At 43.3% G+C, this 57,671-nt stretch carries 59 protein-coding genes and 1 tRNA gene (2 of these 60 cut by a window edge); 36 read left to right on the top strand and 24 right to left on the bottom strand.

The features are described 5' to 3' along the window. The 8 genes from Q3A68_RS13215 to Q3A68_RS13180 form a co-directional block, all read left to right on the top strand. Window positions 1-124, top strand: the end of a protein-coding gene (locus Q3A68_RS13215) for an alpha-L-arabinofuranosidase C-terminal domain-containing protein (protein ID WP_302901571.1). 1,853 nt of this gene lie to the left of the window's left edge; 124 of the gene's 1,977 nt are visible here — the last part of the coding sequence; its start codon lies beyond the left edge, outside the window; the stop codon is at window positions 122-124. Between the two features lie 213 nt (window positions 125-337). Continuing rightward, the gene (locus tag Q3A68_RS13210; RefSeq protein WP_302901570.1) at window positions 338-916 is read left to right on the top strand and encodes a Crp/Fnr family transcriptional regulator; all 579 of its coding nucleotides are present in this window, start codon (window positions 338-340) and stop codon (window positions 914-916) included. Window positions 917-1,006: 90 nt separating this feature from the next. Beyond that, the gene (locus Q3A68_RS13205) at window positions 1,007-1,417 is read left to right on the top strand and encodes a VOC family protein (RefSeq protein WP_302901569.1); all 411 of its coding nucleotides are present in this window, start codon (window positions 1,007-1,009) and stop codon (window positions 1,415-1,417) included. Between the two features lie 535 nt (window positions 1,418-1,952). Beyond that, window positions 1,953-2,558, top strand: coding sequence for an RHS repeat-associated core domain-containing protein (locus Q3A68_RS23175; RefSeq protein WP_368045677.1), 606 nt, complete (start codon window positions 1,953-1,955; stop codon window positions 2,556-2,558). Window positions 2,559-2,607: 49 nt separating this feature from the next. Next, window positions 2,608-2,910, top strand: a complete 303-nt coding sequence (locus Q3A68_RS13195; RefSeq protein ID WP_302901568.1) for a hypothetical protein — start codon at window positions 2,608-2,610, stop codon at window positions 2,908-2,910. Between the two features lie 659 nt (window positions 2,911-3,569). Beyond that, the gene (locus Q3A68_RS13190) at window positions 3,570-4,871 is read left to right on the top strand and encodes an HlyD family secretion protein (RefSeq protein ID WP_302901567.1); all 1,302 of its coding nucleotides are present in this window, start codon (window positions 3,570-3,572) and stop codon (window positions 4,869-4,871) included. A 124-nt stretch (window positions 4,872-4,995) separates the two neighbouring features. Beyond that, a complete protein-coding gene (locus Q3A68_RS13185) occupies window positions 4,996-7,173 on the top strand; it encodes a peptidase domain-containing ABC transporter (RefSeq protein WP_302901566.1) in 2,178 nt (725 codons plus the stop codon). Between the two features lie 106 nt (window positions 7,174-7,279). Continuing rightward, entirely contained in the window at window positions 7,280-7,828 is a 549-nt protein-coding gene (locus Q3A68_RS13180; RefSeq protein ID WP_302901565.1) for a hypothetical protein, read from the top strand. A gap of 36 nt (window positions 7,829-7,864) precedes the next feature. Here Q3A68_RS13180 and Q3A68_RS13175 read toward each other — a convergent pair whose 3' ends face one another. The 8 genes from Q3A68_RS13175 to Q3A68_RS13145 form a co-directional block, all read right to left on the bottom strand. Further along, on the bottom strand, window positions 7,865-11,026 hold the full coding sequence (locus Q3A68_RS13175; RefSeq protein ID WP_302901564.1) for a lantibiotic dehydratase: 3,162 nt from the start codon (window positions 11,024-11,026) through the stop codon (window positions 7,865-7,867). A 207-nt stretch (window positions 11,027-11,233) separates the two neighbouring features. Beyond that, window positions 11,234-11,458 (bottom strand): class I lanthipeptide, encoded by a 225-nt coding sequence (locus tag Q3A68_RS23170; RefSeq protein WP_368045676.1) that lies wholly within the window; start codon window positions 11,456-11,458, stop codon window positions 11,234-11,236. 132 nt (window positions 11,459-11,590) lie between these two features. Then, a complete protein-coding gene (locus Q3A68_RS13170; RefSeq protein ID WP_302901563.1) occupies window positions 11,591-11,818 on the bottom strand; it encodes a class I lanthipeptide in 228 nt (75 codons plus the stop codon). Window positions 11,819-12,032: 214 nt separating this feature from the next. Continuing rightward, window positions 12,033-13,253, bottom strand: a complete 1,221-nt coding sequence (locus tag Q3A68_RS13165; RefSeq protein ID WP_302901562.1) for a lanthionine synthetase LanC family protein — start codon at window positions 13,251-13,253, stop codon at window positions 12,033-12,035. 28 nt (window positions 13,254-13,281) lie between these two features. Next, window positions 13,282-14,559, bottom strand: coding sequence for an erythromycin esterase family protein (locus tag Q3A68_RS13160; protein ID WP_302901561.1), 1,278 nt, complete (start codon window positions 14,557-14,559; stop codon window positions 13,282-13,284). Between the two features lie 176 nt (window positions 14,560-14,735). After that, complete coding sequence (locus Q3A68_RS13155) at window positions 14,736-15,773, bottom strand: MsnO8 family LLM class oxidoreductase (protein WP_302901560.1); 1,038 nt, start codon at window positions 15,771-15,773, stop codon at window positions 14,736-14,738. A 347-nt stretch (window positions 15,774-16,120) separates the two neighbouring features. Continuing rightward, window positions 16,121-16,492 carry a helix-turn-helix domain-containing protein gene (locus Q3A68_RS13150; protein ID WP_302901559.1) on the bottom strand — a complete coding sequence of 124 codons (372 nt, stop codon included), beginning with the start codon at window positions 16,490-16,492 and terminating at the stop codon, window positions 16,121-16,123. 121 nt (window positions 16,493-16,613) lie between these two features. Beyond that, on the bottom strand, window positions 16,614-17,267 hold the full coding sequence (locus Q3A68_RS13145; protein WP_302901558.1) for a tyrosine-type recombinase/integrase: 654 nt from the start codon (window positions 17,265-17,267) through the stop codon (window positions 16,614-16,616). 136 nt (window positions 17,268-17,403) lie between these two features. Here Q3A68_RS13145 and Q3A68_RS13140 point away from each other — a divergent pair, with 136 nt between their 5' ends. After that, entirely contained in the window at window positions 17,404-17,712 is a 309-nt protein-coding gene (locus Q3A68_RS13140; protein WP_302901557.1) for a helix-turn-helix domain-containing protein, read from the top strand. A 4-nt stretch (window positions 17,713-17,716) separates the two neighbouring features. Next, on the top strand, window positions 17,717-18,967 hold the full coding sequence (locus tag Q3A68_RS13135; RefSeq protein ID WP_302901556.1) for a type II toxin-antitoxin system HipA family toxin: 1,251 nt from the start codon (window positions 17,717-17,719) through the stop codon (window positions 18,965-18,967). 382 nt (window positions 18,968-19,349) lie between these two features. Here the strand turns inward: Q3A68_RS13135 and Q3A68_RS13130 are convergent, their stop codons facing one another. The 5 genes from Q3A68_RS13130 to porX all read right to left on the bottom strand — a co-directional run bounded on the left by Q3A68_RS13130 (window position 19,350) and on the right by porX (window position 24,032). Continuing rightward, window positions 19,350-20,318 (bottom strand): site-specific integrase, encoded by a 969-nt coding sequence (locus Q3A68_RS13130; RefSeq protein ID WP_302901555.1) that lies wholly within the window; start codon window positions 20,316-20,318, stop codon window positions 19,350-19,352. A 259-nt stretch (window positions 20,319-20,577) separates the two neighbouring features. Continuing rightward, window positions 20,578-20,651, bottom strand: a tRNA-Asp gene (locus tag Q3A68_RS13125). A 103-nt stretch (window positions 20,652-20,754) separates the two neighbouring features. Beyond that, window positions 20,755-21,981 (bottom strand): alanine dehydrogenase, encoded by a 1,227-nt coding sequence (locus Q3A68_RS13120; protein WP_302901554.1) that lies wholly within the window; start codon window positions 21,979-21,981, stop codon window positions 20,755-20,757. Between the two features lie 51 nt (window positions 21,982-22,032). Further along, window positions 22,033-22,449 carry a tRNA (adenosine(37)-N6)-threonylcarbamoyltransferase complex ATPase subunit type 1 TsaE gene (gene tsaE, locus Q3A68_RS13115; RefSeq protein WP_302901553.1) on the bottom strand — a complete coding sequence of 139 codons (417 nt, stop codon included), beginning with the start codon at window positions 22,447-22,449 and terminating at the stop codon, window positions 22,033-22,035. A 29-nt stretch (window positions 22,450-22,478) separates the two neighbouring features. Next, window positions 22,479-24,032 carry a T9SS response regulator signal transducer PorX gene (porX, locus tag Q3A68_RS13110; RefSeq protein ID WP_302901552.1) on the bottom strand — a complete coding sequence of 518 codons (1,554 nt, stop codon included), beginning with the start codon at window positions 24,030-24,032 and terminating at the stop codon, window positions 22,479-22,481. A 131-nt stretch (window positions 24,033-24,163) separates the two neighbouring features. Between porX and Q3A68_RS13105 the strand changes: the two genes are divergently transcribed. From Q3A68_RS13105 to Q3A68_RS13085, 5 genes are all read left to right on the top strand, one after another. Then, window positions 24,164-25,378, top strand: a complete 1,215-nt coding sequence (locus Q3A68_RS13105; RefSeq protein WP_302901551.1) for an HD domain-containing protein — start codon at window positions 24,164-24,166, stop codon at window positions 25,376-25,378. 61 nt (window positions 25,379-25,439) lie between these two features. Further along, window positions 25,440-26,486 carry a UDP-3-O-(3-hydroxymyristoyl)glucosamine N-acyltransferase gene (gene lpxD / locus Q3A68_RS13100; protein ID WP_302901550.1) on the top strand — a complete coding sequence of 349 codons (1,047 nt, stop codon included), beginning with the start codon at window positions 25,440-25,442 and terminating at the stop codon, window positions 26,484-26,486. Window positions 26,487-26,566: 80 nt separating this feature from the next. Next, window positions 26,567-27,979 carry a bifunctional UDP-3-O-[3-hydroxymyristoyl] N-acetylglucosamine deacetylase/3-hydroxyacyl-ACP dehydratase gene (locus tag Q3A68_RS13095; protein ID WP_302901549.1) on the top strand — a complete coding sequence of 471 codons (1,413 nt, stop codon included), beginning with the start codon at window positions 26,567-26,569 and terminating at the stop codon, window positions 27,977-27,979. Continuing rightward, window positions 27,976-28,758 (top strand): acyl-ACP--UDP-N-acetylglucosamine O-acyltransferase, encoded by a 783-nt coding sequence (lpxA, locus tag Q3A68_RS13090; protein ID WP_302901548.1) that lies wholly within the window; start codon window positions 27,976-27,978, stop codon window positions 28,756-28,758. Before Q3A68_RS13095 ends, lpxA begins: the two co-directional genes overlap by 4 nt. 58 nt (window positions 28,759-28,816) lie before the next feature. After that, window positions 28,817-29,437 (top strand): ABC transporter ATP-binding protein, encoded by a 621-nt coding sequence (locus Q3A68_RS13085; RefSeq protein WP_302901547.1) that lies wholly within the window; start codon window positions 28,817-28,819, stop codon window positions 29,435-29,437. Window positions 29,438-29,444: 7 nt separating this feature from the next. On the opposite strand, the gene Q3A68_RS13080 is transcribed toward Q3A68_RS13085, so the two are convergent. After that, window positions 29,445-29,993 (bottom strand): DUF922 domain-containing protein, encoded by a 549-nt coding sequence (locus Q3A68_RS13080; protein ID WP_302901546.1) that lies wholly within the window; start codon window positions 29,991-29,993, stop codon window positions 29,445-29,447. A 17-nt stretch (window positions 29,994-30,010) separates the two neighbouring features. Then, a complete protein-coding gene (locus Q3A68_RS13075) occupies window positions 30,011-30,949 on the bottom strand; it encodes an SPFH domain-containing protein (RefSeq protein WP_302901545.1) in 939 nt (312 codons plus the stop codon). A 92-nt stretch (window positions 30,950-31,041) separates the two neighbouring features. Here Q3A68_RS13075 and Q3A68_RS13070 point away from each other — a divergent pair, with 92 nt between their 5' ends. Then, the gene (locus tag Q3A68_RS13070) at window positions 31,042-31,227 is read left to right on the top strand and encodes a hypothetical protein (RefSeq protein ID WP_302901544.1); all 186 of its coding nucleotides are present in this window, start codon (window positions 31,042-31,044) and stop codon (window positions 31,225-31,227) included. Window positions 31,228-31,490: 263 nt separating this feature from the next. Here the strand turns inward: Q3A68_RS13070 and Q3A68_RS13065 are convergent, their stop codons facing one another. Together Q3A68_RS13065 and Q3A68_RS13060 are read right to left on the bottom strand one after the other, a co-directional pair. Then, complete coding sequence (locus tag Q3A68_RS13065; protein ID WP_302901543.1) at window positions 31,491-32,621, bottom strand: CapA family protein; 1,131 nt, start codon at window positions 32,619-32,621, stop codon at window positions 31,491-31,493. 54 nt (window positions 32,622-32,675) lie between these two features. Next, window positions 32,676-33,290 carry a C40 family peptidase gene (locus Q3A68_RS13060; RefSeq protein WP_302901542.1) on the bottom strand — a complete coding sequence of 205 codons (615 nt, stop codon included), beginning with the start codon at window positions 33,288-33,290 and terminating at the stop codon, window positions 32,676-32,678. A 351-nt stretch (window positions 33,291-33,641) separates the two neighbouring features. On the opposite strand from Q3A68_RS13060, the gene pdhA reads away from it, so the two are divergent. The 3 genes from pdhA to Q3A68_RS13045 all read left to right on the top strand — a co-directional run bounded on the left by pdhA (window position 33,642) and on the right by Q3A68_RS13045 (window position 37,392). Continuing rightward, window positions 33,642-34,637, top strand: coding sequence for a pyruvate dehydrogenase (acetyl-transferring) E1 component subunit alpha (pdhA, locus tag Q3A68_RS13055; RefSeq protein WP_302901541.1), 996 nt, complete (start codon window positions 33,642-33,644; stop codon window positions 34,635-34,637). A 39-nt stretch (window positions 34,638-34,676) separates the two neighbouring features. Beyond that, complete coding sequence (locus Q3A68_RS13050; RefSeq protein ID WP_302901540.1) at window positions 34,677-36,329, top strand: dihydrolipoyl dehydrogenase family protein; 1,653 nt, start codon at window positions 34,677-34,679, stop codon at window positions 36,327-36,329. Between the two features lie 229 nt (window positions 36,330-36,558). Beyond that, the gene (locus tag Q3A68_RS13045) at window positions 36,559-37,392 is read left to right on the top strand and encodes an N-acetylmuramoyl-L-alanine amidase (protein ID WP_302901539.1); all 834 of its coding nucleotides are present in this window, start codon (window positions 36,559-36,561) and stop codon (window positions 37,390-37,392) included. A 48-nt stretch (window positions 37,393-37,440) separates the two neighbouring features. On the opposite strand, the gene Q3A68_RS13040 is transcribed toward Q3A68_RS13045, so the two are convergent. Both Q3A68_RS13040 and Q3A68_RS13035 read right to left on the bottom strand, forming a co-directional pair. Continuing rightward, window positions 37,441-37,980 carry a hypothetical protein gene (locus Q3A68_RS13040; protein ID WP_302901538.1) on the bottom strand — a complete coding sequence of 180 codons (540 nt, stop codon included), beginning with the start codon at window positions 37,978-37,980 and terminating at the stop codon, window positions 37,441-37,443. An 82-nt stretch (window positions 37,981-38,062) separates the two neighbouring features. Next, entirely contained in the window at window positions 38,063-39,721 is a 1,659-nt protein-coding gene (locus tag Q3A68_RS13035; RefSeq protein WP_302901537.1) for a glutamine--tRNA ligase/YqeY domain fusion protein, read from the bottom strand. Window positions 39,722-40,107: 386 nt separating this feature from the next. Between Q3A68_RS13035 and Q3A68_RS13030 the strand changes: the two genes are divergently transcribed. The 11 genes from Q3A68_RS13030 to Q3A68_RS12980 all read left to right on the top strand — a co-directional run bounded on the left by Q3A68_RS13030 (window position 40,108) and on the right by Q3A68_RS12980 (window position 47,374). Next, window positions 40,108-40,527 carry a cobalamin B12-binding domain-containing protein gene (locus Q3A68_RS13030; RefSeq protein ID WP_302901536.1) on the top strand — a complete coding sequence of 140 codons (420 nt, stop codon included), beginning with the start codon at window positions 40,108-40,110 and terminating at the stop codon, window positions 40,525-40,527. A gap of 71 nt (window positions 40,528-40,598) precedes the next feature. Beyond that, window positions 40,599-41,378: an enoyl-CoA hydratase/isomerase family protein gene (locus Q3A68_RS13025; RefSeq protein WP_302901535.1), complete on the top strand. Its 780-nt coding sequence runs from the start codon at window positions 40,599-40,601 to the stop codon at window positions 41,376-41,378. Between the two features lie 170 nt (window positions 41,379-41,548). Beyond that, entirely contained in the window at window positions 41,549-42,157 is a 609-nt protein-coding gene (locus Q3A68_RS13020; RefSeq protein WP_302901534.1) for an outer membrane beta-barrel protein, read from the top strand. A gap of 178 nt (window positions 42,158-42,335) precedes the next feature. Continuing rightward, entirely contained in the window at window positions 42,336-43,763 is a 1,428-nt protein-coding gene (locus Q3A68_RS13015) for a sigma-54-dependent transcriptional regulator (RefSeq protein WP_302901533.1), read from the top strand. A gap of 1 nt (window position 43,764) precedes the next feature. Continuing rightward, the gene (locus Q3A68_RS13010; protein ID WP_302901532.1) at window positions 43,765-43,974 is read left to right on the top strand and encodes a histidine kinase; all 210 of its coding nucleotides are present in this window, start codon (window positions 43,765-43,767) and stop codon (window positions 43,972-43,974) included. Window positions 43,975-44,066: 92 nt separating this feature from the next. After that, window positions 44,067-45,110: an AI-2E family transporter gene (locus Q3A68_RS13005; protein ID WP_302901531.1), complete on the top strand. Its 1,044-nt coding sequence runs from the start codon at window positions 44,067-44,069 to the stop codon at window positions 45,108-45,110. Between the two features lie 156 nt (window positions 45,111-45,266). Continuing rightward, a complete protein-coding gene (locus Q3A68_RS13000; RefSeq protein ID WP_302901530.1) occupies window positions 45,267-45,533 on the top strand; it encodes a YtxH domain-containing protein in 267 nt (88 codons plus the stop codon). A 49-nt stretch (window positions 45,534-45,582) separates the two neighbouring features. Further along, window positions 45,583-45,921 (top strand): phage holin family protein, encoded by a 339-nt coding sequence (locus Q3A68_RS12995; protein ID WP_302901529.1) that lies wholly within the window; start codon window positions 45,583-45,585, stop codon window positions 45,919-45,921. A gap of 1 nt (window position 45,922) precedes the next feature. After that, window positions 45,923-46,333, top strand: a complete 411-nt coding sequence (locus Q3A68_RS12990; RefSeq protein WP_302901528.1) for a hypothetical protein — start codon at window positions 45,923-45,925, stop codon at window positions 46,331-46,333. Between the two features lie 54 nt (window positions 46,334-46,387). Continuing rightward, window positions 46,388-47,035 (top strand): tRNA (guanosine(46)-N7)-methyltransferase TrmB, encoded by a 648-nt coding sequence (trmB, locus tag Q3A68_RS12985; protein ID WP_302901527.1) that lies wholly within the window; start codon window positions 46,388-46,390, stop codon window positions 47,033-47,035. 6 nt (window positions 47,036-47,041) lie between these two features. Beyond that, entirely contained in the window at window positions 47,042-47,374 is a 333-nt protein-coding gene (locus tag Q3A68_RS12980; RefSeq protein ID WP_302901526.1) for an MGMT family protein, read from the top strand. Window positions 47,375-47,602: 228 nt separating this feature from the next. Here the strand turns inward: Q3A68_RS12980 and Q3A68_RS12975 are convergent, their stop codons facing one another. The 3 genes from Q3A68_RS12975 to Q3A68_RS12965 are packed head-to-tail and all read right to left on the bottom strand — an operon-like array spanning window position 47,603 to window position 49,602. Then, window positions 47,603-48,796 (bottom strand): acetyltransferase domain-containing protein, encoded by a 1,194-nt coding sequence (locus Q3A68_RS12975; RefSeq protein ID WP_302901525.1) that lies wholly within the window; start codon window positions 48,794-48,796, stop codon window positions 47,603-47,605. Window positions 48,797-48,856: 60 nt separating this feature from the next. Continuing rightward, on the bottom strand, window positions 48,857-49,228 hold the full coding sequence (locus tag Q3A68_RS12970; RefSeq protein ID WP_302901524.1) for a VOC family protein: 372 nt from the start codon (window positions 49,226-49,228) through the stop codon (window positions 48,857-48,859). Further along, complete coding sequence (locus Q3A68_RS12965; RefSeq protein ID WP_302901523.1) at window positions 49,225-49,602, bottom strand: VOC family protein; 378 nt, start codon at window positions 49,600-49,602, stop codon at window positions 49,225-49,227. The genes Q3A68_RS12970 and Q3A68_RS12965 overlap by 4 nt, the downstream gene beginning before the upstream one ends. A 125-nt stretch (window positions 49,603-49,727) precedes the next feature. Between Q3A68_RS12965 and Q3A68_RS12960 the strand changes: the two genes are divergently transcribed. The 6 genes from Q3A68_RS12960 (at window position 49,728) to Q3A68_RS12935 (ending at window position 56,778) form a co-directional block, all read left to right on the top strand. Next, on the top strand, window positions 49,728-50,072 hold the full coding sequence (locus Q3A68_RS12960; protein ID WP_302901522.1) for a carboxymuconolactone decarboxylase family protein: 345 nt from the start codon (window positions 49,728-49,730) through the stop codon (window positions 50,070-50,072). Window positions 50,073-50,135: 63 nt separating this feature from the next. After that, entirely contained in the window at window positions 50,136-50,690 is a 555-nt protein-coding gene (locus tag Q3A68_RS12955) for a DNA-3-methyladenine glycosylase I (RefSeq protein WP_302901521.1), read from the top strand. Between the two features lie 127 nt (window positions 50,691-50,817). Then, on the top strand, window positions 50,818-53,628 hold the full coding sequence (polA, locus tag Q3A68_RS12950) for a DNA polymerase I (RefSeq protein WP_302901520.1): 2,811 nt from the start codon (window positions 50,818-50,820) through the stop codon (window positions 53,626-53,628). 208 nt (window positions 53,629-53,836) lie between these two features. After that, complete coding sequence (locus tag Q3A68_RS12945; RefSeq protein WP_302901519.1) at window positions 53,837-55,261, top strand: glycogen synthase; 1,425 nt, start codon at window positions 53,837-53,839, stop codon at window positions 55,259-55,261. Then, entirely contained in the window at window positions 55,258-56,520 is a 1,263-nt protein-coding gene (locus Q3A68_RS12940; protein WP_302901518.1) for a glucose-1-phosphate adenylyltransferase, read from the top strand. The genes Q3A68_RS12945 and Q3A68_RS12940 overlap by 4 nt, the downstream gene beginning before the upstream one ends. A 75-nt stretch (window positions 56,521-56,595) precedes the next feature. After that, the gene (locus Q3A68_RS12935; protein ID WP_302901517.1) at window positions 56,596-56,778 is read left to right on the top strand and encodes a hypothetical protein; all 183 of its coding nucleotides are present in this window, start codon (window positions 56,596-56,598) and stop codon (window positions 56,776-56,778) included. A 58-nt stretch (window positions 56,779-56,836) separates the two neighbouring features. Here Q3A68_RS12935 and Q3A68_RS12930 read toward each other — a convergent pair whose 3' ends face one another. Continuing rightward, the gene (locus tag Q3A68_RS12930; RefSeq protein ID WP_302901516.1) at window positions 56,837-57,514 is read right to left on the bottom strand and encodes a metal-dependent hydrolase; all 678 of its coding nucleotides are present in this window, start codon (window positions 57,512-57,514) and stop codon (window positions 56,837-56,839) included. A 54-nt stretch (window positions 57,515-57,568) separates the two neighbouring features. Beyond that, window positions 57,569-57,671 carry the 3' end of an NYN domain-containing protein gene (locus Q3A68_RS12925; RefSeq protein ID WP_302901515.1) on the bottom strand. The gene runs 536 nt beyond the window's last position, so 103 of the gene's 639 nt are visible here — the last part of the coding sequence; its start codon lies beyond the right edge, outside the window; the stop codon is at window positions 57,569-57,571.

Here is a 57,671-nt window from a genome sequence, read left to right as displayed (position 1 = left end):
TTCATTAGATAAACCATTAGCCATTAGTCCTCAAAAAAGCGAGGTTGCAGTTGATGGTGGGCACATAAAATTGAGCCTGAAACCGTACTCATTTAACGTGATCAGGGTGAAAATAGACAAATAGCCTTAAATCGGTGTCTTGTAAGAAAAACAATTACCGTACTACCTGGCTATTGCATATTACTCTTCGTCTTAAGGGTTACGAATCGAAAATATTTTTCTGTCTCTATTGAATTTGCAATTATGACAAACTTTTCTGAGGTTTTTTTAATGGCAAATTGGGTACGGTCGCGTAATACTGCATCATACCCGCAAATAAGATTCCTATCTTTATCCAATGAGCCGCGATGTTTTCTTCCAAAAAATAAAAACTTACACTGAACTCTCGCCGCAGGCCGAAACGGCATGGGCCGCTTTGCTCCGCGAAAACACCTACAACAAGGGCGACTATTTTGTTACCGAAGGCCAGACACCCAAAAAGGTGGCTTTTATTGTAAATGGCTTAATGTATCAATATTACGCTGCCGAAAATGGCGACATGGTGGTTAAGTATTTCTTCCCCGAGAACCGAATTGCAGGTTCCATGACAGCTACCCTCACGCAGTCGCCGAGTAATTTTACCATAAAAGCGCTGGAGGATACAGAAGTGCTCGAATACAATTTCATGGAATTTAAAAAACTTGTTGCCATTTATCCCGATATCGCCGCTTTTTATATCCGCTATATGGAACAGCACTGGATAATCGAAAAGGAACCCTATGAAGTATCACTCCGGTATGAATCGGCTAAGACCAATTACGATAATTTTCTACGTAAATACCCTGGTTTGGTGAAAAGGTTAAAGAAACAGCACATTGCTGCCTACCTAGGCATCACCCCCACTCAGCTAAGCCGTATATTTTTTGCAAATAAGTGAGGATTTTTTGCTTTTCTCAACATATGTAAATTTTTTAGGAAAACAGTTGCCGCAACTTTGTGCATCAATAACAATTAAAAAATTTAGATCATGGCAACAAAAATTTTCATCAACTTGCCTGTTAAAGACCTGGAGCGGTCAAAGGCATTTTTCAACGGACTTGGCTATAGCTTTAATCCACAATTTACCGACGACAAGGCTGCCTGTATGGTGATAAGCGAGCACATCTATGTAATGCTGTTGGTAGAAAGTTATTTTAAAACTTTTACCAAAAAAGAGGTGGGCAACGCACACCTGGCAACTGAAGTATTGTTGGCCCTTGATGCGGCCTCACGCGAGGAAGTGCAGCAAACCATAACGAAAGCAACCGAACTTGGAGGCTCCATTTATTCCGAACCCCAAGATCACGGATGGATGTACCAACACAGCTTTGCAGACCCGGATGGACATCAATGGGAAATTGTTTATATGGATGCAACGAATATGCCGAATTTTGGTTGAGGTAAATTCTGTTTTATACCTCTGCGGTTAATTTTTTACCACAGAGGTATAAAATAATCCCGTGCTTATATTGAAAGCTAAAACATACGGGGAAGATATCGCATATTCAGGGCCGTTAAAGCCCTCCCTACCGTACTGTAGTTCAACGCCTTAAATCGGCACAATAAAATGGCACCCATTTTGACTAGTCCAATGATGCCGCCAAAGGCAATTTCAGTCTAAAATGTGTTTATTTGGTGTATTATAGTACAAAATATACTGAATTTGATATAAACATGAGCCAATAAGAACCGATAAGAGCCAATGATGAGCCGATAGCCTCTTAACCCGTTTCCCTTAATCATACCACCCTAAACAACCGAAAAAAATTGGCTGTCTTGTTGACTTATCAAAACCGCTGCCGTTCAAGTTAGTTGATTAATCCTGCCCATATCTTTTGCATAAGCATACCATTTCCAATTTACCCCGGCGTTCGGATGTGATACCAAATTAAGATGGCTTCCTTTAGGCATGGATGTAATGCCGCTAAGCAAAGATCAGCCCTAGCGGGAAAAATGAATATCTTTACAATAAAAAGGAGCTACAGGAAGAGCTGGGGGAATACGATTACGGCGCAAGGTTCTATGATCCGGTGATTGGGCGTTTCAATACAATAGACCCACTAGCTGATAAGGATCGTAGATGGAGTTCTTATAGTTATGGCCATAACAACCCTATTACACACGTAGATGTAGATGGGATGTTTGATTGGGTTAAAGAGGGAAGCAAGTATGTTTGGGATGACAGAGTGGTTGATCAGAAGACTGCAACTAAATTTGGAGGTGATGGGGCAAAGTATATAGGAAAGTCAGCGGAAGTATATTCGAAGTATACAGCCACTCAAGGGAGGGGTGCCGTCTACACCGACAAGGTTACTTTCTGTAAAGATGGCTCGGTTAGTAGGGCTACTCAAAGAGATGGATTTTCGGGCTGGACATCTGCGGGATCGGCAAAAGCCGGATCTGATCCTAGGTTTTCTACCCTCACAAACTTTAACGGCTCTCAGTTTAGCGCAAGACAAACAGGGGGAACCTATATGGGTGTCACTGTTGGAGGGGCTTTAATAGGTGGCTATAGCTTAAGCGCAGGGTGCAGTTACTGATGCCACAGGGAAGACACGCCCATATTTCACTTTATCTGGAAACATAGGATTGGGTGGAGGCGTTGGTCTGGATATGGGAACTATTACGCCAACTAATGGTAATCAATTTCATACAGAGGATTTTGGGGGACGATCAGGATCTTCCAATGCAGGGATCACCACCCCGTTTGGACGATACGGGTACAGCAACGGTGGCAGTTTAGATCCTGCATTGGGAGGTAAAGAAACAATGTCTCCCAGCAACTTTGGAAAAAATGAGAAAGATTATACTACACAACAGATAGGCCTGTCACCGGGAGGGAAGGTAAGTGGTGGAGCAATGTACAGCATCGGACAGACTTGGGTTTGGTAATTAAATAACATTATGGAAGAAAAGTTTATGGTTAACAGGAAAGCAAGTCGCATATTATTTATAGCTATAATTGTTATAATAGTACCTTTGATCGCTCTAGTTTATTGGAAGGTGTCACATAGTATAGGTGGGTGGGATTTAGTCCTAAGGAAAGCATCAGCTAGGTCGTTTCATGGAAGAGTGGATTCAATCTACTTTGATAGACAAAACCACAACACAGAAACTCTAGTTCTTTCTGATGGGAATTTACTTAATCTATACCCAGATTGGGAGACTTATGTAGCCGTAGGTGATTCTTTGGCAAAAGACACAGGAACTGTACCAGTCTTAGTTTATAAGAACGGTAAACAGGTACACGTCTTAGACTATAAAGAGCTGATAAAGCATTTTAAGTCCAAGAACTGATAGCGTACCAATCCTGTTGATATAATTCTCGAACTATTTTATTCAAAATCTAAAGATTGCCACGATTTAAATCGGCTTGCTTTAGGGGCAAGTAATTTCCCGATGTTCTATATGAAGATTATTCAATATGGAACAGATCACCATGCCCGGAACATTAGCATCATTTTCAATTTTTTCTTCCATCCCTAATACAATCATAGTAGATAAATGTATATTGCCTGCCAATGACCTAAACTTGGGCGAAAACTATTATCATGCCAGTATCATTTGTACAAAACGGCCAGGAAATCCGGCACACCGACGAGATGCAGGACATCATCACCAAGGCGCCATCGTGGATAATGCGCTTTGGTATCATTTTATTTTTTTTTATAATGATTGCGATCGTTGGTATATCGGCTGTCGTACGATACCCGGACGTAGTCAAAGCCACGATGAAAGTCAATTCGCCGAATGCTGCCAAGCCGGTTGTGGCCAAAATTTCAGGAAAACTGATCAAATTACTAGTCCAACAAAACGATGAAGTTACAGCCGGACAAGCGTTGGGCTTTATTGAAAGCACCGCTAATCACGAACAGGTGTTGAATCTTCTGAAAAAGTTATCGGAACTCCAAATACGAGTACAGGGCAATCACCCCGAGCTGATTAGTTCTTTGGATCATAACGATATTGTCGAGCTGGGCGAGCTTCAAACGTCCTATCAGAATTTCTACCAGGACTACCTGGTCTACAAATCATCGGTTCCCGATGGCTTTTATGTAAAAAAACGCGCATACCTGGTAAAAGATCTTGCCGATCTTTCCAAGCAGGAACAAGAGCTTGGTGCACAGAAGATGATCCAGCAGCGTGATTTTACTCTGGCGGAGCAGGAATTTCATATCTATGAGAAGCTGGTTCAGCAGAAAGCCGGCACGCCTTCGGAATTGCGCAATGTAGAGAGCAAATACCTGACAAAAAAATCGCTTATGGTGCAAACGGATGCATCATTGGTGAGCGCTAATACGAACTATCTGGCAAAACAAAAAGAAATCCTCGAACTGGATAATCAAATCGATCAGGAACGGCTCAAATTTATACAATCCCTCAACAGCCTGGTCAGCCAGATTCAGGATTGGAAAAGCAAATATGTGCTGACCGCCCTCCAGTCCGGCAGGCTTACGTTTGCTGGCGTGATACAGGAAAATGACGTGCTTAGCAGCAACGAAGAGATTTTTTATATCAATCCCGGCAATGAGCAGTTTTTTGGCGAAATGATGATACCCCAAAACAGTATGGGTAAGGTAAAAGAAGGCCAGCCTGTACTTATCAAGCTCAGAAGTTATCCTTTTGAGGAATATGGCATGCTGCGCGGAACAATCCGCTATATCTCTGACATTCCTTACAGAGACAGCGTTTTTCTTTCAAAAGTCGATTTCAAAGTTAGCACGCGCTCAGACATGAGGCGGCCAATCCACTTAAAACAGGGCATGGTTGCCGATGCTGAGATCGTCACGCAGGACGCAACCATCCTACAGAGAATCTGCAGGAATATTCTTAAGGTGATCGATAAAAAATAGGCCCTAAGTTCTGCTGCTTTTCGGTCGATATTAATATTTATTGTACATTGGAGCCTGTTAACGCGTTTACGAATTAACTGCACTTAATGGTTTTTTTGAGAACATAAACTTTATCTACCTCAACATGTCTTTCCCTTTTTATAAGCAATATGACCAAATGGATTGTGGCCCGTCGTGCTTAAAAATGATTGCAAAATACTTTGGACACAACTACCAATTGCAAACTTTAAGGGATCTTTGCGGCATCAACCGGGAAGGCGTTTCGCTTCTTGGCATCAGCCAAGCATCTGAAAAAATGGGTTTCCGATCACTGGCGGCAAAGATTACCGCAGGTGATCTCGATAAGGCAGAACTTCCCTGTATTTTACACTGGCGACAGAATCATTTCGTCGTATTATACAAGATCAAAGGCAACAAATATTATATCGCCGATCCTGCAAGCGGCATGGAAACAATTAGTGAACAGGATTTTATTTACAATTGGATAGGTGATCACGAACAGAAAAAGGGAATTGCACTGCTCCTATCACCAATGCCGGAATTTTACCAGGTGAAGGATGAAAAAAGGGACGAGGCCGGCTGGTCTTACCTGATACGCTATTTTGTTGCCTACCGAAAGCATTTTTTACAACTTTTACTGGGCCTCGGTATTGGCAGTTTCCTGCAACTGATTGCGCCGATCATGACGCAATCAGTCGTTGATATTGGCATCAATACGCGAAACCTGAATTTTATTTACCTTATATTAATTGCCCAGGCAGTCCTCATTATCGGCAGGGTGAGCGTGGAGTTTATACGGTCGTGGATTTTGTTATATATCAGTACCCGCATCAATATTTCCATACTGACCGACTTCCTCATTAAACTCATGAAGTTGCCGATCAGTTTCTTCGATACCAAGATGACCGGTGACATTATGCAGCGAATGAATGACCAACGCAATATTCAAACATTCTTAACCGGTTCCACACTCACCACCTTGTTTTCTATGTTTAACCTGGTGGTCTTCTCCATTGTCCTAGTCTATTACAACTTTTTAATATTTTTTGTATTTGCGATCAGCAGTACACTTTATATCGGCTGGATAGCAATTTTCCTGAGAAGCAGGCGCCGGCTTAACTATCAAAGCTTCGATATCTCTGCGAAAAACCAAAGTGCAATCGTGCAGTTGATCGGGGGAATGCAGGAAATTAAGCTTAACAACTATGAACAGGAAAAACGCTGGGAATGGGAACATATACAGGCCCGGCTGTTTAAATTTAGTCTGCGAAACCTGGCGCTGTCACAGTACCAGCAAGGCGGCTCGACATTTATCAACGAGGGAACCAACCTGCTCATTACCTTTTTGAGCGCAAAAGCCGTTATCGATGGTAATCTAACCTTGGGCGGCATGCTCGCGGTCCAGTATATTATTGGTCAGCTGAACGCCCCTATTCAGCAACTCCTGGCGTTCATGCAAGGTTTCCAGGATGCTAAGATCAGCCTGGAAAGGTTGAATGAGATCCAATTAATGTCCGATGAAGAACCCTTAAACAGGGAATGGAACTCCGGGTTACCCGAAAATAAAAGCTTGAGCATTCGTAACCTGACCTTCAGATACCCTGGAACCCGGAATGAACCGGTTCTCGAAAACATCAACCTGGACATTCCGGACGGAAAAACAACAGCGATCGTCGGCATGAGCGGCAGCGGAAAAACGACAATTCTAAAGTTATTGCTGCGGTTTTATGAACCGGAAAACGGTGATATCCTGGTTGATGACCAATCAATCAGCAACATTAGTTTTAAAAGCTGGCGCGCGCAATGCGGTGTGGTCATGCAAGAGGGCTTTATTTTTTCAGAAACCATTGAAAAAAACATAACCCTGGGAGATGAATACCCGGACCGGTCCAAATTGCTCCATGCCATCAGGACGGCCAACATCCAGGATTTTATCAACAAACTTCCGCTGGGTCTTAAAACAAAGATTGGTGCTGAGGGTAACGGTATAAGCCAGGGCCAGAAACAACGGATGCTAATTGCCCGCGCAATTTACAAGGACCCTCATTTTATATTCTTTGATGAGGCGACCAACGCCTTGGACGCCAATAATGAAAGCATTATCATGAACAACCTAAATGATTTCTTTAAAGGCAGGACGGTGGTCATTGTTGCCCATAGGCTGAGTACGGTCACCAATGCTGACAATATCGTCGTTCTTGATAAAGGGCGGATCATCGAACAGGGCACCCATGAACAATTGACCTCTTTAAGGGGAGCATATTACGGTTTAGTAAAAAACCAGCTGGAACTTGGAACCTGATGATCAACGGTCAGCTCAGCCCGAAAAATTAATTTATTTGAAACTGTGTTAACAATCCGTATTTGTTTAAGTATACTATTATCGTTTAATTCTATATAATCCTAACATGAAGCATCTATTCTTATTAATCATTTGTTTGGCGATTTTTAAACTCGCCGCGGCCCAGAAAACTATTGATACGCTAAATTTTGGCTTTGAAAATCAAACGGGTTCTGCAGGTTTTGCCGATCGCTGGATGAAGATGCCCCGTAAAAGCAATTTCACGTTTAAGCTGGATTCCAATACCAAGCATTCGGGCAGGTATGCATTGCTCATCGAAGAATCCAACCCGAGCGACCAAATATTTGGGTGCGCTGCACGAAAATTACAACATATCAGCGGCAAAGAAATTGAAGTAAGAGCCTATATGAAACTGGAAAATATAACCGGCGTCATGGGGCTTATGCTGCGGATAGACGGCAAAGATAGTATCCTGGCATTTGATAATATGGAGCGAAAAAGAATCCGTGGCACCATCAATTGGCGACAATATTCCGTTAAACTGGCCATACCGGAAGGGGCTGAAACCGTGTACGTCGGAGGCATATTGTCTGGAACAGGTAAACTCTGGCTGGACGACTTCGAGGTCCTGGTTGACGGCAATGCCATCCGCTAAGCTCAATCAAGAGACCAAGAACACGCATGACAGGTGTTACTCCATCGTGACACGCTGGTTGTTTCTTGCTTTTTCCGATTGATAGGTTCGCAGCAGAAAGTCGTAGACAACAAGTTCATTCTCTCTTGGCTTACTCCTGAATATCCGGTTTAGAATCATATGGACATGCGATGAAATGAAATCGCGCAGCATCTTATCGTGCAACCCGGCCTGTTGTCTGATCATAGCAGCAACAGCTTCCAATTGTTGCGCACGGGACTCCAGACAATGCAAAAGTGAGGTGTTCAGGACGGCAGGACCGCCATTTTGGTAGACGGCATTGCTGATCTTTGACCGCTGTTCGCGAAATTTTTTGTCCAGGTGCAGTTTGAAAGCTTTGCCGATTTTGAACTCATTTCCATACGCGTTTCTGTACCATTCGAGGTATTCGAATTTAGTGTCCAGGGACAGGTTAAAGGAGTCCATAAAATGGTCAACTGATTTAAGCGCAAAAAGCCATCTTGCCTGATCATCCGGGCAAAACTCCAGCATTTTTGCCGAACACCTACTGTCCGCGTAAAAAATCTCCTCGGTTAAGGAGATATCGTATTGACCGTATCTTTCTAATTCGCGCTCATAAGCGTCGGCTTGTACTTTCCATATTAAACCAGCTTGCTCGGCCCCTGCTATTTCAGCGTTTACCAAGCTGATAACGTGGCCTACTCTTTCCGCGGAACGCAAATGGAACCTGATCCGCAAATGAAAATCCGGATCGTAATACCGGATGAAAAACCATTTATTGATAAGCCCTTGCGCAAGCAGCTGGTCAGTGACCGGAGTCACAATATCGGTTAATAAGGAATCGGCAACTTTGGTACCACAGTAAAGTTTCAGATACAACCATTCTGATCCTAGGGAAAATTTTCTTTTCGAATTGATTGGCTCCGAAATGGAGGTTTTGGAATTCACCGTTTCCTCCATGGCATCATTTTTAAAAATCGTGGCGATAATTTCATTGGTATAGACGCCGCCGTTCACACCATTTACAACAGCGTTGTCCTTGTCGAACAAAAACTCCTTAAGAACGAGCATTTCAGTTTTTTGAATGGTCGCCATAAATAGCTCAACGCTTAAGCTGGCTCTGAAATCAATAAGTAGCTCATTATCGCCTTCAACTAGTAACACTAACTCTGGCATTTTCAATTGACGTCGGAATTCAGCCACAGTTTCCAGGAGTTCCGGCATATCAGGATTGTCCTTTTTATAGGTTAGGAGTGATTGGAGGTCCTTTTTGGTCAGTTGCCACGTTGCGGGGAAAATGATCATCCGGTCTACCGTAACGCGGGGATGAAATTTAAACTCATTTTTTATGCCTCTCCAGTCAAAGAATAAACCACCCCTTTTCCCCTGCAGTTGCATGTCGCACAGGAATTGATAAACCGGCAGCGATCGGGTAGAAAAATTATGGGCCGTCCCAAGCCTCGGCAGAACCAGCTTGTCTAGTTTTTTGGACCTTAAACGTATCTGGTTGTTGCGAATTGAGACATAAAGATCATTCACGGGTATCTGCTGATCGCCTGGCAAAGACGATCTGGTCAGGTACGGAATTTCATATTTCCGAAAATTTGGCCGGAGGAGTACATTTCCCAACCTGTTTTCTGGCAAGTGTGATATTTCTGCGACAATTTCATTTTTAAAATAGCGCTCTTCAAAATCAGCGATATCGTATATCGTTTTTAAAACGTCCGTAGAACCCGCGGCAAATCGTCCCAAAAGATTGGTAGCGCTCGGGTTGCCGGCATTCCTAATAAACAGTACATCAGCGCCCTCTTCGCATCCTATATGACTGAATACAACCGACATGGATGCCGGCAAATCGGCCCAGTTCGCTGGAATATCTCTCAGCTCGTCTTCAGTAATGGCAACTGAGTACTGGTCATTCTTATGGGCTCCCAGCAACTTTTGAAATAAAAAGGAATCGATCCGGTCCCATGAAACAGTGGAAGCGTCGCCTTCCCCAACTGCAAATGGCAAATCATCGATCAGTGGATTCAAGTCGCCCTTTTCTATAGCGCCGCGCCCGTATCCAATACCATTTTCATTGTCCAGAACTTCCAGTAAAGCCACTTCGCTGTATTCATATTTTTTAATAAATTGTTCTTTAAAAGTTTCCAGGTTCCTACGGCTTGATTGGGGCGATAATTTGTTCAGGATAGTAAGGGCCTTTTGCAGCGATTCATGGGTAGACTCTGACAGGTGATTGTGGCCATCCTTTCCCTGCGACCCGGCTATATTTTGAAAAAGATCCGTTTGAAATAGCTTGCCGGCTTCAAACGGCACGCCGAGTTGGTCCACTGTGGCTATCACATCGCGGTAGCTTTGTAAGCCAGTGTACGCTTTGGCCTCATCTTTTGATTGAAGTGTGTTGTAGATAAATTGCAATGACGAAATCAACTGAGCGAGTTCAGTCGACGGGGCCTGTCCAAAAACTTCCTCTAGCGTTGTCATCATTTGCCAGAGAGTTTCGTTGCCGATTACCGCGGGCTCGAGTTCACTAACTAACAGCTGAGCATCGATGAGCTCCTGGAGAAATGCCTGCGCATCGTCGGAGTCTACATCATTATCCGTAAGTATTTTAGTCAGGTCATTTAAGGTTGCACCGGCTTCTGCAGTGCCAAGCAAAGCGGTCAGGTATTCGGTATTGTCGACGGAGGATATTTGATAGAAGCGTTTTTTGTTTTTATAAAAATACTCCACATACCTTAATTTATCGCCTATAGGATAGCCGCTGGTATTGGGGTAATATTTTAAATAGGGTTTGATATATGGCTGCTTCGCAAGGTTGGCCGCGAGTGCGCAGGTATAGTCCATATCCAGGCGGGTGGAGCGCGAAAACTTTTGCGGATCAACAACCATCGATTGGTTCCGGTCAACCACACTGCAGCCGGCGAACAAGCCGAACGGTGTGCAGCGGCTGTGAAGCCTGAGGATGTATTTCAACAATGACAGAACCAACTTTTTTGATTCGCTATGTGCCTGCATTCCCGCCATGAGCCATTTTTCATATTCACTCAACAAATCCGGCGAGGAAAGATATAAAGCCTCGTGGATCACCGGGTCCTTAAATAATTCGTTGAGCTCCGTAAGGGTAAACGATGTCGTTAATGGTCTTAGCGGTATACGTACTAAAAGCTTTGGATAAAAAGTATAGTTAGTCATGGTAAACAACAAATAAAAATATATTGCCAGGTTTCCGGCATATTGCGCTGGTCATACTTATTGATAGCTTCAACACGCTAGCAGCAATAGCTGGGGCCGGACAATAGGCCCATTCAGCCAAGAGTGCTGCGCCATCTACAATGATTCAGGCTTAACAATTCAAACATTAGCCGAATGATTCAATCGAATTCATTCGGCTAAGAAAAATTAAGGGCAACCCACAGTCCCTACACACATACTTTCGACGCTCGTTGTGCAACAGTTCGATACATTGGTCTGGCATTGGCTGGACTTATTGCAACAAAGGAAACCAGTGCAGTTCCCCGAGGTGGTGATTGCGTCGCCGCCTTTAACGTTTGCCTGTTCATCTTCTGTCAATTTTGCAATGACTGATTTGTTCAGTGTCAATTTTTTTAAGGCCTTTTCTTTCATTTTCTCGGCGTTTATAATTGTTTCAATTCGGTTAATCAACATGCTGAAGGTATTTTGCGGTCATGCCGGTTGCCTGTGTTACCAGAAAAATCCAATGGATGCACCCGCCGGGCGCATCCATTGGATCAACCATTAAGCGCAACCTGAATTGGTCTCACAAGTGTTTTGAGGCGAAGTTTTTGGCCAGCAATCCGGTGTATAAGTAATACAATTGCTCGTTCCCTGGCAGCAAAGGAAGCCTGTGCAGTTGCCTGATGTGGTGAACGCAGCTCCGCCTTTAACCATTGACTGTTCGTCTTCAGTCAATTTTGCAATCACAGACTTGTTCAAAGCCAATTTTTTTAATGGTTTTTTTTCCATGGTTTTTGTTTTTTTGGTAAGGTTTTCCTACTCTAGTGGCTTTTCGGATTCCGCCATTTATTGTCTATACAATAAATTTCTTTTTTCAGCTATTGTGAGTTTGATTTGGTAAATCGGTTTCTTTGGTCCAGCATACAAGGAGCAAACAGTGTATTTTTCGGCAAAGGGTCAGGTATCATAAAATCAATTCTTGATTAACCAGATTTGAGCAGGTCTATGATAGCAGCATACTTTCGTCCCAGTCGGCCAGCCCAGGATGCAAATAGCAAAGCAGGCTCAGGGCAACACCGCTGTTGCCTTCTAGCACATCGTCACATTTTTTAAAGGCCCTTCCTTCAAAACTTCCGATCAGATAATTATAACCTAAATTGTCAGATGGGTCGGCGTCATAATCAAGTGTTTTGACATACCAGTAATCGGCTTCCTGCCCAAATCGCGCTAACCCGGTGGCATGCCATAGTTTCCAGTAGACATAGGCAATACCTGCTGTGCCATGGCAGAATCCGGCGTCAACCACGTTAGTTTCGTCAAAAGATTTACGGTTGGTGGTTTTTATCAGATATGTGATACAATCTTTTTTTAGTTCATAAAGACCGAACCTTTCCGTTGCAGCATAGAGCGTATAAAGTATCGTCAGGTCACCGTAACACCAGGCAAGCCGGCTGGAGATAGGCCGGTTCCGGCCGCTTCGGTAAACCTCGCATGGAATGGCGCTTGGGAAAATAGAGGTGGCTTGTTCATCGCGTTGTATGTTATGCAACAGGAAGTTAATCGAGCCTTTGATCAGGCTTTCGCACGTCTCCTGCCTGATTCCCAGCTGATGGCAGTTGAGCAAAAAACGAATCACACCGGCTGATCCATGAGCTAACCCAAAATCGTAGGTAAACTCCTCCTTGCTCAGCAGATTTTGCTTTCTCCACTTAATTTCATCATCGGTGGTAATTTTTATTTCGTCCAGATGGTCAATCAGGGTCTCAATGCGACGATATTGTTTCCTTTTCAGAAAATACCTTCCAATACCGATCGCGCCATGCAGCGGATCAAAATAACCTGTCTTCAAATAGTTTATCATACCCTGGTATAGGGGCGCGTCAATGGCGCCGAGCAAACCATCAATATCTGGGTCGATCATTCCTTTTTCAGCCAAATGACAGATCAGCCAGCCCCAGCCCGGTATCCCGGAAGCGAAGGATGGCCCCAGGGATTTGCTTCCATCGATGTATCGAATAGTGTCGTCCAGGATGAGGTTTAGCTTGTCCTGAAAGATTTCCTGCCCGGTGGCCAGGTAATTCGCACACATATAAAGGGATGCCCCAGAAGGACCTGTATAGAGTCCGATCTTATCCGAATGGGAATCAAACTGCAAAAGGTGGCGATTGAATTTTTCTATCTTGGCTTGGATGGGTTCTCTCAGGCTGTCGGAGTACATTTTCATGTTTAGGTAGATCAATAAAGTTTAGTCATCAGTTTTTATAAATTTCAGGTAAGGCAGCATGGGTGGTTCTGATAAAAACGATACCATCATATAATAATGCCAGCGGTTCATCGATATCTTTGCCTTTACCGAATTTCGCGTTACTATAGGACGAACCGATCGACCTGGAATAATATCGTTTATTGAGAAAATCACGGATTTCGGCTGAAGCTGACGCCGTTTTGAAATCCAGGATAAAGTTCGGTTGATCGCATTCCGACAGGAGGTAATCAAAAGAGTTTTTAGTTTCCACGGCAGGCACGTTAAAAACTCTTGTCTTCCCGGTGGATGGAATGGATGCGGCACGCACGCTGCCCGAATTAAATCCAAACCCCAACGCATAATATTTAGCCTTAAATTTGGCCGCCATGTAGGCTCCCATGGGCTGCGACGGGGAAACTGTCTTGTATTTCGCTATATGACCGTTGTGCGCCCAGATTATGATCTTCGCCGAATCTTCATGACAGTAAACCCATGTGCTGTTTTCAGCCATGAACTTATCGCGCAAAGCAAACTGTTTTTTGCCCGGACTCGCCGACTCAAATTCCAGTAGTTGCTCGATCGTCCGGATTTCATGCTGATAAAATTGTTCGTCGTGCCGCTTAATGTCCGCGGGGCTATCCGCCCGTATTTCGCTGATTGCATTCTTTACCGTCGCAATTTCAGGGCCGGATAGCTTCCGGTAATTAATATTATTGATCAGGATGTCCAGACCAGCCAGGCTGGCAGCGGATAAGGGGTGCCTTAATTGGATTACTCCGTTCCGCAGTTGCTGTAATATCGTAATAGGATACTGCATGTCACAGCCGTAAAACCTGACTTGATCAGCGGCTTGGTGCTGCGAATTATAGCTTCTGATCCATTCGACCATCTCTATGAAGTCCTGGTTTATCCAAAAGCCCACGCCTATCGCCCTAAGCGCATCGTAGGCGGTACCCTGGCCATTGGTAATGTATTCGTTCATCAATTTTGCACCCGAAAAGTCCCCCTCCACCACCAGGGCCCTGAAACCCATTTCTGTGATCAGGAATCTTAACAACCGATGCTTATAGAGTAGGAACTCTCGGGTGCCGTGTGCGGCCTCGCCCAAACCAATGACGCTGACATTGGCAAATGTTTGATGTAATTCGGATATATCTGAAAAGCTCTCGTTGGCGGAAAAAGTCTCAATGGGAATCAGGTACGTGTTTAGATCTTTTTGCAGACGTTCCTGCGGACTTCCGGCAAACGGAAAAGTGACAAGGCATAACACTATTATATATTTCACTTTAAAAATAAGGTTAAAAGGTATGGCTGGACGTCCGTTACCAACAATTGACTACTGAACGTTCATGTTCCTGGTTCAATCAATCAAAAAAGCATTTCAGGACATTCACCGTTTTTGATGATTAAACTGTTCTAATTAAGGGATAATATTTTAGAAAAGCGAATTTAATTTAAAAGTTAATATGTGCCCTGATTTACCGGCGAACTGAGACAAAGTGGAGCCATGAGCTCAAGTGACCGCCTCCTGGCCGCCAAGTCAGTTATAACATCCTGAATCATAAACTCTTCCACCCCGAGATCCAATGACAGGGCTGACAATTGTTCTGTTACCTGACCCTGCGTCCCAGCTATGATGCGCGGAAGAATTCTTGACCCCCTTTCGTAATACTCAATTTCAGGCAAGTAGCCAAGGTGTCGGAACGCTTCATCAGGTGAGAGGAAGGGTTCGCTGAACTTTCCCGCAGACAAATTGTGATTCAGGAGGTAAGAAGGGCATAACTGTCGTCGGACTTCGGCCTCTGTATCGGCACAAACTACTTGAAGGCAAACGATCGGTACCACGGGCATAATTCCATACGGGTCACTTGACCGTTTAAAACTGTTCTTGTAGCTATCAACGGCGTAGGCGGTTTCAGGATGATTTAAAAATCCGGCGTAAGCATATCTTACCCCTTTTTTGCCGGCCATTTTTGCGCTGCCGGAGCTGGAGCCCAGGACAAACAATTCAGGATGGCTTTGTCCGGCGTGCAAGCCGATGCTTGCAAACGGGTGTTCCCCCGGAAAGTCATCCCCCAGCCAGCATAACAATTCATCGATTTGTTCCTTATAGTTTCCTTTGGTTATTTTTTTTCGGGTCTGCTGCAAAGCAAAATCAATAGCCGGTCTGTTGAACGCCCTGCCGACACCAAGATCAATTCGGCCGGGAAACAGCTCATTTAAGGTACAAAAGACTTCAGCAATCTTATAGGGACTGTAATGATTAAGCAAAACAGCCCCTGATCCAACCCGAATGCTCGTGGTGGCGGATGCGATTGCGGCAATCAGCACTTCCGGCGCGCGACCAGCTATATAAGGCGTATTGTGGTGTTCTGCAACCCACATGCGATAGTAGCCTAGCGTTTCCACATACATGGCGAGCTCAATACTGTTGGCTAAGGCCTGGCTTCTTGTTTGATCTTTTTTGACAAGAGATAGTTCAAGGATAGATAATTTCATTTTGATGAGGTGAAATGGTTTTTTTGGGGAATATAGATTTTTAGCATCGAGTTCGAAAAAAATCGAATGAGATTCTGCCTAAATGTGTGATCCCCATAGGACTTTTTTCGAACTTTTTTCTAGAGAATTTAAGTGATTTTAGCTCTATTTAAAGGTAGTTCTACAAATCAGGCCTGGAAACATATTCAGGCTTCGAACGTGATTCGCACGGAAATCACTAATGTGCCCGCGATTCTTTTCTTTGTAAAGAAAAAGATCCAAAAATTTGTTGTTTGAACGAACTACATGTCCTCTCTCTGTTACGGACTTAAATCATTGATAATTTCGATTTAAGAGCTTGCATATCTTCACTTATCCTTGCCTTGATTTTTCAGCAATTCTACTTTTTCGCGTTCACTTGCGAGTAACCGTTCTAACAAGGCAACTTTGTCATCATATAAGGCGACAATCTTTTCTATCGGATTGAAATTGTTCTGAATTGAATTATCGTGAAAATTATTGATATTATTGAAGACAGAATCCTCTGTGAAGTGCCTTAGACCTTCAACAGTTACGCCTAAGACTTTAGCAATCTTTATTAGGGCGTCGTCCTCTACGTCAGCGCTTTGTTCGATTTTAGAAATAGCTTGTTGACTAATGCCAAGTTCTGCAGCAAGGGTTTCTTGCTTCATGCCACGTAACTCACGAAGTTTAGTAATCTTTCTTCCGATATTATGCAAAGCTTTGCATAACAACTCTTATGTCTACAAATTGATTATGTAAAGCGACTGCTGGTTTACGTATGATTCACAATCAGTTATATCAATAACACCATTAGTCTCTTTACATAATACTTGCGATTTAAAATGACTTTAAGAAGTCTATCAATTTCTCATTACCCAACCATAGCGGTTTAACTTTGACGTCCGGAGCCACTTTGGTGTATGCTTTTTCTATCGCCTCACGTTTCGCTTTTGAGTCTGCTCTCGCATATATTTCCGTCGTCTGTATATTTTCATGTCCTAAAAGATCTCGGATATAAACAAGATTCACACCGGCTTGTAGCAAGTACATGGCCCGGCTGTGGCGCAGACTGTGGCAACTTATCTTTTCCGGGATTAATGTAGGGTTGACCAACATCGCCATCTTGACGTGCGTATTAACGATGTTTGATACTCCCGCACGCGTTAGTTTTTCACCCCAGTAATTTGCAAATAAGGGGTGCTGCATGTTTTCCGGCAACAGTAAACTGCATTCGTTCATATAGTTTTTCAATATAGCGGCCTGCTCTTCCAGTAGTGGCACCACCCTGGTTTTGTTGCCTTTGCCGGTGATTATTACTGTAAAAGGTTTATTTAGCCGTATGCATTGTGGTGTAAGGTCAATAAGTTCGGATACTCGGGCACCGGTATCATACAAGAGCGACAATAAAGCAAGGTTTCTTCGTCCCTTTGTAGTGGTTGGATCAGGCTGTAATAAAAGCAGTTTTATCCCGTCGACAGTCAAATAATTCATGATAGGCTTAGATGTAATAAGATTAATGTCATTTGCATATTCTCGATTCGCGATCTGCAAATTGAGGACAATACAATCATTATAATGTTTTATATATTAAACAAATTATCTATCTTTGTTTAATATATAAAACATTATGAAACAGCAACTGATTCTTTTACCTAAAGCCCAAAAGGTGCTTAATGACCTGGGTGAGAACATTAAGCTTGCCCGTTTACGCCGAAAGCTGAGCACTACCCAGATTTCAGAACGGGCCGGCATTAGCAGAGCTACGTTATGGCAAATCGAAAAGGGTACGCCCACCGTGGCCATGGGAGCTTATTTCCAGGTATTATTTGCTATGGGGCTGGAAAAAGATTTCCTGAAACTGGGATCAGATGATGAATTAGGCAGAAAGCTACAAGATGCCGGTTTACTAACTAAAGAACGAGCCCCTAAAAAATAGTCTTATGGCAAAAAGAATTTTGGTTTATGCGGACTGGCAAGGATTGCCGGAGACTATTCAGGTTGGAACACTGAACGCCGAAACAACTCGCGGAAAGGAAATATTTTCTTTCGAATATATGCCGAAATGGCTTCAGGCCCCGCAAGCACAAATCCTTGATCCGGATTTGCAGTTGTATTCAGGGCCTCAGTTCCTTAACGATGAAAAACCGAATTTTGGTATGTTTCTGGACTCCTCGCCCGACCGCTGGGGCCGCGTGCTTATGAAAAGACGCGAGGCCATCCTCGCCCGGCAGGAAGATCGCCGTATACAACCTTTAATGGAATCTGATTTTTTACTTGGGATATATGACGGAACCCGAATGGGCGGACTAAGATTTAAATATACAGAAGATGGTGAATTTTTAAGTCATGCTACGGAATTAGCAGCTCCACCGTGGGTAAGTCTCCGTGATTTGGAATACGCCAGCCAGCGCCTAGAAAACGAAGGCATGAACGCCACTGAGGAATTACGTTGGCTGAATATGTTACTTGCTCCCGGTTCATCGCTTGGTGGTGCACGCCCTAAAGCAAGCGCAACTGACCCTAATGGAGGGCTGTGGATCGCTAAATTCCCAAGCGTTACCGATGATCATGACATTGGGGCATGGGAAATGGTCGTCCATGAGTTAGCGGTAAACTGCGGTATCCGGGTTAGCCAATCACAGCTCGGCAAGTACTCCGGCAGACATCACACCTTTCTGACAAACCGTTTCGACCGAAACGGTGGGCAACGCATTCACTTTGCTTCTGCAATGACCTTGCTTGGCCAGCAGGACGGCGCAGATTTTAACAATGGTGTCAGCTATCTGGATATTGCCGGTTTTATTATTCAGAACGGGCAGCAGGTTAACGAAAATTTGCGGGAATTATGGAAGCGAATGCTTTTTAATATCCTAGTCAAAAACACAGATGATCACCTTCGTAATCATGGCTTTCTACTTCGTGAAGGTGGATGGGAGTTATCACCAGCTTATGACATGAACGCCAATCCATCCGGTCAGGGTTTAACACTCAACATTTCCGATGATGATAATTCGTTAGATCCTGAATTAGCTCTTTCAGTGGCTACATTTTTTCGGCTGGCAGCATCTGATGCAGAAAAAATTCTGGAAAATATGATACGACAGGTTGCCCAATGGCGTACCATTGCGGGAAAACATGGAATGTCACGCAGGGAACAAGAAAATATGTCCCCCGCCTTTTTTGGCAATTGATCATTACATAAGCTTGCTGTCGCTGGCGGATTGATAATAAAGTTGTGCTGACAACCCTTCATAATTGATGAGGATCTGGCCGGATATAGAAAAATTAACGCGGCCACATCTATAAGATAATGTTCAGTTATCTATCATTGACTGCGCTTCTCAATAACACCTTTTTACAGAGAGTTAACAATGCAAACTTCTACTGATGTAATAATTAAAGATAAAGCCCCTTATCGAACATTTGCTTCGACTACATCATCTCATTTTCAATTAATTACGGCAAAAAGCGTCTTTTTCCAGAAAAAAGACGCAACGAAAGACGCAATGAGAGGTGGTGTGTTTTTGATAATTTTCAATGAACCGAAATTTAAAAACCGCTTAATTTCGCAAATTAGGGCAACAGTCTGTTTTCTACATCTCGGCATGAATGGCCTTCATATTTATTTAGAATCTCAATTGCCTGCGGAATAAGAGGGACATTAGCTTCGATCTCAGTTTTAGTGCGCGTGGTTTTGATCCATAAGACCTTATCTTTACCGCTTACGATGTTTTGTCGTGTTAATTTTTCTACATCAACAAAAGCATACCCTGTAAAGCAGCAGAAAAGAAAAGTATCCCTTACTTCGTCAAGCCGCTTCACTTTAAATTCATGCGAGGCCAATAATTCAATCTCCTCCCATTCGAGGACATCCCGGTTAACTTTCCGGTAAGTACATTTGAAGGCATTAAACGGGTTGTGAATTAACCATTTATTATTTACTGCCAGGCTAATGATCTTTTTCAAGTTTTTGATGTATCGCATGGCAGTGTTATGCTCAATTTCGCATTCTATCTTCAAATACATTTCGAAGCCTGAGACAAAGGCAAAGTCTATCTGTTCGAGATACACATCATTTTTTTGAAACCTATGTATTATAAATCCTGAAACACGGCTTCTGACTGTATTGTACTTTGTCAGCGTTGCTTTTACAAAGTCTTTCCCTACCAGTTTTGCCAGGTCTGAATTATGTTGGTCGAAAACTTCCAGCAGCATTTTCCTGTCCGGCTCCTCACCCAAATACTGCAACTTGATTTTTTCGGCGGTAATAAATTCGTCCGTGCGCTTTAAGAATTTAAAAGCCTTGTCAATCTCATCCAGCGTATCATTAATATCTGCATTGATCCTCCTGGCTTCAGGACTTGTCCCTTTGAGAAAACCGGTTTGGGCATCCCATTTAGCGGGATGCACTCTCCTTTTAAGCGAAATTTCCGCGCGTTTTCCTAAATAAGTGATCCTTGCATAGAGCGGTACCAGCCCTGCGGCATCTGTTTTTCGTTTGTCAGCCCAGATAAGGACTGAGAACCTTTGGGTTGTTTTCATAACACATTAATTTTAATTTACTTAATCGCATAAATTTTGAGTTCAGATGAGCTGTTTTAAGCTCAAATAAATCAACACAAGCACTTTAAAATCAACTTATTACAAGCTAATTCGGTGACTAAATTAGCGGATCAAAACAGGTCACCGAATAGGTCACCGATTGAGTCATAAATGGTAGTATGAAATGAGCGGGATTGAAAATAAAAAACCGCTTAAATCATTGATTTAAGCGGTTATAAACGGTTCTGATACCTTTTAGCGGAATGGACGGGACTCGAACCCGCGACCCCATGCGTGACAGGCATGTATTCTAACCAGCTGAACTACCACTCCGTTTGGGATGGCAAATATAGCCACCTTTTTTCATTCCACAAGGATTTTTTTAAAATCTTCTTAAGCCGCTGATTTTGAGCAATATTTTTTACTCTTATAGTGTTTACCTGTGAGAAACGATGAGCAGATCCAGGTCTTTACAAGGGATATTAAAGCGTTCGCCGATATATTTGCTGGTTAACTGCCCCTCATAAATGTATACCGAATTACGAACTCCGGTCTTTCTCCATATTACATTTTTCAATCCACCTTGTTCGCCGATATCCAACAAAATAGGTGTAAAAATATTGGTGAGTGCATAAGTTGCGGTACGTGCCACACGCGATGCTATGTTCGGAACACAATAGTGGATCACATCATATTTCCGAAAGACAGGGTGTGTGTGATTAGTTATTTCTGACGTTTCAAAGCAACCACCCTGATCAATACTTACGTCGATGATAACAGAGTTTGGCTTCATGCGGCTCACAGTACTTTCAGATACAATGCATGGACTGCGGCCATCCTCTGCACGCAATGCGCCAATTGCTACGTCACAAGTGGTAATTGCCTTCTCCAGCACAATCGGTTGTACAACCGAAGTAAATACCCTGGTTCCGATGTTATTTTGCAACCTGCGCAGTTTGTAAATTGATGGATCAAAAACCTTCACTTCGGCTCCTAATGAAATGGCTGTACGCGCAGCATACTCGCCTACTGTGCCTGCACCAAGTATCACAATTTCTGTAGGTGGGACACCTGTAATACCGCCCAGCATTAACCCTTTACCATCAAAAATATTGCTCAGGTATTCGGCTGCTATTAATATTGAAGTAGCGCCGACAATCTCACTCATGGCCCTAACAACGCTCAATGCATTACCTTCATCCCGTAAATGTTCAAAGCACAAAGCGGTGACCTTCTTTTGCATCAAAGCCTGCAGGCAATCTGCCTGAAGTGTTGACAGCTGCAAAGCAGAAATTAATATTTGGTGCGATTTCATCATCGCTATCTCTTGCAAAGTAGGCGGTGCAATCTTGATGATAATATTTGCCTCATAAACTGATTTCGAGTCATAAACTATCTTGGCACCCTGCTCGCTGTAGTCTTTATCCGAAAACTTAGCAGCCTGGCCGGCATTACTTTCTAGTATCACTTCGTGCCCATTGTTGATCAGCAAAGCAACAGAAAGCGGTGTTAAAGCAACTCTGTTCTCTTGAAAAGAAGTTTCTTTAGGTATACCTATATGAAGCTTATTCTTTTTGCTTTTTACCTCCAGCATCGATTCCTGGGGCTGCATCATTGCCTGTTTGGCGGCATCAGAAAAACCACTGTATAACTCCGAACTCATGTGTCTTTAATTCTGGCTGTTGAAGATAGGTAAAAAAGCGGGGATGAAGAACTAAATTTTCGCGAAAGTTAACAGGCGTTCTTTGTCGCTCACAACCTGCACATCCACCCGTATATAATGATCTGGCCATAAATCGGGTATCTTTTCCGGCCACTCAATAAAGCAATAATTGCCTGAATAGAAGTATTCTTCGTAACCCAAATCCAATGCCTCGCTTTGATTTTTCAAACGATAAAAATCGAAATGGTAAATTTTGGATGATCCGCCCTGGTACTCATTCACAATAGAAAATGTAGGGCTGGTTACGGTCTCTTTAGTCCCAAGACAGCCGCAAAGTGATTTAATGAGCGTAGTTTTACCCGCGCCCATGTTACCATAAAAAAGGAATATCTTTTCCGAACCTCCGAAGTTTATCAGTTGCTCCGCAGCGTGTTTGAGTTCATCAAGACTTTTAACAGGCAAATTCATGCCGGCAAAGTTATAATATTCAGCCTGATTTACTTTGTTCCATAAGTAACAACCGGTATGATCATTTCTTCAAGAGAGATACCCCCGTGCTGGAAGGTCTCGTTGTAGAAGTTTACGAAATGATTGTAGTTATTTGGGTACACGAAGTAACTGTCGTTCTTGGCAAATACAAAGCTTGAGCTCACATGCAGCTTCGGCAACATAATATCGTGCGGGTTCCGGACATGAAATACTTCCTTCGCATTAAAGTTCAGGTTTTTACCCTGTTTATAACGCAGGTTGGTATTGGTATTGCGGTCACCGATGATCTTGCTTGGATTTTTAACGCGGATAGTGCCATGATCGGTTGTAATGATCACTTTCACCTGTTTCTGCGATAAATATTTCAGCAGGTCAAATAAAGGGGAGTGTTCAAACCATGATAGAGTCAATGAGCGATATGCTGCATCATCACTCGCCAGTTCGCGTATCATCTGCATGTCAGTACGTGCGTGCGAAAGCATGTCTACAAAGTTGTAAACTACCACGTTCAACTCATTATTCATCAGGTTGTTTACTGAATCATTGAGCGCGCGACCTTCGTCGATATTTAAAATCTTGTTATAAGAGTATTTAACATCACGGCGTAATAAGCGCTTTAATTGGTCGCCCAGGAAATTTTCTTCATACAGGTTCTTGCCGCCTTCGTCCTCGTCATTCTGCCACATATCCGGGAATCGTTTTTCCATGTCAAGCGGCATTAAACCTGAAAAAATGGCATTACGCGCATATTGAGTGGCTGTAGGCAGAATGCTGTAATAGGTATCTTCTTCCTCCATCCTGAAATATTCAGAAATGTAAGGATTGATGATCTTAAATTGATCGAAGCGCAGGTTATCGATCAGGATAAAGAAAACCGGCACTTTGGAATCCAGTTTAGGCAGAACTTTCTTCTTGAATAGCTGTGGCGAACTAATTGGACCAGAATCAGGGTTTTGTATCCATTTCTGATAATTCTTTTCAATAAACTTGCAGAACTGCACATTAGCCTCTGCTTTTTGCAGGGTTAGTATCTCGTGCATGCCTTCATCTTCAAGCTTTTCTAATTCCAGCTCCCAGTAGATCAACTTTTTGTAAACATCTACCCACTCCTGGTAACTCAGGTTGTCGTTTAAGGTCATACCCAGCGTTCTGAAATCCTGCTGGTAAGCCATGGTGGTCTTTTCAGTCACCAGGCGTTTATTTTCAGTCAGTTTTTTGATGGTAAGTAATATCTGTTTGGGATTAACTGGTTTAATCAGGTAATCATCTATTTTCGAACCAATAGCATCTTCCATCAGGTACTCCTCTTCGTTCTTGGTGATCAAAACGATAGGCACCTCGTTATTCAGGTTTTTTATTTCGGAGAGTGTCTCCAGTCCGGTCAGTCCCGGCATATTCTCATCCAGGAACACCAGGTCGAAGTAATTATTTTTAAATGAATCCACGGCGTCGTTACCATTGGTAACCGTGGTTACATTGTATCCTTTTTCTTTCAAAAAAAGCACATGTGGTTTCAGCAGATCTATCTCGTCATCGGCCCATAAAATTGTCGTATCTACCATAATATTTTCTTTTATCGATTAACCACAAAGGACGGCTTTTGTTACTGGTTATCAGTTTTAATTAACAAAAATTAACAATTATAAAACAGAATATTACTATTATTTAACATTTTTGTAGCGCATATTACCCCTTGAATAAAAAGAAAATCATAAACGATCCGGTATACGGTTTTATCAGTGTCCCCACCGAGCTGATATTCGACCTTATTGAGCATCCCTACTTCCAAAGATTACGCTACATTAAGCAACTGGGAATGACCCACTTGGTGTATCCAGGCGCCTTGCATACCCGCTTTCATCATGCCCTGGGAGCCATGCACCTGATGGGCCTGGCCATTGAAACACTATGCAATAAAGGTCACCTGATAACCGAAGAAGAAGAGGAAGCCGTAACCATAGCCATATTACTTCATGACATCGGTCACGGGCCATTTTCGCATGCATTGGAAGAAACTATTGTTGAAGGCATTTCGCATGAGGATATTTCAACCCAGTTAATGAACAAGCTCAATGTTCAGTTCAACGGGCGATTATCTATGGCAATTGCGATATTCAATGGCATATATCCAAAAAGATTTTTGCATGAGCTCGTATCCGGACAACTGGATATGGACCGTATGGATTACCTGAACCGGGACAGTTTCTTTACCGGTGTCTCGGAAGGTGTTATTAGCTCCGATCGAATCATCAAAATGCTGAACGTCGTGGACGATCACATAGCTGTGGAAGAAAAGGGCATTTATTCTATCGAAAAATTTCTGATAGCACGCAGGCTAATGTACTGGCAGGTATATCTGCATAAAACCGTCATCGCTGGTGAGCTGCTATTGGCTAAAATATTAAAACGTGCACGTGAACTCGCCCTGGGCGGCAAAAAACTATTTGCTACGCCTGCTTTGGAGCATTTTTTGGTAAAGAAGATCAGTAAGCAGGAATTTATCAATCAGGATCATCACCTGGAGATTTTTGCTTCTTTGGACGATACAGATATTATGTCGGCCATAAAAGTATGGACGCACTGCGATGATCCGGTGCTTTCTGAATTATGCAAAATGATGATGCAGCGACGCCTTTATCATGTAGAGATCAGCAACAATCCGCCTAATGGGGAATTGCTTAACAAGCTGATTAAGAAAGCAGAAAGCAAGTACCCTATTGCCGACTATTTTGTGTTTACCGACACCATAAAAAATATGGCTTATAAGCCAGGCGATGGCAGTATCCAGATTTTAATGAAAGACGGCTCGCTACAAGACATTGCTGCAGCCAGTGATAATTCAAATCTGGAGGCATTGGCCAAAACCGTAAAAAAGCATATAATTTGCTATACCAAAGACCTTTTATGAACGTATTGAGGCTGATAGATTTATACTTTGCGGCTTCAATTATAACACTTAAATTTGCCCGATGCAATTTACTGCACATGAGATAAGTTTACTACTGAACGGAACTGTAGAGGGGGACCCTCAAGTCACAGTCAGCCGCTTAGCAAAAATAGAGGAAGCAACCGCCGGCTCTATCTCCTTCTTAGCCAATCCAAAGTACGAGCAGTATCTGTATAGCACCGATGCTTCTGCCGTATTGGTAAACAATGATTTTGTAGCTACCGAACCGGTAAAAGCGACCTTGATCCGTGTGGATAATGCGTACAGCGCCATTACCGTTCTGCTCGAAAGATATAATACCATCAAGCTGAATAAAAGCGGTATTGAACAGCCCAGCTTTATTCATCCAACTGCTAAGCTGGGGGATGACTGCTATGTCGGTGCTTTCGCCTATATCGGTCCTGGTGCCCGGTTGGGCAAAAAATGTAAAATATACCCGAACGTTTACATTGCAGATAATGTTGTGCTGGGTGACAATGTAACCCTGTTCCCCGGCGTTGTAGTATACTTTGATTGCGTAATCGGCAACAATGTGATTGTGCATTCAGGGGCTATCATCGGCAGCGATGGTTTTGGTTTTGCACCGAATCCGGATGGCACTTATTCCAAAATAGCACAAATAGGTAACGTCGTTTTAGAGGATGATGTGGAGATAGGCTCAAATACTACTATAGACAGGGCTACAATGGGATCGACCATTATACATAAAGGCGCCAAGCTGGATAATTTATTACAAATAGCTCACAATGTAGAAATTGGGGCTAATACCGTTATAGCTGCACAAACAGGTATTTCTGGAAGCACCAAGGTTGGGGACAACTGCGTAATTGGTGGCCAGGTAGGTATGGTTGGGCACATTAGTGTTGCCAAAGGAAGCCAGATAATGGCCAAATCAGGCATTAATAAGAATATTACAGAGGAAAATAAGAAATGGGGTGGTATACCATTTTTTTCCGCCTATATGGAGAATATGCGTATAGAAGCGGCAGTATCTCATTTGCCTGCGTTAGAAAAGAAAGTTTTAGAATTAGAAAAAGTGATTGCTGAATTAAGAAAAGACGTTCAATAGTTCACTGGTTCGTCAGGCTTTCCCATGGATATGCTACCAATGAACAACTGAACTAATGAGCTAATGAACATCATTAAAAAATGAACGTAAAACAAAGAACGATTAAAACGCCCGTATCTGTTTCGGGCACTGGCTTACATACCGGCGAAAAGGTAACTATGACCTTTAATCCTGCTCCTGAGAATCATGGTTATAAATTCAGGAGGATAGATATTCAGGGCTCTCCTATTATTGATGCAGACTGTGACAATGTTACCGATACTTCACGTGGTACTACCATCTCCCAAAACGGCGCCAGCGTAAGCACCATCGAGCACGTGCTGGCTGCACTGGTGGGTATGGAGATTGACAATGTGCTAATCGATATGGATGGTCCTGAAACTCCTATCATGGATGGTAGCTCTATTCAATTTGTGGATGCATTGACAGCCGTTGGATTTTTGGAACAAGAAGCTGACCGTGAATACTATCATATACCTTACAACATTCATTACTCAGAACCAGACCGTAAAGTAGAAATGGTGGCCATGCCGCTGGATGATTACCGCTTTACTTGCATGGTCGACTATAACTCGCAGGTTTTGGGTAGCCAGCATGCCAGTATTTCAACCATATCGGAATTTAATAAAGAAATAGCTTCCTGCCGTACTTTCTGTTTTTTACATGAACTTGAAATGCTATTGAAGCATAACCTTATCAAAGGTGGCGATCTCAACAATGCTATTGTTGTGGTAGATAAAGAGGTGGATGATGAGGAATTGGCCGGTCTGGCAAAAATGTTTAACCGCAAGGATATTAGAGTAGCGCCGCAAGGCATTTTGAACAACATTGAATTACGTCATCAAAACGAGCCAGCTCGCCACAAGTTGCTGGACATGATTGGTGATTTGGCTTTGGTAGGTGTTCCGTTAAGGGGGCATATCATGGCTGCACGCCCAGGTCACGCCGCAAACGTTGCCTTTGCCAAGAAGATCAAAACGCTGATAAAAAAAGAAAGAAGCCGCAAGCATATAAAATTATATGACCCGAATGCTAAACCGGTGTATGATACCGTTGATATCATGAAAATTTTACCGCACCGTCAGCCTATGCTGCTGGTTGATAAAATTTTAGAAATCAGCAAAAGCCACGTTGTTGGGTTGAAAAACGTAACCATGAACGAAGAACTGTTTGCCGGGCATTTCCCTGGTCAGCCTTTGTTTCCTGGTGTGTTGCAGATTGAGGCGATGGCACAAACGGGCGGTATTCTGGTGTTAAATACGGTACCTGACCCTGAAAATTATATCACGCTGTTCCTGAAAATCGAAAATGCCCGATTTAAAGACAAAGTGACGCCAGGCGATACTATTATTTTCTATTGCAACCTGATAGCGCCTATACGTCGCGGTATTGCGCAAATGAAGGGTATCGGCATGGTCGGATCGAGAATAGTGGTGGAAGCCGAACTGATGGCACAGATAGTTAGAAAAACAACTGAAGATAAAGAAGCATGATACAACCTTTAGCATATATACACCCGCAGGCTAAAATTGCTGACAATGTGGTGATCGAACCTTTTGTAACGATACATAAGGATGTGGAGATAGGCGAGGGTACCTGGGTAGGCTCAAACGCCGTTATCATGGACGGCGCGCGTATTGGTAAAAACTGTCGCATTTTCCCGGGAGCAGTTGTATCAGCCCCTCCTCAGGATCTAAAATACAAAGGCGAGCCCAGCACTGTAACCGTAGGCGACAATACTACCATCCGCGAATGCGTAACGCTTAATCGTGGTACGGCATTAGATAAAAATACCACCACCATAGGCAGTAATTGTTTACTAATGGCTTATGTGCACGTTGCCCACGATTGCGTAATAGGCGACAACGTGATCATTGCCAACTCGGTACAGTTAGCCGGGCACATCAATGTGTACGATTACGCGTTTATTGGCGGTACATCTGCCGTTCACCAGTTTGTAGAGATCGGCACGCATAGCATGATCTCGGGCGGTTCACTTGTGCGTAAAGACGTTCCTCCGTTTACAAAAGCAGGACGCGAGCCATTATCCTATATAGGTATCAACTCAGTGGGTTTACGCCGCAGAGGTTATTCAGCTGCATCTATTAATGAAATACAGGAAATTTACCGGATCATATTTCTGAAAAAATATAACGTGACCAAAGCCCTGGATATCATCGAAGCTGAATTTGCTCCTACTGTCGAGCGCGATGAGATCATCAACTTTGTATCGAACTCGCAGCGTGGCATTATGAAGGGATTCGGTATCTAGTAATTTATTTAACAAGGTGTCCATGGTCTATGGTCCATGGTCCATGGTCCTCTTGAAAATGAAAATAACTCTCCAGAACATAGGCCGCCGTTTTAACCGCGACTGGATATTCAGGAACATCGACTACACTTTCAATTCAGGTGAAACTTATGCTATACTCGGGCCTAACGGTTCGGGTAAATCTACCTTGCTGCAGGTTTTAAATGGCAGCTTGGCCCCTTCAAGTGGCAACATCAACTATTTTCTAAACGACAATCCAATCGAGGTAGATACTGTTTTTAAACAGGTTAGCCTTGCTGCACCTTATCTCGAACTGATCGAAGAATTTACAATGGATGAGATGACCGACTTCCATTTTAAATTCAAATCCTATCGTCCCGGAATAAATAAAGATGCGTTGATCGATCTGTTAAACTTAAAGGGTGGTCGAAACAAGATGATCAAGTACTTCTCGTCTGGCATGAAGCAGCGTTTAAAACTGGCCCTGGCTTTTTGCTCAGATACGCCTATGCTGATGCTGGATGAGCCAACCTCAAATCTTGATACGCAGGGTGTGGATTGGTACCTAAACCTGGTTCAGCAATTTGCGGCGGATCGTCTTACGATCATTTGCTCCAATCAACTCCACGAATACAGTTTTTGCAGGCATCAATTGAATATTTCGGATTATAAGAAATAAGAATATGTCACCCTTGATCATCGCCCGGCATATACTCCAGTTTCTTTTGAAAATACTTATCCCAGCTACTCTGCTGCCTGCGATTGGTCATGTGCTGGGTATCTTCGTCGTAATCCTGGTTTAATTGCTTGTATTTGGCATCGATACGATCGAATATCTGTTGGGCTTCGTACTGGTAATTTGAGCCGAAGACGGTCTTCCCTACTTCACGTAATAATTCCTGCTGCTCCAGGTAAGCGATGATATAGTGCCCCTGTTCGTGCTTTAAAACTTCGGATAGCATTTCAGATGAGGTAATATTCCCCTTGTCCATCCATGAACGGTCGCGGTTTACCTTCAGGTTGATATTGAAGTAAAGCTGATAATAACCGTTCCTTTTGTAGGCTTCATATTTAAAATCTATGCTGCAATTGGTATAAGCTATAACACCCGAATTGCGGTGCGGTGTACCTCCAAAGTCATTAACCGTCAGCAAACGATAGGCCTGTGCATGAACAGCCAATTTGCATGCGCAGAGCAAGGCCACGCATATCACCCTCCTAAATATCAACCTCATGTATTAAAGTAAATTTTTTACTTTTTGACTTTGTCCTGGTGTAAAAGGTTTAAAGCCATTACTTCTTTCATCGTACGCTCCATACCTTCCGCCGAACCATCCAAAAAGATAACGTTGCCCTGTGAGTGTTCTGCAAAATGCTTGATTGATTCCGTCCACATCGTAAAGAGTATCACAGAAGTATCCATATGGGCCTGTTCCATTTCTTTTGCAGCGGCGGTCATACCTTTTGCTACTTCCTGCCTGAAAAGGGCAATACCCTGACCTCTTAACTGTGCAGCTTGCCTTTCAGCTTCAGCGGCGATTTTTATCGCATTACCTTCTGCCTCGGCAGCTTTTGTTTTGGTGATCAATAAAGCCTGGCCTTCGTTTTCAGCAGCGGCCTTCAGGTTATTGGATGCCACTACCTGGCTCATCGATTTCATTACCGCCTCATCAAAAGTGATGTCGTTCAATTGCAGGTCCTGTAAATGATAGCCCCATGTTTCCAGTATGTTATCCAATTGCTCCTTCACGTGCTCCACAATATCTTTCCGCAGGATCAGCACATCGGCTTGTTTTTTTGTAGCCACGTATGCCCTTATCGATCCCTCAATAGTACGTATCAGAGCCTGCATCAGGTTACGCTCGTCAACAAATTTAAATGCCACATTTTTGATCGTCTCCTCAACCTGGTCGAGTACTGAATAAAGCAGCATCGCCTTAAAATACACGTTAGCCTGATCCAGCGTCACCGCCTGGAACTCCAGCTCGACAGAGCGGTTCTGAATAGATATGCGGGAGTAGATCTGCTCTATTAAAGGCAACTTCAGATTAAGGCCCGGTTTGAGTATGCGGCGGTATTTGCCAAAGATGGTAATAACTGCAATAGTGCCTTGTTTTACAGTCACAAATGATGAGAAAAATACAATGATCCCGATAAAGACAATAATGTAAAGTGTTATCTGCGTAGCCATAGTTAATGTTTAAGGTTACTAAATATAGGTTTTTATTTTTTGGTGCGCTATTTGTTTTTATAACTCACAGTAAACCAGCATCAACTAAAATCATGAACTTAAAACGCATCTTTGGGGCCATACTTACTGTATTGGGAATCATCGGGTTGATCTATACCGGTGCTAATATCATTAATCATACGGCTCATTTTACTACGTTAGCTGTAATAGGGGTTATTTCGTTATTGTTTTTCTTTTCGGGGATAGGATTGGTGAAGGCTACCGCTGATAAGGCCTGAGCTTTAAATCTAATGCCAAGCTGAATTTATTTCAGCAACCCATCACAAAGGCCATGAGATAGACAGGTCTGCTACCGACCTATCTCAGACCAGGAATGCGTGAATGTCCTGTGGATTCCCGAAACAAGTTCAGGATGGCATTGTGGTGGTTTTGTCCGTCCGTTTTTTAGTATCGCCCCCTATCTGAAAGGTTTGAGATAGGCAAGTCTGCTACATGTAAATCGCAGATCAAGTAAGCGTGAATGTTCTAAGAGGTGCCGAAATCAATCATTCAAACTGATCTGTCCGTCCAAATCTATATTCAACCCTGATTCCGGAAAATCGGACTCCGTGAGAGTTTTGATACGTTGCACAACGCGGTTAGCGGTATCACGGGATAAACCTTTTTCATGGGTTTGGCGAAATGAAATAATATTGCCGTTCAGGAATTCACCCTTTTTATTGAGATATACTTTTAACAACGGCGCCATCCCACATACGCCTGACACACTTACACTTTTATAGGTACAAAAATTACCCAGACTATAAGCTATCAATCGCCCTTTATAAGTTTCCATTGCACGGCTTACATGCGGACCGTTGCCTATTACGACATCAGCACCTGCATCTATAGCATTGTGTGCAAATTGATGAACATCTCCGCGTTTAGCATTCAGGAAGGATTCCATCTTAAAAGGTACATGCTCATATTGCGCCCCTTCGGCACCACCGTGAAACGATACGATCACTACATCGCATTGCTCTTTCAATTTGCTGATGATCTGCCTTTGACTGATCGAATCCAATAACTGCATCGTGAGCGCATTCGGTGCAAATGCACAAAAGCCATATTTAACCCCATTACGCTGAAAAATAGTAGTAGGGCAAGTTTCAAGACCGGCATAATGAATGCCATTGTCAGCCAGCGTTCTCGTGGTACTGACACATCCTTTATTGTCAAAATCGGTGATGTGATTATTGGCTACACTTAACAGGTTAAACCCCGCATCTTTTAATACCCGGCCATATTGGGTTGGCATGCGGAAAAGATAAGCCGTTTGAAGATTCTTTTTATGTGCAGCGGGCATGCCCGAATCCAGCAGCGTTCCCTCCAGGTTGCCAAATACTACATCGGCTCCCTCAAAATATTTTTGTGCCGATTTAAAGCTACCCTTGGCGCTGTCAGTTGGTAATTTGCTGCTGTCGGGATAGGATGATCCCAGCATGATATCGCCCACGGCTGCTATGCAAATGGTATCGCGCAGGCTATCGCGCTTTAACCTTGCTGCGTCAGATTTCTTTCGTTTGAATTTGTGATTGACCGCTTTGCTACTGGCAATAGATGATACCTGCTCGCAGCCTTGTGCCAGCATCATCACTATAACACCAATAAAAACCCAATCAAAAAATCGCATTATCAAAAAAAAATCCTTCCGGTTAAGAAAGGATTTCAACAAATATAAAAATCTTTACTGTTTGTCGGTATCTCCCGAAGTATCTCCGGTGCCTACATTCGTTGTGCCATCCGGTGATGCTTCCAGTTCTTTCTTGAACACATCCAGTAAACGACCGCCTTTATAAAAATAGCGGTTGTAATACCCATCGTCCAGACTGCTGATGGCTACCCCACGTGACGAAGCATGAGCAAATCTTCCATTACCTAAATAGATACCTACGTGGCTGATGCTGCGGCTGTGTATTTTAAAGAATACCAGATCGCCTTGCTGCAAATCATCTTTACTTACAGGGTTAACCATGCTGAAAATATCACGCGAGTTGCGTTTGATAGTCAGATTGAAAACTTTGCTGTATAATTCTTTGGTGAAAGCTGAGCAATCAATGCCTTTGCGCGAGTCGCCGCCAAAGTGGTAAGGGGTACCTACCCAGTCGTATACAAATTGAAATAGCTTGATATTGGAGGTTGTTGACACTGCAACACCCATAATTTGTGAGAAATATTCTTTTATAAGACCATCCTGCTCTTCGTTGGGCTTATCGGGGGTTTGGGCCGTACTTGTTTTTGTTTGCGCCTGCGATCCTATAACACTCAGACACAATACAATAGCTAGGATAATTTTCTTCATTTAATCATTAGTCTTTGTTGTACATAGGGGGCAACAAGTGCTATTTTTATCGAGTTATTAACATTCGGTGTCGTGCAAAACTATCGGAAATTTTGATAATTACAAATTTATGACACCTTTTTTTAAATTCTCTTAATCGTCTTATACGTAATAAAAATCAAAATGGTTACCACGTTAAGTAATTTAACTAATTGTTTAACAATCAAATAGGTATATATTAGTGTAATTTTTACGCTTTATTAAATTCTTCACAACAAATTCGTTGCAGTTTCGATTTTTTCAAGGATATAATTAGATTTGCGCTTCTTAACAGAAAGAGGGCTTTTTACACACATGAGTTCAACCGAAATAATGAGTTCAATCGAAATAAATAAAGACACCTACCTGATGTGGTATGAGTCTATGCTGCTGATGCGCAGGTTCGAAGAGAAATCCGGCCAGTTATATGGTCAGCAAAAGATACGTGGATTTTGTCACCTGTACATTGGCCAGGAAGCAGTGCTTGCCGGTGCCATGTCGGTATTGAAACACGAGGACAGCATGATCACTGCTTATCGCGATCACGCGCACGCCCTGGCTAAAGGAACATCAGCCAACGCCGTAATGGCCGAGCTGTATGGTAAAGCCACCGGCTGCTCAAAAGGTAAAGGCGGATCGATGCACATGTTCGATAAAGAAAATAACTTTTACGGTGGTCACGGTATCGTAGGCGGTCAGATCCCGCTGGGTGCCGGTATCGCATTTGCCGAGAAGTTTAAAGGTACCGACGCGGTATGCTGCACCTATATGGGTGACGGCGCTGTTCGCCAGGGTGCATTAAACGAGACCTTTAATATGGCAGCACTTTGGAAACTGCCGGTGATCTTCATCTGCGAAAACAATGGTTACGCCATGGGTACCTCGGTTGAGCGTACTACCATCCAAACCGATATCTATAAATTAGGCTTGCCATACGGTATCCCTTCATCACCTGTTGATGGTATGGACCCGGTTGCTGTTCACAATGCAATGGACGAAGCTGTTTCACGCGCCCGTGCAGGTGAAGGCCCAACCTTCCTGGAAATGCGCACCTATCGTTACAAAGGTCACTCCATGTCCGACCCTCAGAAATACCGTACCAAAGAAGAGTTGGAAAGCTACAAAGCAAAAGACCCTATAGAAGCGGTAAGAGCTGCCATCCTGGATAACAAATATGCCGACGAGAAATGGTTTGAGGAAATGGATGAGAAGATCAAAGCTATTGTTGATGAATCAGTACGTTTCTCTGAAGAGTCGCCATGGCCTGAGGCATCTGAGCTGTACACCGATGTGTATGTTGAGCCGAACTATCCTTTTATTAGGGACTAATATTTACAAATTTTATAACACACTATTCATATTTAATATATGGCCGAAGTAGTTAAGATGCCAAAGATGAGCGATACCATGACCGAAGGGGTATTGGCCAAATGGCATAAAAAAGTAGGTGACCAGGTGAAATCAGGCGATGTATTGGCCGAGGTGGAAACTGATAAGGCCACGATGGATTTCGAGTCGTTTCAGGACGGCACCTTATTATATATAGGTGTTGACGAAGGCAAGGCTGTTCCGGTTGATACGGTGATCGCTGTTTTAGGTAAAGCCGGCGAAGATTATAAATCAGCGTTGGAAGGTGCCGGAAACGGTGCTGCTGCCCCTGCTGCCGAAGCACCAAAAGAAGAAGCTAAACCTGCCGGCGCTCCTGCTGCTGCAACCCCAAAAGTTGATACATCTAACATCCCTGCAACGGTTATCCGTATGCCTTTGCTGAGCGATACCATGACAGAGGGCGTAATACAAAAATGGAACTTTAAAGTAGGCGATAAAGTAAAGGCTGATGATTCGCTGGCCGACGTGGAAACCGACAAGGCTACCATGGAGGTTGTAGGTTACGAAGCCGGTACCTTATTATATATAGGTGTAAAAGAAGGCGAAGCCGCCCCTGTAAATGGCATCATTGCTATTGTAGGTAAAGAAGGCACCGATATTACTCCTTTGCTGCAAGATGGCGGTGGTAGTGAAGCCCCTCGCGGAGCTGCACCAACTGCTGAGGCTGCCCCTGCAGAAACCACTTCAACCACTTCAACCAATACAACTGCTACAACCTCTTCAACTTCAAGCGACGATAGCAGGGTAAAGGCCTCTCCACTAGCACGTAAGATTGCTAAAGACAAAGGCATCAACCTGAATGATGTAAAAGGCAGCGCCGAAGGCGGCCGTATCATCAAAAAGGATGTCGAAGACTTTACCCCATCTGCTAAACCGGCTGCACCAGTAACCACTAAAACTTCTCCAACCTCTACAACCACTCCAACCCCTGTTATCCCACAATACGTTGGTCAGGAAAAATATACCGATAAGCCGCTTACCCAGATGCGTAAAACCATCACCCGCCGCTTGTCTGAAAGCTTCGTGATACCGCACTTCTACCTCACTATTTCTGTTGATATGGATCAGGCTGTTGCCGCCCGTACCAAAATGAACGAGGTAGCCCCAGTGAAACTATCCTTCAACGACCTGGTATTAAAAGCCTGCGCCGTAGCCTTGAAGCAACACCCTGTGGTGAACTCCTCATGGATGGGCGAAAGCATCCGCACCAACGAGCACGTGAACATTGGCGTAGCCGTAGCGGTTGACGAAGGTTTGCTGGTACCTGTGGTTCGTTTTGCTGATGGTAAATCGCTTACGCAGATATCGGCCGAGGTGAAAGACTTTGCCGGTCGTGCTAAAGCCAAAAAGCTGCAACTGCCCGAGATGGAAGGTTCCACCTTTACCATATCTAACCTGGGCATGTTCGGCATCGATGAGTTTACCGCCATCATCAACCCTCCGGGAGCCTGCATACTGGCCGTTAGCGGCATACAGCAGATACCGGTAGTGAAGAACGGCGCCGTAGTACCCGGCAACGTAATGAAACTAACCCTCACCTGCGACCACCGCGTAGTAGACGGCGCCACCGGCGCAGCCTTCCTGCAAACGCTGAAAGCATTGTTAGAGGAACCGGTTAGGATATTGATCTAATAGAGTCGGGAAGACCGAAAGTCCACAAGAATATAAAGCGACGGGTTAAGAGCCTGTCGCTTTTTTTGTTTAAAGTTCTCCTAAGAGAGGGTGCGGTGGGTGGTGAAGTGGTAATACCGGCACTTCAACAAAGCTCAGTGTGACACCCGCTTTCCTTTTGCCTTTTAGTAATCCAATTGTTACTGCCACACCTTTTGAGCATAACGGTGTTATTAGCTACATTAGCCCTATGATACCTCTGAAAAAATACTGCTACTGCTTACTGCTACTGCCAACTGTTATAGCGGCTTCGTGCTCGCCTAAAGGCCCCTACGCGGTTACCAATCAATTTTATAAGCATCATGCGGATTCGGCGGCGAAGGTGGTTCAGCTGGAGCAGCCTGCGGTGCTGGTGGATAGTACGGGGGCTCAGGTGCCGTCGGAGTTTGTGGGTACGGTGAACTTTAATTTGCGCAAGCCCAATTATGTGATCATCCACTTTACGGCGCAGGATTCGCTGGCGCAAACGCTGCACACCTTTACGGTTACGCAAACGCAGGTGAGCGCGCATTACGTGGTGGGCAAGGATGGCAAGGTGGTGCACATGCTCAACGATTACCTGCGGGCATGGCATGCGGGCGTGAGCCGGTGGGGCAGCATCAGCGATATGAACAGCTGCTCGATAGGCATCGAAATCGACAATAACGGCAACGAGCCTTTTAGCGGTCCGCAGATAAAGAGTTTGCTGGCGTTGCTGGGGTATTTGAAAAAGACGTACAATATTCCCGCTACCAACTTTATCGGTCACCAGGATATAGCCCCCCTGCGCAAACCTGATCCGGGACCCTATTTCCCCTGGAAGATACTGGCCCAGCACGGTTTCGGCTACTGGAGCGACGACGTGCTGGAACTGGCTCCGGATAATTTTGACTATACTACCGCCCTGAAACTAATAGGCTACGACACGCGGGACATTAACGCCGCCGTAGTAGCCTTTAAACGTCACTTTGTGCAAACGGACATCAAACCGCAGCTAACGCAATTGGATTTGAACGTGTTGTATAATGTGTACGTGAAATACTAGTGCCAGTAGCAGTGGCAGTCTTTTTTTCAGTAAGAGTAGTGCTACTTTTTACTTATTAATCTTCGCAGTAAACGTTCCGTTAGTAATGGTATAATAAAGGACCATACCTTGAAAGTCATTCGGTGCAAATAATTTACCTGAGAATGTTCCCGAAATGGTTGTTGCGGTTACCCCGGTAATGGTTATGTTTCCTGCGGGAACCGTTGGCTGACTGGTATAATAATCGGAACTGGTTTTCCAATAAAAAAAGGACGACACATCATCCTGTCCATAGGAAGACTGTGCAAGGTAGGTTTGCCCTGCTTTTAAGGTTGCCGGGTCGTGGGTTATGTTTAGCCCGAAGTTGACGTCGCCTGGTTTACCGTCTGTTATAATGTAGCCGGTGATTGTGGTTTGCTTCTGGTTATTTACATCTGCTTCAATTTCCTCGCAATCATTAAAATTGAGGTCGGTTCCATTAAGCTTTAATTTCATGGAAGAGGTAACTGTGCCGTTGGGTGTGGGATTATTGGAGCTCTTTTTACTGCAAGAGCTGAAAGTAAGCGCAATAGCTGCTAAGGCGATACAGGTATATGATAAGGTTTTCATAATACAATTATACGGAAAATTTCAAGTAGCAGTGGCAGTCATTGGCTAATCAAAAACGGCTACTGCTACTAAAAACGCCACTTTATTTCTTCACCCAACCATCCTTCAGTGTCACCGTGCGGTTGAACACGAGCTTATCGGCGGTCGAGTTTTTATCAAGCGTGAAATAGCCTTTTCGTATAAACTGGTATCCTTTACCCGGAACGGCATTAGCCAGGTCGGGTTCTATGTAAGTATTTGGCAGTATTTGAAGGCTGTTTGGATTCAGGTAATCTTTAAAGTCGCCATCTTCGTTGGACGGGTCATCTACCTGGAAGAGGCGGTCGTACAGGCGTACCTCGGCAGTTTTGGCATGAGCTACGCTTACCCAATGGATAGTTCCTTTTACGTTCACGCCGCTGGTATCGTGGCCTGATTTTGACTCGGGCAAATATTTACAGTAAACGGTGGTTACGTTGCCATCTGCGCCCTTGTCAAAACCTTCGCAGGTAACGATGTAAGCACTTTTCAGACGGACACTCAAACCAACCCCCAGGCGGAAGAATTTCTTTGGCGGTTCTTCCATAAAGTCTTCGCGCTCTATCCAAAGTTCACTGCTAAATGGAATATGACGGCCACCTTCGCCACCTTCTACCTCAGGGTTATTCTCGCCCCACATCTCTTCACTCTGACCTTCAGGATAATTGGTGATCACCAGTTTGATCGGGTCGAGCACCGCCATACGGCGCCATGCGGTTTTGTTCAGATCTTCACGGATGCAGAACTCCAGCAGGCTAAGGTCGATCATATTTTCGCGCTTAGCCACGCCTATACGCTCACAAAAATCACGGATCGACTTAGGCGTATAACCACGACGACGCAAGCCACTTATAGTCGGCATACGCGGATCGTCCCATCCATCTACATGACCATCCTCTACCAGTTGCAGCAGCTTACGCTTGCTCATTACGGTATAGTTCATGTTCAGGCGGGCAAACTCATATTGTTTGGATGGGAAAATCTCCAGTTTCTCAATAAACCAATCGTACAACGGCCTGTGCGGAACAAACTCCAGCGTACAGATAGAATGGGTGATCTCCTCAATCGCATCCGATTGTCCATGAGCAAAGTCATACATCGGGTAGATGCACCATTTATCCCCCGTGCGGTGATGATGGGCATGTTTAATGCGGTACATGATCGGGTCGCGCATGTGCATGTTGGGCGATGCCAGGTCGACCTTAGCACGCAGCACTTTAGCGCCATCCGGATATTTACCATCCTTCATCTCCTCAAACAGTTGAAGGTTTTCTTCTATACTACGGTTACGGTATTCGTTACCTACGCCAGGCTGTGTAGGCGTACCTTTCTGAGCGGCAATTTCTTCTGGAGTACTGTCATCTACATAGGCCAACCCCTGACGGATCAGCGTCATGGCGAAAGAGTACAGTATATCAAAATAATCAGACGCATACAGCTCATTGGCCCATTCGAAGCCCAACCAGCGCACGTCTTCTTTTATGCTGTCAACATATTCTACATCCTCTTTCACAGGGTTGGTATCATCAAATCGCAGATTGGTCTGGCCGCCATATTGCTTAGCCAACCCAAAGTTCAGGCAAATGGATTTGGCATGGCCAATATGCAGGTATCCGTTAGGCTCGGGCGGGAAACGGGTAAGCACCCGGCCGCTGTGTACGCCTTCGCGTATATCTTCTTCAACAATCTCCTCAATAAAATTTAATGATCTTTCTTCGCTCATGATATAATAGAATGCGCAAAAATAGGGATTTGAAGGTGAAAGCCGAAAGGTAAAAGGCGAAAGGCGGTTTTCCACCGGTTTGTCATCCTGAGCAAGAGCTATTACTTTGACCACATTGTCTCATCAGACCTTATACTAAAAAACGGACGGACAACACAAGATATGAATAAGGGCGTTTCCTGCTGATAGAAGCGGGTCGTGCTATCCGTTCATACACCTGCAGGCATTAGGCCCGGCTTATCACACTTAGGCTCTCGATTGCCGGTATCCACTGCTACTAACGCGGGTATCAACTATTACAACCACTATAACCCAATCAACTTAATCCAACTCAATCAACCATTCAACAATTTCTTCTTACTTTTACGCCAACCAATACGGTTTACATGAGTAATACCTTTAACCGCCCCATCCGCGTTCTTGTTGCTAAAGTAGGCCTCGACGGACACGACCGTGGTGCGCGCATTATTGCCACCTCCCTGCGTGATGCAGGTATGGAAGTGATCTACACCGGTCTGCGGCAGACGCCTGAAATGGTGGTGAATACTGCTTTGCAAGAGGATGTGGATGCGATAGGCATCTCTATCCTTTCGGGTGCACACATGACGGTCTTCCCTAAAATTCTCCAGCTCATAAAAGACAAAAAAATGGATGATGTGCTGATAACCGGCGGCGGTATCATCCCCGAAAGTGATATGCGCGAACTGAAGAAAATAGGTGTTGGTGAGCTTTTCCCGCCGGGAACTAATACTAAAGATATTGTTCAATACATTACCGATTGGGTGAAGGAGCATCGTAACTTTTAAACCAACTCACCCCGACTACGCTACGCTCGACCGGGTGAGTCTTCTGAAACATACATTAAATATTATCTGCCATGTTTGAAAATCTTTTTGTCGACTATAACGGCGCTATCCAGCATATCATCATCAACCGCGAAAGCAAGCTGAATGCCTTAAATAAAAACACGCTTGCTGAACTGCACACTGCCATTTATGATGCATTTAACAATGACCGTGTGGGCGGTATCATCATCACAGGTGCAGGGCAAAAGGCTTTTGTAGCCGGCGCAGATATATCTGAGTTTTCTTCGTTCGATTCAAGCCAAGGTGAACAACTGGCGCGCAATGGTCACCGATTGGTGTTTAACCAGATAGAGAATGGTAAAAAGCCTGTGATAGCTGCCATTAACGGTTTTGCGTTAGGAGGAGGATTGGAACTGGCTTTGGCCTGCCATATCCGCATCGCATCAGATAATGCAAAAATGGGCTTACCCGAAGTAAGCCTGGGTTTGATACCTGGTTACGGAGGCACACAACGCCTTTCCCAGTTGGTAGGAAAAGGCAAAGCTTTTGAAATGATCCTGACCGGCGATATGATCACAGCGCAGGATGCTTTGCAATGGGGGTTGGTCAACCATGTTGTGCCGCAAGATGAACTGATCAGCAAAGCAGAAGAGATCCTCAACAAGATATTAACCCGCTCTCCACTGGCGATCGAAACGGCTATCGGTGTTATCAATTCTGCTACTCAACCTGGGGTTGACGGATACGAAAAAGAAATACAAGGCTTCGCAAAATCCTTCAATACTCCCGATTTTAAGGAGGGAGTCAGCGCCTTTCTAGAAAAGCGAAAACCTGATTTCCAGCGCAAATAGCCACTTTTTATGACACTATCCTGACTAATTCAAATAAATAGTCAATTTTATCTTGCTGTCAATCAATCGATTGAATAATCCTGACATTCAGATGAAACGCTGATGTTTTTTTCATGCTTTACTTTGCTCCGTGTTTCAACCAAACACATGAACAAATAATACATAATACAATGAAAACTACATTCAAAATTTCAGCCTTAGTTTTAGCTTTTGCCGGATTTGCACTGGGCGCAAAAGCACAAACTTCAACCCCTGCATCTACCAAAACTTCATCAACTGGCCCTAATGGCATAGTATTAAGCATTGGCGCTGATGCCGGTATCCCTACAGGAAAATTAAGCGATACTTACAACTGGAACATTGGCGGGTCGGTACAAGCAGACATCCCGGTTCTACCACATCAGTTATTCGTAACCGTTAATGCTGGTTACAACAGCATCCAGGGTAAAAAAAATCTGGCTATTTTGCAAGGACAAGATGCTACCAACATCCAGTTATTACCAGTAAAAGCAGGTTTGAAGTACTTCCCTGTTAGTCACTTGTACGTTCAGGGTGAAGCAGGCGCCGCATTCCTGTTGAACAAATCAGATTTTGATGGTGACAAAAGCGCAGCATTTATTTATGCTCCTCAAATCGGTTACCAATTCCCATTGGGTGGCAAAAGCTACTTAGATGCAGGTGTGCGTTATGAAGCATCTACTAAATTTAACAGCTTAGCTGACAACAGCAAAGTTAATTTCTTTGGTCTGCGCGTAGCTTACGCATTCGATACTAAGTAATAATTTTACGCACATCAATTTTTGAAAGACGAGGGGCAATATGCTCTTCGTCTTTCTTTTTAATAAAGAAAAAATTTAAAAATTAGCCCCTTAATTAAATTTACCTAAAAAATTAGCAAATTTGTTTGTAACTTGACGTACAACAAATACGTTTACCTGTCAAAAGTATATCCCGGTTATGAAGAAAATACTCATCATTGATGATGAAGTTAATGTATCCCTCCTATTATCCAAGTTTTTAACTCGGAATGGTTTTGACGTTACCTCAGCTGCCACAGGTACAGGCGGTATGGAATTGCTTAAAAATGTGGGGTTCGACCTTGTTTTATGTGATTTCCGCCTTGAAGATACCGATGGCCGCGAAATGCTGAAAAATATAAAAAGCCAATATCCAAAAACCGGTGTGATCATCATTACCGGTTACTCTGATATAAAAATGGCCGTCGAGCTCATTAAAATGGGCGCGTACGATTATATCACCAAGCCGCTTTACCCTGATGAAATTTTAAATACCATCAATAAAGCCTTTGAAACCCACCATGCCCTGGTTGACGAACCTGAGACTACACCTATGGCAAGGGGGAACAATGGCCGCGAAGTAAAGAAACAGCTGCCAAACAATGAGTTTGTTGTTGGTAGCAGCAAGGCATCCAAAGAATTAGCACGACAAATTGAGTTGGTAGCGCCAACCAATTACAGCGTGATCATTTTGGGTGAAAGCGGTACAGGTAAAGAATCGGCAGCCAAAAATATTCACCTGAACAGTCAGCGTGCAAACATGCCGTTTATTGCAATGGACTGCGGATCGCTTACCAAAGAGCTTGCTGCAAGTGAATTTTTCGGTCATGAAAAAGGCTCGTTCACGGGTGCATTATACACAAAAATCGGCCACTTTGAAATGGCTAATGGCGGCACACTATTTCTTGATGAGGTTGGTAATTTGTCATACGATATACAGGCTGCTCTTTTAAGAACTGTGCAGGAAAGAAAAGTGAAAAGAATAGGCAGTACCAAAGAGATTGACCTGGACGTACGCATTATCATTGCAACCAACGAAAACTTGCAGGACGGTATCTCAAAAGGACGTTTCAGAGAAGACTTGTACCATCGTTTTAACGAATTCACGATTTATATGCCTGCCCTGCGCGAGTTGGGAAGCGATATTATGTTATTGGCCGAGCACTTTTTGAAGATGGCCAACCAGGAACTGGGGCGTAATGTGACAGCTTTCTCGCCGGAGGTAATTGATTGCTTTATGCATTACCGCTGGCCGGGCAATATCCGCGAATTAAAAAATGTGGTGCGTCGTGCCACGTTGATCGCCGAGGGCGATATTATACCTATAAAAGCCTTACCTTTGGAAATATCAAACTACAGAAACCCGGTAGTAGAAACGCCAGTGTATGCTGCTGCAACACCAGAGCCTGTAATGATTAGCAAGGAGAACAGGAACGATCTGAAAAATGCGGCACAGGAAGCAGAATACGACACGATATTAAAAGTGCTGCGTGAGGTGAACTTTAACAAAACTAAAGCTGCAGAAATTTTAAATATTGACCGGAAAACGCTGTATAATAAAATGAAGGCTATTAACCTGGGCAAATAAAATGATGCAAGAGCCAATTGATGGTGAAAAATCAGAAGATAAAGTACGCCGGCTGCGCCATGATATCAGGAACCAGCTTTCAAATATCAATCTCGCTGTTGAACAGCTGAAGTACGAAATACCAGATGATGCAGGCTCTGACAGCGAATTTTATATCAGTACGATAGCCATCAGCTGCGCCAAGATAAATATGCTGCTTGACGATTTATAACAGACTGGAAAACAACCTAATTTATATATTGGCACTGAAACATTTCAGTGCCTTTTTTGTTAATGTAACGTACTTATTGCAATTACTCCCCGATGTCGATTTTTAACTATAAACAGCGAAACAATATTATACTGGTAGCCATCATTGTTTTGGGCTGTTTTTTAGTTTATGCATTAAGTGGTCTGTTTAGTGCTATACTGGGTGCTATTGTGCTGTTTACCATCTTCAGGCCTGTATATATCAGGCTTACTGAAAAAAACAAGTGGAAAAAAAGCCTGGCGGCTATTCTGATTATTTTTCTTTCGCTCGTTGTTATCGTTATCCCTTTTCTTTCTTTGAGCATTATGGTTATCGATAAGATATCCGGCATTAATAAAGATTCGTTACCTATACAGGAGTGGATTTATAAAATAGATGCTTTCTCGGCATCACATTTAAATCAGCCGAAGCTGGCCGAAACCACTATGCAAAAGCTGGGCGCCTATGTAACCGAGCTATTCCCTTCTATCATCAGCAGCGCAATCAATATCGTCCTCACTTTGCTGGTAATGTACTTTTTGCTGTACTTTATGTTTACCCAGATTAAGGAATTTGAGGCCGGTTTATTAAAGTATGCACCATTTCGTGAGCAACATGCTCTGAGATTTTCACAAGCACTGCGCGATTCCACCTATAGCAATGTCCTCGGACAAGGAATAATAGCTGTTACCCAGGGAACCTTACTGGCAAACGGGTTTTGGATATTTGGCATACCCGATCCGATTTTCTGGGGTGTAATAGGCTGTTTTATTTCATTCCTGCCGGTAGTGGGTGCGCCTACACTAACCATCCCTGCAAGCATCATCCTTTTTGCAAACGACCATACCTTAGAGGGAATCTTGCTGCTTGCTTATGGGTTGTTGTTTATTGGCAATGTCGACAATGTATTAAGGATGATTATTAACAAGAAGATCGCTAACACACACCCGATTATATCAGTGATCGGAGTATTTATAGGACTCCCCCTGTTTGGTATATTAGGTTTAGTTTTCGGGCCGTTATTATTGTCTTATTTCTTATTATTGCTTGAAATTTATGAGACTAACCGGTTGGCGGCTGATAGGCTGGCAAGGATAAAAACCGGGACCGACGGCTGATGTTTAATGAATATTTTTTGGTCGGGCAAAATTAAATACCGATATTAATAGGATAAATATTTTCAATTATAAGGCGACAAAAAGTCTGAATATGCATAATTGGCAAGATATTTAACCGTTAATAAAACAAATTGGGAACTATAAAATTATAAGTATATGAGCGATAACTCAAAAGTAGTGGTTGCATTGCTTGCAGGGCTAGCAGCAGGAGCAGCATTAGGAATATTATTTGCACCCGAAAAAGGAACCGAGACACGTGATAAACTTACTGAGTCGCTAAAGAAGTTAGGAGATTCTATAAGAGAAACTGCCGCCAACGAAATTGATAACCTGGTGGGTTTGAAAGAAAAGGTAGTAGATAATTTCAAAAGCAAAATAAAAAACAACGAAGACGAACTTCAGGACGACCTGGAGCACGCATGATTATAAACGGCCCTGGATAAAATCATATTCAGGGCTATAACAAAAGCCCATGGAAGAACAGAAACAAACGCCCCCTCCCATTATTGACCAGCTAAAAGAATATGCCGAAACGCAGATCAAGCTGGCAAAATACGACGCGATAGATAAGGGTTCAAAGTTTCTAGCAAGCTTCATTACCGATATGGTGGTGGCAGTTGCTTTTGTACTCACGTTCCTGTTTCTAAGCCTGGCTTTGGCTTTTCTTTTGTCAACGTGGTTAGGTTCCTATTGGGCAGGATTTGGCACCATGTCCGGTTTATATCTGTTAGTAGCGATTATAATTATGCTTGCTAAGGACAAGATTCAGAAGCCGTTAATTGATATGTTTATCAAAAAGTTTTTCCAATAATATGACCGACGTAACTATAAATAATGCCGAAGATTTGAAGGCGGAGATACTGCGTCTGCGTCACTTGAAGGAAGAACAGGGCGAAGCGCTTAAGGCACGTTTCAGTTCACCGGGGGCTGCTATTTCCAGTCTGATGACTGTGTTCCCTAAAGGATCAAAATATGATATATTTCACCAGGATTTTTTGGGCCTCATCTCACGGATAGTGCTGCCGCTAACTCTTAATAAAACGTTATTCCGTAATTCCAATTTCCTTATTAAAGGGCTGGTTGGATTTCTATCACAAAAAGCTTCGCATTTTATCAGCGAGGATTCTGTAACCGGTCTTTGGGATAAAGTGAAATCGATGTTCGAAAAGAAAAAGGATAAGCACCAGGATTACGGCATCCCTCCTGAAAGTGAAGCTTCCTGAGCTGCTTTCCCGATTATCATAAGAAAACTTATTTTTGCCCTTTAATTTTTTTAAGTGGGAAAAGATAAATTAAGACGTTTCGCTGAAGTAAGCACCTTCAGCAATGTAGTTCAGTTAGACGCCGGCAAACCTTTTAAAGGTAAATGGGCATCAGATTTTTTCAAGAATAATAACCCGGTAGTACTTGAACTAGCCTGTGGCAAGGGTGAATATACTGTCAACTTGGGCAGGTTGTTCCCTCAGAAAAACTTTATAGGCATTGATTATAAAGGCAATCGCATCTGGCGGGGCGCTAAAACAGCTTTGGAAGACGGTGTAAGTAATGTGGGCTTTTTACGCATACAGATCGAGACTATACAGGATTATTTTGCTAAGGGCGAAATCGATGAAATTTGGATCACCTTCCCTGACCCGCAGCCACAGATAAGCCGCGAGAAGAAGCGCCTGACCTCACCACGTTTCCTTGAGAAGTATAAGGAGATGCTTAAACCTGCTGGCCATGTCAATCTGAAAACAGACAATGATGCCTTACATGCTTACACTTCTGAAAAGATAGATGACCTAGGCTTGAAGTTATTTGTTAAAACGGAGGACTTGTATAATTCTGAATATGCCGACGAGGTACTATCTATAAAAACCTATTACGAGAAGAAATATTTGCAGGATAATAAGAATATCAACTATCTTAAGTTCTCATTCTAACCGTCTATGCCCGACCTGAATTTTTACGAACAGGTGTATCAAATCGTCCGGCTGATACCGCCCGGACGTGTGACCTCTTATGGAGCCATCGCAAATAGCCTAGGCACAAAGGGTTCGTCGCGCATGGTGGGTTATGCCATGCAGGCTTGTGGGGCAGCTGACCCGCCGGTACCTGCGCACAGAGTAGTGAATAGTGCGGGGTTATTGACAGGCAAATTCCATTTCGGCGGTGATTTGATGGAACAATTGCTGGCATCAGAAGGTGTAAAAGTAGAGAATGATAAAGTGGTCGACTTTAAAAAAGTATTCTGGGATCCAACAATGGAATTGGGGTCATAACTATCCGATTGGTATAAAATTGTAAAGAACGATTATTCCTACCAAGATAAGTATTGAAACAAGCAAAGCCATCGTTTGATAACCTTTACGGGCTATCAAACGATAACTTGTCCAGCATAATAATATTGGAATACCTAACACCAGTATCCAAAACATCATTACCATAATTAGGTTAGTGATCAATTTAAGTTCCCCCCTTGAAATCTTTCTGATAATCCCTCAATCACATCACATATAACTCAACCACCACTTATCCTTATTGCCTTGTTTGTAACGGTCGTACCATTTACAAAGCGGGTACAGTCCAACAACAATACCAATCCAAACCAGGTAAGCTACCGGTAACGAAAATCCATAGCCTTTCAGGTCCGAAGTAAACCACACCGGTTTTTTCAGGAACCAAATATGCCAGTCCTGGCCGGGGGTAAGAGCCGAGGCTATTATTGCAATTATATGGATAACATAAATATGGAGGAGGTAATAAAACATCGGCACTCTTCCGTATACAGAAACCACTTTTACAACCCCATTTTGCAGTCGCTCGGTAAACCCTAAAAATAAAAGCGCCGATCCTATGGTTAATAGTGTATACAATAGCGAGAACGGGTACTTATTCACCTTGATAAAGGACAAGAAAGTAAAAAATCCGTTTTTTTGTTCGCTCCACTTAACAGGGTCGCCGTAAAGATTGCTCCACCGGAGCAAAATAAATAAGATGAGGGCCGCCCCACCAATTGTGATCAATATCTTTTTTCTTTTCTCCGAGTCATATCCTGACGTATACAATTCGCCAAGACAATACCCTAATGACATCACAGCAAATAACGGAATGATGGGATAACCTACCAGCAACACCTCGTTATGCCATGTAAAAAATGCCTGTTCGTGAAGCAACGACCAGCCAAATTCAGTTAATGTATTGGCAGGAAAGTGGATACCATCCAACAGGTTATGGCCGAAAATGACCAGGAGACTAAGCACCAGGATTACTCTTTTGGGCAGATATATTAATCCAGCCAGAATGATCATACCTAAGCCCAATGCCCATATAGTGATAAAGAAAAACATCGGAAAAGTAATATTGAAGTTCCACGCGAAGTTGGTTACCACCATCTCTAATAGAATGAGCCAAAGACCACGTTTCACCAGGAAAACCGACAGTTCCTTTTTGGTCTTTTTCTGCCCGATGAGGTATGCTGAAGTACCTGCCAGCAGCAAAAATATAGGCGCACAAAAATGTGTGATCCATCGGGTGAAAAATAACGCTCCGCTGGTTTTTCCCAGATCGAGCGGATCAAAATAAAATGATCCAAAGAACAAATAATCTCTTACATGGTCGAGTGCCATGATGATCATAATAGTACCTCGTAAAAAATCAATGGATGTGATCCTGGCTCTGGTAATGGCTTGGGTTGGATTCATATACCGAAGGTAATATTATTTGTCCCCGTATTAAACCCGATACTTGCTACAAAGTAATTTTTACAAAACAGAAACTATTTGTATCAACTCTATCCTGTTTCCAAAGGGGTCGTAAAAGGCAAACCTGTCCCAGCCGGGTACTACGGGCTCTTTTACCAATTCAACATTATGCACTTCAAGTAGTTTTTTGGCTGCTGCCACATCTTCGACCTCAAATGCAGTATGCCGGTTTGAACGTGGCATTTGTGGCTCGACACTGATGTGCAACTGTATATCACCGATGTCGAACCAATAACCTTTACTATTAAAGATGTGATCAGGGCGTGGTATTAATTTCAGGCCGATCACATCTGTATAAAAAGCTCTAGCATCTTCCAGCTGCTCCGGTGTTACACAAATATTAATATGATTGGTTCTTTTAAAAGTTATCATTCGTGTTCAGCAAAAGTCAGCACATAGTTATTATTATCGAGGATGGAGAACTCTGTCGCGCCGTAAAAAGTCACATCAAGTCCGCTCAACACTTTAACCTTTTCTTTTACCGACTCAAAAAATTGTCTGATATTTTTCAGGTTGATGTATAGCAAGAGTGAGCCGCCATCCTTGCGCTGAATTTCGGGCAGGCTTTCCCCCAAACTTTCGTAGGTCTGGAACATGATAGTTACATTGCCATTTACCATCATCGCCCAAACCAGGTCATCGCCATTTTCGGGCACCGACATCGTTACATTAAAACCGAGCATCTTATAAAATGCAATAGTTTCGGACATATTGCTAACAAAAATATTGGGGGCCAGGCTTTCCATAGTCAGTAAATTTTTGAAGGTTTATTACTAAGATATGACCTGCTAAAGATAAAGGATTTTTACCTTTAACCCTCCAAAAACAAATCGATAATTCATCAACTGACAATCACTAATTTAAATGACTTATGGGAAAACTAGTAGATGACTTCAACGCTTATCGTACCAAAATGAACGACAGGATAATGGAGTCGGCCAACACCAATATCAAACGCTTTTTTGCGCTCGACACAACTACTTATGCCGAAGGTGCGCTGGATGTAAAGACTAAGGAAATGCTGGGGCTGGTAGCGTCCATGGTGTTACGCTGCGATGATTGTATTAAATATCATTTGGGCAAGTGCCACGAGGCAGGTGTCAATAACGATGAAATGGATGAGATATTTATGATCGCAAATTTAGTAGGTGGATCGATTGTGATACCGCATTACCGCAGAGCTGTTGAATACTGGGATGAGTTGAATGGTATCTGAGTGAGTGATTCAGGCAAAACCGCAGACCAATAAATTATATATTTACCTATCAAAACACAAATTATGCCAACCGAATTAAAACGCTGTATCTGGCCCGGGACCGATGAACTCTACATTAAATACCATGACGAAGAATGGGGCAAGGAAGTTCATGACGATAAAAAGTTGTTTGAATTCCTGATACTCGAATCAGCACAGGCGGGTTTAAGTTGGATCACCATATTGCGCCGTCGTGAAGGTTATCGTAAGGCTTTTGCTGACTTTGATGTAAAAAAAGTAGCTGCCTTTACGGACGTGGACGTAGAGCGCCTGATGCAGGATACAGGCATTATCCGCAACAGACTGAAAATATTGGCATCGGTGAATAATGCACAAAAATTCATCGAGGTACAAAAAGAGTTTGGCTCATTTGATAAATACCTGTACAGCTTTATGCCTGATGGTAAGCCTATCGTCAATTACACTGATAAGATTCCTGCCAGCACGCCCATATCCGATGCGATAAGCAAAGACATGAAAAAGCGCGGCTTTAAGTTTTTTGGCACTACTATCTGCTATGCACATATGCAAGCCACGGGCATGGTAAACGACCACCTGCCCGATTGTTCATTTAAATGATTACACTGATTGTTTTTTTTGATTACACCAATGATGAGTGAACTTAAATTGTAATTTTGAAAAACTCACCGATCTATGAAATCACTTAATCATCGGTGGAATCCTAACAAATCAGTGTAATCGTGTTATGAAAAAACTCTTTCTTTTGGATGGCATGGCCCTTATTTACCGGGCACATTTTGCGTTAAGTAAAGCCCCGCGTTTTACGTCAGGCGGCCTGAATACTTCGGCAATGCTGGGTTTCACCAATACCCTGCTAGAGGTACTGAGGAAAGAAAAACCAACACACATGGCCGTGGTGTTCGACACGGAAGCCCCTACCGAGCGCCATACCGATTTCGAGGCTTATAAAGCACATCGCGAAGCCATGCCTGAAGATTTAGCGGCTGCGATCCCTTATATCTATAAGATCATTTTAGGGTTTAATATACCGGTTATTACTTCAGACGGTTTTGAGGCTGATGACATCATCGGCACCCTCGCAAAAAAAGCAGAAGCAAAGGGTTATGATGTGTATTGCATGACACCGGACAAGGACTTTGCTCAGTTAGTTTCTGAGAAGATCAAAATTTACAAACCGGCGCGCCTGGGCAACGAAATGGAAATCCTGGGTGTAAAGGAAGTACTCGCAAAATGGGAAGTGGAGCGTGTAGAACAGGTGATCGATATTCTGGGCCTGTGGGGCGATGCGGTAGATAATATTCCTGGCATACCGGGTATTGGTGAGAAAACCGCCAAGTTGCTGATTAAACAATATGGTTCAGTTGAGAATATCATCGCCAATAGTCACGAGTTAAAGGGTAAGCAACGCGAAAATGTAGAGCAATTTGCCGAGCAGGGTCTGCTATCTAAAAAATTGGCAACCATCAACCTGAATGCGCCCGTTGAATTGGATGAAGCCGGACTTGAAATGTGTGCGCCAAGCAAAGATTTATTAGAGCCTTTATTTGCCGAACTTGAATTTAGAACATTAGGCAAACGCGTATTTGGCGAGGATTTCAGCATTACCGAAACCAGGGCGGTCAGCATACAAACTGACCTTTTTGGAGAACCTGTGCCTGATGCCCGACCGGTAACTATGCAGTTGGAAATCACTGATATCGATGAACCTAATATTGTTCCGGGTAAAAACATCAGTAATACTCCGCATGAGTATTATCTGGTTGATACTGCTGAAAAACGGGCTGACTTGATAAAAACCCTGAAACAGCAAAAGAGCATTTGCTTCGATACCGAAACCACTGGTACCGATGCCAATGACTGCGAGTTGGTGGGATTATCATTCGCCATAAAACATGGCGAAGCCTGGTATATCCCCGTTCCCCCTGACCAGAAAGAAGCAAAAGCAATTGTGGATGAGTTTAAATCAGTACTGGAAGATGCGTCCATCAGCAAAACCGGGCAAAACATAAAATACGATGTGCTGGTATTAAAATGGTACGGCCTTGAAATCAAAGGTGAACTCTTTGATACCATGCTGGCGCATTACATCATTGATCCGGATACGCGCCATAATATGGATGTCCTTTCCGAAAACTATTTGGGCTACAGCCCGGTATCTATCACTACACTGATAGGCGCCAAAGGTAAGGGGCAGGGCAATATGCGCGATGTGGAATTTGAAAAAATAAAAGATTATGCCGCTGAGGATGCCGACATTACTTTACAGCTCAAATCAGTTTTTGAACCTAAGCTGAAAGAAGTAGAAGGCGACAAGCTTGCAAACGATATTGAATATCCTTTGATCTACGTGCTGGCCGATATGGAGTTTGAAGGCGTACGCATTGACCATGATATGCTCAAAGGCTTCTCCAAAGAGTTGGAAAGCGATATCATCAAATTTGAGAAAACCGTTTATGAAAAAGCAGGCGTAAGGTTCAATATCGCGTCGCCAAAACAATTGGGCGAAGTATTGTTCGAGAAATTGATGCTAGACCCTAAAGCTAAAAAGACCAAAACCGGGCAGTATCAGACCGGTGAAGATGTTTTGTTATCGTTAGCGTCAAAGAGCGATATTGTTAGAGATATTTTGGATTACCGTCAGCTGCAAAAATTAAAATCGACCTATGTAGATGCCCTACCGCAGATGGTGAATCCCAAAACTGGCCGCGTGCATACTTCCTATAATCAGGCTATTGCCGCAACCGGTCGTTTAAGCTCGATCAATCCTAACCTGCAAAATATACCGATCCGCACTGAGCGCGGCCGCGAGATACGCAAAGCATTTATACCGCGTGATCAGAACCATACCATCGTATCGGCGGATTATTCACAGATCGAATTGCGTATCATCGCCGAGATCAGCAAGGATAAAAATATGATGGATGCATTTAGGCAAAATCTCGATATCCACACGGCCACGGCCGCAAAGGTGTATGGCAAACAGCTGCATGAAGTTGACAGCAGCGAGCGTCGCAACGCTAAAGCAGTTAATTTCGGGATTATCTACGGGCAGTCAGCATTCGGATTATCACAGAACCTGGGCATACCGCGTAAGGAAGCTGCCGAGATTATCGAAAATTATTTTGCGCAGTATCCGGGCATCAAGCAATATATGAGCGATACCATGAATTTCGCCCGCGAAAATGGTTACGTGTGTACACTGAAGGGCCGTCGCCGCTACCTGCGCGACATCAACTCAGCTAATGCTACCGTGCGGGGCTTTGCCGAGCGAAACGCCATCAATGCTCCGATACAGGGCTCGGCAGCGGATATGATCAAAGTGGCCATGATCAATATCCACCGTGAAATGAAAGCGCAGAAACTGGATGCACGCATGACCATGCAGGTTCATGACGAGTTGGTTTTTGACGTACCCAACCACGAAGTGGAAAAAATAAAACCGATCATCATGGAAAACATGAAGAACGCCATCAAAACCGAAGTGCCTATTATGGTAGAAATCGGCACCGGTTCAAACTGGCTTGAAGCACATTGATATTATCATTTTCATAAAATACAGCATCTGGGACACCAAAAAAGTAATGATTTTGCAATAAAATCCCATTATAGAACATATTTTAAAAACGAATTGACCTATAGACTATACAAATAAATAAAAATTAACTTTTTGCATAGATTATACCGTTCAGCATTGATTATTTAAGTAATTCTTTGCTTAAATTGAGCCGATATATCATCTATAAATGAAAGTTTTTCACCTAAGCGCCGAATGTTATCCTGTTGCCAAAGTCGGCGGTCTGGCCGATGTGGTAGGCGCCCTACCCAAATACCAGAATCAGCTTGGTATAGAGGCCGCTGTAGTAATGCCTTTTTACAACCGTAAGTTTACCCAGGAAAATGAATTTGATACAGTTTTTCAAGCTTCGTCATTGCTGGGTTCCGAACGTTTTTACTTTGAAATATTAAAAGAACGGACCAATAAATTGGGTTTTGAGCTTTTCCTGATAAAAATACCGGGGCTGCTCGACCGGGAAAACGTTTACGAATATCCTGATGAAACTGAGCAGTTTATTGCTTTTCAGATCGCGTTTTTGGACTGGATCAGCTGGTCGCAGCAATCCCCCGATCTGATACATTGCCACGATCATCACACAGGCCTGGTGCCATTCCTGATGAATAACTCTAAATTGTACCTGCGCTTTGCCAACACGCCAACCGTACTCACCATACACAACGGTCAGTATCATGGAGCTTTCAGCTGGACCAAGCTTGCGTTATTGCCTGAAATCGACATGACCAAAATTGGTCTGCTCGATTGGAACGGAGGTATCAACCCGTTGGCGGCAGGTGTAAAATGCTGCTGGCGATATACCGCTGTATCGCCAACTTACCTGGAAGAGCTCACTTATAATTCAAATGGGATGGAGTACCTGTTTTATATGGAACGTGCAAAGGGAACAGGTATACTCAACGGCATTGATACCGAAGTATGGAACCCGAAGACCGACCCGATGATTCCCGAGAACTATGCCTTGCGACAATTATCTACCGGAAAACAAAAGAACAAAATAGCACTCTGCGAAAGGTTTGGCTTATCGCCCGATAGACCGACAATATCCTTCATCGGGCGACTGGTTATTGAAAAAGGTGCCGATGTATTGCCCGAAGCGATAAAAAATAGTATAGAGGCACATCCCGATGGCGTAAATTTTATTATATTAGGTGCAGGCGACGTAAAAACGCAGGAAGAATTAGTTGCATTAAAAGAGCAATTTCCAAATCAATACAATGCTTTTATTGGTTATGATGAAAGCTTGGCACACCTGGTATATGCCGGCTCCGATTTTTTGCTGATGCCATCCAGAGTTGAGCCTTGCGGCCTGAACCAAATGTACTCCATGCGATATGGTACCGTACCTATTGTACGCGTGACGGGGGGCTTAAAAGATACCGTGATTGATTATGGCGATGAAGGTGGATATGGTATTCGTTTTTTACAAACCAGCGCAGCTGACATTGTAAACTCGGTGGAGCGTGCAGTGGGGGTTTACGCTAATACCGCTCTTTTACAATTGCTACGCAAAAGAATGATGGCGCTCGACTTCTCATGGGATCGTTCGGCCAAAGAATATATTGATCTTTATCAAAGTTTAAATCCTGTTATATGACCTCAAAAGTAATTTGCATCGTGTTGGGAGGGGGCCAGGGAAGCCGCTTATCGCCGCTCACCGCCACCCGCTCAAAACCGGCTGTGCCTATCGCCGGTAAATACCGTTTGGTAGATATCCCTATCTCCAACTGTTTACATTCTGGCATTACGCGAATTTACGTATTGACGCAGTTCAACTCGGCATCGTTAAATAAGCACATTAAAAACACATATCACTTCAGCAGTTTCAGCGATGCTTTTGTCGATATTTTAGCTGCAGAGCAAACGCCTTCCAGCGTGTCATGGTTCCAGGGCACTGCCGATGCGGTTCGTCAGAGCCTGCATCACCTGGCGGTACATGAGTTTGATTATGTGCTGATCCTTTCTGGCGACCAGCTATACCAGATGGATTTTGAGGATATGATTAAAAATCACATTACCAATAATGCGGAAATATCTATCGCAACCATCCCGGTACATGCCAACGACGTACCTGGTTTCGGGATTTTGCAAACGGATGAAAGCAGCCTGATCACCCAATTTGTAGAAAAACCGAAAAAAGATTTTGAATACCTGAAATCGGATGTGAGCGACGAGATGGTGAAGCAAGGCAGGCATTACCTTGCATCAATGGGTATTTATATGTTCAACCGGAAAACGTTGTTCGACCTTTTGGAAGGCAATGACCGGACCGACTTTGGTAAGGAGATCATACCGCAGTCTATACCAAGTCATACGGTGTTGAGCTATCAGTATGAAGGTTACTGGACCGACATCGGTACCATTCCGTCATTCTTTGAGGCTAATCTGGGCTTAACAGATGATATCCCTCAATTCAACCTGTTCGACAAGAATTACATATTTACCCGTGCTCGTATGTTACCACCTTCAAAGGTCTCAGGCAGCATGGAAAAAACTATCATTGCTGACGGATGTATCATCAATGCCAGCCGCATATATCGCTCAATAATTGGAATCCGTACGCGTATCGGGAAGGATACGATTATCGAGAATTGCTATGTAATGGGAAGTGATAATTATCAGACACTGGAACAGATACAGGAGTCGCGGGCAAGTGACTCGCCGATCATGGGTATAGGCGACCGCTGCGTGATCAAGAATGCCATTATCGACAAGAATACTTACATCGGTAACGACGTAAATATCAACTGTGGTGGCAAAAAGCTGGAAGATGGTGATTATGGCACGCATACCGTGCAAGATGGAATAGTAGTGATAAAGAAAAGGGCGATAATTCCCAACGGAACAACCATTTAATTATAGTTTTTAAAAACAATTTGTAATTGAATTGTTACTGTTAGTAATTATTCAAACCAAAAAATCGTTAAAACTATGAAAAAGGCGCTTGCTATGATTGCTTTAGCAGCAATTGGTTTTGTTAGTACCGCTTCTGCATTTACACCGACAAAAATGGTTCAGGACACCACAAAGAAGGACACCGTTAAAATGAAGATGAAGAAGAAGGGTGACAAAATGAAGATGAAAAAGAAAATGAAGGATACGACCAAAATGTAACCTTCGAACGAAAAATGCCTCACGAGATTTGTGGGGCATTTTTCGTTAAAATATTCAACTATAATTCTATGCTATCGCCGATAGGTATCAGTTTCAGATTTACTCCGGCCTTAGCAAACTTTTCAGATGTTTCCTGCTTATTTATTTTTATTGGCGGGAATGTATCATAATGAACACCTATCACATTTTTACAGTTTATAAAGCTGGCGGCTTTGATAGCATCGTCTGGCCCCATTGTAAAGTTATCGCCGATGGGTAAAATGGCCCAATCGATGTTTTCGTCGGCAAGTAATTTCATATCGTAGGTAAGTGCCGTGTCACCAGCGAAATAGATCTTCTTTCCACCTGTATAAATAACAAATCCTGCAGGATTACCGCCGTATGAACCATCCGGCATTGAGCTGGAATGAACAGCATTTACCATTTTTACACGGCCAAAATCGAAATTAAAACTTCCGCCAATATTCATCCCATGTACATTGGTTACACCTTTGTTTCCAATCCATACCAGGATATCATAAATGCAGATCACTTTGGCGCGACTATTTTTTTGAATTGTAAAAAAATCAGCAAAATGATCCCCATGTCCGTGTGAAAGCAGGATATAATCAGGCTTCAGGCTATTGACATCAATATGTTTAGCCAATTCGTTATGCGTAATAAATGGATCAAAAAGTAGTTTTTTACCGCCCGTTTCTATCTCGAATGCAGCGTGTCCATAATAGGTGAATTTCATAATGGTAGTTTGTTGTAAAGTTAAAATGTGAAGAGTTGGAAAGTTGTTTTGCTACTATGCTTTTCCTTTTACTTTTTTATTGTCTGTTGGCTGTCTGAAGATTGTTTTGAACTCTGCCTTGAATTCTTTGTCAGTTTCAAGGCTGTTAATGTTGATT

Origin of the sequence: Mucilaginibacter tolerans (assembly GCF_030519375.1) — a bacterium.
Taxonomy (GTDB): Bacteria; Bacteroidota; Bacteroidia; order Sphingobacteriales; family Sphingobacteriaceae; genus Mucilaginibacter.
Note: the sequence above shows the minus strand (reverse complement) of the source record. Positions and strands in the feature narration are given on the sequence as shown.

Coding starts and splice junctions, on each gene's coding strand:
- Q3A68_RS12960 (WP_302901522.1), top strand. CDS start 49,728: ATGGGAAAACTAGTAGATGACTTCAACGCTTATCGTACCAAAATGAAC.
- Q3A68_RS23170 (WP_368045676.1), bottom strand. CDS start 11,458: ATGAAAGAAAAGGCCTTAAAAAAATTGACACTGAACAAATCAGTCATT.
- Q3A68_RS13135 (WP_302901556.1), top strand. CDS start 17,717: ATGGCAAAAAGAATTTTGGTTTATGCGGACTGGCAAGGATTGCCGGAG.
- Q3A68_RS13120 (WP_302901554.1), bottom strand. CDS start 21,981: ATGAGTTCGGAGTTATACAGTGGTTTTTCTGATGCCGCCAAACAGGCA.
- Q3A68_RS13045 (WP_302901539.1), top strand. CDS start 36,559: ATGATACCTCTGAAAAAATACTGCTACTGCTTACTGCTACTGCCAACT.
- Q3A68_RS13000 (WP_302901530.1), top strand. CDS start 45,267: ATGAGCGATAACTCAAAAGTAGTGGTTGCATTGCTTGCAGGGCTAGCA.
- Q3A68_RS13060 (WP_302901542.1), bottom strand. CDS start 33,290: ATGAAGAAAATTATCCTAGCTATTGTATTGTGTCTGAGTGTTATAGGA.
- porX (WP_302901552.1), bottom strand. CDS start 24,032: ATGGTAGATACGACAATTTTATGGGCCGATGACGAGATAGATCTGCTG.
- Q3A68_RS13020 (WP_302901534.1), top strand. CDS start 41,549: ATGAAAACTACATTCAAAATTTCAGCCTTAGTTTTAGCTTTTGCCGGA.
- Q3A68_RS13210 (WP_302901570.1), top strand. CDS start 338: ATGAGCCGCGATGTTTTCTTCCAAAAAATAAAAACTTACACTGAACTC.
- Q3A68_RS12940 (WP_302901518.1), top strand. CDS start 55,258: ATGACCTCAAAAGTAATTTGCATCGTGTTGGGAGGGGGCCAGGGAAGC.
- Q3A68_RS13050 (WP_302901540.1), top strand. CDS start 34,677: ATGGCCGAAGTAGTTAAGATGCCAAAGATGAGCGATACCATGACCGAA.
- Q3A68_RS13030 (WP_302901536.1), top strand. CDS start 40,108: ATGAGTAATACCTTTAACCGCCCCATCCGCGTTCTTGTTGCTAAAGTA.
- lpxD (WP_302901550.1), top strand. CDS start 25,440: ATGCAATTTACTGCACATGAGATAAGTTTACTACTGAACGGAACTGTA.
- Q3A68_RS12980 (WP_302901526.1), top strand. CDS start 47,042: ATGCCCGACCTGAATTTTTACGAACAGGTGTATCAAATCGTCCGGCTG.
- Q3A68_RS12930 (WP_302901516.1), bottom strand. CDS start 57,514: ATGAAATTCACCTATTATGGACACGCTGCATTCGAGATAGAAACGGGC.
- Q3A68_RS13085 (WP_302901547.1), top strand. CDS start 28,817: ATGAAAATAACTCTCCAGAACATAGGCCGCCGTTTTAACCGCGACTGG.
- Q3A68_RS12965 (WP_302901523.1), bottom strand. CDS start 49,602: ATGGAAAGCCTGGCCCCCAATATTTTTGTTAGCAATATGTCCGAAACT.
- Q3A68_RS13155 (WP_302901560.1), bottom strand. CDS start 15,773: ATGAAATTATCTATCCTTGAACTATCTCTTGTCAAAAAAGATCAAACA.
- Q3A68_RS12955 (WP_302901521.1), top strand. CDS start 50,136: ATGCCAACCGAATTAAAACGCTGTATCTGGCCCGGGACCGATGAACTC.
- Q3A68_RS13015 (WP_302901533.1), top strand. CDS start 42,336: ATGAAGAAAATACTCATCATTGATGATGAAGTTAATGTATCCCTCCTA.
- lpxA (WP_302901548.1), top strand. CDS start 27,976: ATGATACAACCTTTAGCATATATACACCCGCAGGCTAAAATTGCTGAC.
- Q3A68_RS13080 (WP_302901546.1), bottom strand. CDS start 29,993: ATGAGGTTGATATTTAGGAGGGTGATATGCGTGGCCTTGCTCTGCGCA.
- Q3A68_RS13185 (WP_302901566.1), top strand. CDS start 4,996: ATGTCTTTCCCTTTTTATAAGCAATATGACCAAATGGATTGTGGCCCG.
- Q3A68_RS13010 (WP_302901532.1), top strand. CDS start 43,765: ATGATGCAAGAGCCAATTGATGGTGAAAAATCAGAAGATAAAGTACGC.
- Q3A68_RS12975 (WP_302901525.1), bottom strand. CDS start 48,796: ATGAATCCAACCCAAGCCATTACCAGAGCCAGGATCACATCCATTGAT.
- Q3A68_RS13205 (WP_302901569.1), top strand. CDS start 1,007: ATGGCAACAAAAATTTTCATCAACTTGCCTGTTAAAGACCTGGAGCGG.
- polA (WP_302901520.1), top strand. CDS start 50,818: ATGAAAAAACTCTTTCTTTTGGATGGCATGGCCCTTATTTACCGGGCA.
- Q3A68_RS13075 (WP_302901545.1), bottom strand. CDS start 30,949: ATGGCTACGCAGATAACACTTTACATTATTGTCTTTATCGGGATCATT.
- Q3A68_RS13095 (WP_302901549.1), top strand. CDS start 26,567: ATGAACGTAAAACAAAGAACGATTAAAACGCCCGTATCTGTTTCGGGC.
- Q3A68_RS13180 (WP_302901565.1), top strand. CDS start 7,280: ATGAAGCATCTATTCTTATTAATCATTTGTTTGGCGATTTTTAAACTC.
- Q3A68_RS12935 (WP_302901517.1), top strand. CDS start 56,596: ATGAAAAAGGCGCTTGCTATGATTGCTTTAGCAGCAATTGGTTTTGTT.
- Q3A68_RS13040 (WP_302901538.1), bottom strand. CDS start 37,980: ATGAAAACCTTATCATATACCTGTATCGCCTTAGCAGCTATTGCGCTT.
- Q3A68_RS13165 (WP_302901562.1), bottom strand. CDS start 13,253: ATGAAAATGTACTCCGACAGCCTGAGAGAACCCATCCAAGCCAAGATA.
- pdhA (WP_302901541.1), top strand. CDS start 33,642: ATGAGTTCAATCGAAATAAATAAAGACACCTACCTGATGTGGTATGAG.
- Q3A68_RS13035 (WP_302901537.1), bottom strand. CDS start 39,721: ATGAGCGAAGAAAGATCATTAAATTTTATTGAGGAGATTGTTGAAGAA.
- Q3A68_RS12995 (WP_302901529.1), top strand. CDS start 45,583: ATGGAAGAACAGAAACAAACGCCCCCTCCCATTATTGACCAGCTAAAA.
- Q3A68_RS13130 (WP_302901555.1), bottom strand. CDS start 20,318: ATGAAAACAACCCAAAGGTTCTCAGTCCTTATCTGGGCTGACAAACGA.
- Q3A68_RS13065 (WP_302901543.1), bottom strand. CDS start 32,621: ATGCGATTTTTTGATTGGGTTTTTATTGGTGTTATAGTGATGATGCTG.
- Q3A68_RS13145 (WP_302901558.1), bottom strand. CDS start 17,267: ATGAATTATTTGACTGTCGACGGGATAAAACTGCTTTTATTACAGCCT.
- Q3A68_RS13140 (WP_302901557.1), top strand. CDS start 17,404: ATGAAACAGCAACTGATTCTTTTACCTAAAGCCCAAAAGGTGCTTAAT.
- Q3A68_RS13005 (WP_302901531.1), top strand. CDS start 44,067: ATGTCGATTTTTAACTATAAACAGCGAAACAATATTATACTGGTAGCC.
- Q3A68_RS13175 (WP_302901564.1), bottom strand. CDS start 11,026: ATGACTAACTATACTTTTTATCCAAAGCTTTTAGTACGTATACCGCTA.
- Q3A68_RS13170 (WP_302901563.1), bottom strand. CDS start 11,818: ATGGAAAAAAAACCATTAAAAAAATTGGCTTTGAACAAGTCTGTGATT.
- Q3A68_RS12945 (WP_302901519.1), top strand. CDS start 53,837: ATGAAAGTTTTTCACCTAAGCGCCGAATGTTATCCTGTTGCCAAAGTC.
- tsaE (WP_302901553.1), bottom strand. CDS start 22,449: ATGAATTTGCCTGTTAAAAGTCTTGATGAACTCAAACACGCTGCGGAG.
- Q3A68_RS13070 (WP_302901544.1), top strand. CDS start 31,042: ATGAACTTAAAACGCATCTTTGGGGCCATACTTACTGTATTGGGAATC.
- Q3A68_RS13190 (WP_302901567.1), top strand. CDS start 3,570: ATGCCAGTATCATTTGTACAAAACGGCCAGGAAATCCGGCACACCGAC.
- Q3A68_RS12970 (WP_302901524.1), bottom strand. CDS start 49,228: ATGATAACTTTTAAAAGAACCAATCATATTAATATTTGTGTAACACCG.
- Q3A68_RS12990 (WP_302901528.1), top strand. CDS start 45,923: ATGACCGACGTAACTATAAATAATGCCGAAGATTTGAAGGCGGAGATA.
- Q3A68_RS13025 (WP_302901535.1), top strand. CDS start 40,599: ATGTTTGAAAATCTTTTTGTCGACTATAACGGCGCTATCCAGCATATC.